Genomic DNA, 56994 nt, shown 5'->3' with positions numbered 1-56994 from the left:
GGCCTGGCCCTGGCCTCGGCGACCCGGACCCCGGAGCGGCAGCCGGAGCGGTTCGCGACGGCACCGGTGCTGGTGCGGGGTGCGGACACCCTCCGGGTGGACACCCCCGCCGGACCCCGCGAGGGCAGGTGGAGCGGGCCGCGGGCGGTGCCGCGCGCCCTGCTGCGGGAGCTGGCGGAGCTGGGCCCCACGGTGGTGGACCGGACGTTCCCGGTCCGGGCCGAGGGCGCCGGTGAGCTCCTCGCCCACCCGTGGTCGACCGCCGCCTTCGCCTCGTACCGGCTGGCCGCGGGGCGGGCGCCGGTGCGGGACGGGGAGGCCGTGGCGGCCGGCGGCTGGGCGCGGCCCGGCGAACGGGTCGACACCGACCGGGGCGTGCTGCGGGTGGTGGGGACGGCCGCCGCCCCCACCGCGTTCGAGCGGGCCGTGTTCCTCACCGAACGGCACGCGGCGCGGTTCGCCGCCGGGGACCACGTGGTCGTGGACGCCCCGCCGGCGGCGGTGCGCGCGGTGGTCGCCGACGACCGGTACCCGGGAGTGCGGGTCCTCACGGGCACCGAACGGCGAATCGCGGACCCCGGTACGGAACGGGAGCGGGCGGCGCGCACGGCACTCGTCGCGCTGCTCGGCACGGCGGGCGGGGTCTGCGGGTTCGTGTCGGTGTTCGTCGTCGCGTCGACGTTCGCGTACTCGGTGGCCCGCCGACGCCGGGAGTTCGGGTTGCTGCGCACGGCGGGGGCGACCCCGGGTCAGGTGCGGCGCACGGTGTACGCGGAGGGGCTGCTCGTCGGGGGGACCGCCTCGGCGGCGGGGTGTCTGCTCGGCGGCTGGGCGGCGCCGCTGCTGGCCCGCCTGCTGGTGGCCCGTCAGGCGGCGCCCGCGGGCTTCCGGATCGGCGCGGACCGCTGGCCCTACCACCTGGCGTTCTGGACGGGGCTCGCGGTGGCCCTCGCCGGGGTGGCGGCGGCGTCCTGGCGGGCGGGGCGCACCGGCCCGGCCGAGGCGTTGCGGGAGGCGTCCGTCGACCACGGGGTGCTGACCCGGGGCCGGCTGGTGTGGGGCGGTGGCCTGCTGGTGGCCGCGCTGGGAATCCTCGGGTACTCCCTGGTCGCCGAACCGGGCGAGCTGTTGCACCGCAAGACGTACACCAGCCGGCCCGCGCTGCTGATCGTCGCGGTGGCGCTGTTGGCGCCCGGCTGGGTGGGTCCGGTGGCCCGGGCCCTGACCCGACTGCCGGCACGGCTGCCCGGGGCCGGCGGCGAACTCGTCCGGGCGGGCGTGTCCACCGCGGTCCGGCGCGGGGCCGCGGTGGCGTCCCCGGTGCTGGTGACCGTGGCGCTCACCGGCACCCTGCTCGGGACGACCGCCACCCTGAACGGGGCGAAGGCGCGGGAGGTCGAACGCCGGACGACGGCGGACTTCGTCGTCACGGGCGTGGACCGGGCCGGGGTCGCGGCGCTCGCCCGGGTGCCCGGCGCGGTGGTGTCCCCGTCCGCGACGAGCGAGCTGCACGTACTGGAGGAGGGCACGGCGCTGATCCGGTCCGAGGCGCGCGCCGTCGACCCCGCGGCCCTCGCGGCGACCACGACGCTCCCGGTCGCCGCGGGCGACGTGCGGGACCTGGACGACGGGTCCGTCGTCGTCAACGAGGAGTGGCAGCAGCACCGGGTGGGGCAACACGTCACCGTGTGGCGGGCGGACGGTCAGCGGGTGCGGCTGCGGATCGCGGCGGTCCTGCGCACCGGCACCGGCTCCCAGGGCGTGTACGTCACCCCGGCCAACGCGCCGGGCGCCGTGGTGGACCGCGTCGAGGTCCGGGTGGTGCCCGGGGCCCGGGCGGGTGCGGTCGCGGCGGCGCTGCGGACGGCCGCGGGGGACGGCCGGGTCCGCACGGGCGAGGCGTACGCGCGGGCGCTGGCTCCGCGCGCGAACGGGGCCACCCGGATCGGTTTCCTGCTGGTCCTGGGGATCGCGGTGCTGTACGGGGCGCTGGCGCTGGCCAACACGACGCTGATGGCCGCCGCGGACCGACTGCCGGAACTCCGGGCCCTTCGGCTGGCGGGGGCGACCCGGGGGCAGGTGCTCCGGGTCGTCGGGTGGGAGGCGGCGGTACTGGTCGGCACGGGGGCCGTACTGGGCGCGCTGGTCGCGGCGGTGCACCTGGGGGCGCTGGCGGCGGCGTTGGCGCTGGTCGGGGCGCCGGCCCCGGTGGTCGTCCCGTGGGGGCCGCTCGCCGCGGTGGGCGCCGGGTACCTGACGGTCGCCGTGCTGACGGCACTGTGGGCGACGGGCCGGGCGCTGCTCGGCGCACGTCGGTGAGCCTCGCCGGCGCCGGTCCGGGCCCGTCGGTGAGGCCCGACGGCGCCTGGTCGGGCCCCTGCTCGACACCCGAAGGTTGCTGCTCAGCGCACGCCGGTGAGGTGGGCGAAGACGACCACGTTCGCGTCGTAGCCGCTCTCCCCCGCGTAGGAGCCGCCGCAGGTGATGAGGCGCAGCTCCGGGCGCCCGGTGTCGCCGTAGACGCGCTCGGCGGGGAACCCCTCGCGTTTGAAGGTCTCGACGCCGTCGACCGTGAACACCGCGGTGCGCCCGTCGGCGCGGGGCACCTCGACGGTTTCGCCCGGGCGGAGCAGGCCCAGTGAGTAGAAGACGGCGGGGCCGGTGCGGGTGTCCACATGGCCGGTGATCACCGCGGTGCCCCGCTCGCCCGGGGTGAGGCCCTCGCTGAACCAGCCCGCGGTGTCCGGCCGGGTCGGCGCGGGCGCCTCGATCTGTCCCTGCGGGTCGTAACCGACGTCCAGCAGCGGGGCGTCCACCCGGATGCTCGGCACCTGGACCCGCGCCGGGCGGGCGACGGCGAGGGGTTCCGCGCCCGCCCGGGCCGCGTCCGCCGAAGCCGTGGCCGACGGCGCGGGACGGACCGCCGCCGCGGGCGCCGGCTGTGGCGGGCCCGCCACCGGGTCGCCCTGCACCAGGCGCACCCCGACCAGCACGGCGAGCGCGAGGGAGGACCACCCCACCCGGTGCCGTCGATCGACCCGGGCCCGGGCGGCCCTGCGGTGGACGTCGAGCGCCGCGAGCAGCGCCTCGCCCTCGGCGGAGTAGCGCGTCGACCTCCATGGGTACGGGTCCATCCCGGGTCTCCTTCCGTTCGCCCCGTGCTCTTGCCGTGACCGCGCCCGGACCGGGGGCGCGGGTGCGGGCCCCTTCCGGGCGGTGCGTCAGACGGCCCGGCGCCGCGCCCGGTAGAGGAACGCGCCGCCCGCCACCGCGCCGGCGATCAGGACGCCGCCCGCGGCCGTGGTGAGGGTGCCGTTCTCGTCGGCGCGGGGGCCGCCGAATCCGGCGTGCGAGCCACTGGCGGGCACGACCTCCAGCACTCCGCCGAGGTGCGCGCCGTTGTCGCAGGTCCCGTGGACGTCGTAGCGGCCGGGGCGGGTGTTCCACGGCACGTCGAGGCGTCCGCTCAGTTCGTCCCGGGCGCCGGACTGCTGGCCGCCCCGGGCGTCCTGGTCGTCCCTCAGGTCACGTTCGTCCTGTCCGTCACGTCCGTCACGTCCGTCGCGGGTGAGCCGGACGTGCCGCACGCCCAGGGACTCGGCGTTCACCGTGGCGGTGTCGCTGTTCCCGCAGGAGAACGTGCGCACGGTGGTGGTGTGTCCGGCCCGCACGGGGTCCGGCGAGAACGACAGGGTGTCGGCACCGGGCCGGGGACCGGGCGCCCCGCCGGCCGGAACGCCCGCCGCGAGGGCGAGCGGCGCGGTGAGGGCGACCGTCGCCGCGGCCACCCCGGCCGAGGCGAGGAAACGTCGAGCTTGCATGTGATCCTCCGTCAAGCACCGGCCGCGTGCGGAGGCTTGCCCGCGCGCTGACGAGAGCCGGTACCGTCGCCCCCTCATGTGACGATCCGTCGGATGACGGCGCATCTCCACCGGCCCGCCCGCGGCACCGGACCGTCCCCGCGGCCAGCCGGTGACGCAGGGCAACACCGCAGGTCAGAGCCGTTGCAGCTGGCGCACTCAGGTGATCTTGCCCAGGTGCGTCCGCACGGGTAGCCACACCCCGGCGGAGCGGTCCACCTGACGCACCCACACGCCCTCCCAGGGAGCACGTCCGCAAAACTCCCTCGCCCCGGCCGATACCCGCCCGCAATACTCGTACGGGTGTTCCTCACCATCACCACGACAGGTCATCCTGAACGTCCCGCGACCGATCTGGGCTTCCTGCTGCACAAGCATCCGGACCGCAGCCAGGCGTTCTCCACCTCGCACGGCACCGCCCACGTCTTCTACCCCGAGGCGACCGCGGAGCGCTGCACGGCGGCGCTGCTGCTGGAGGTCGACCCCGTGGCGCTGGTCCGCAAGCTCAAGGGCAAGGAGCGCAGCACGCCCGACGCCGCCCTCGCGCAGTACGTGAACGACCGTCCCTACGCGGCGTCCTCCCTGCTCGCCGTCGCGCTCAGCCGGGTGTTCTCCAGCGCGTTGAAGGGCCAGTGCACGGCGCTGCCGGCACGGGCCGTCGCGCCGCTGCCCCTGCGGATCGAGGTTCCCGTGCTCCCCGCACGCGGGGGCGCCGAACTGGTGCACCGGATGTTCGCACCGCTCGGCTGGACGGTCACCGCGACCCCCGTACCGCTCGACGCGCGCTTCCCCGAGTGGGGCGACTCCCGTTACGTGTCCCTGGTCCTGGAGGGCTCGGGCCGCACGCTCGCCGAGGCGCTGCGACACCTCTACGTCCTGCTGCCGGTGCTGGACGACACCAAGCACTACTGGGTGTCGCAGGACGAGGTCGACAAGCTGCTGCGCGCCGGGGAGGGCTGGCTCGCCACCCACCCGGAGCAGCAGGTCATCACCAGCCGGTACCTCAACCACCGCTGGGGCCTGGCCCGCACCGCGCTGGAACACCTCGCCCTGGAACGCCTCGCGCAGAGCGACGACACCGAGGTCGAGGAGATCGACAACGCCGTCGACGAGACCACGGACACCGAGGAGAGGCCGGTGCCGTTGGCGCGGGCCCGCCGCACGGCGATCGTGACCGCGCTGGCCCGGACCGGTGCGGCCCGGGTGCTCGACCTCGGCTGCGGCCAGGGCCAGTTGGTGAAGGAACTGTTGGCGGACCCCCGCTTCACGGAGATCGTCGGGGTCGACGTGTCGTCCCGTGCGCTCACCGTTGCCGCCCGGCGGCTGCGGCTGGACCGGATGGGCGAGCGCCAGGCGTCCCGCGTCACGCTGCTCCAGGGCTCGCTGACGTACACCGACCGCCGGCTCGAAGGGTACGACGCGGCCGTGCTGTGCGAGGTCATCGAGCACGTCGACCCGCCGCGGCTGCCCGCCGTGGAGTACGCGGTGTTCGGCGCGGCCCGTCCCGCGACGGTCATCGTGACCACCCCGAACGTCGAGTACAACGTCCGCTGGGAGTCGCTGCCGGCCGGACACAAGCGGCACCGGGACCACCGCTTCGAGTGGCGTCGCGACGAGTTCCGGGACTGGGCGCAGCAGGTGGCCGCACGGCACGGGTACACCGTGGAGCTGCGGCCGGTGGGACCCGAGGACCCGGAGGTGGGCGCGCCGACGCAGCTCGCCCTGTTCCGCCGCGGCGCCGCCCCGGCCACCGAGAGCACCGAGAGCACCGAGAGCACCGAGAGCACCGAGGAGGGGACCGCGGCATGAGCGGCACCGACAGCACCACCGCGCAGGACGTGCGCGTCCTGCCCGTCACCGACCTGTCCCTGGTCGTCCTCATCGGCTCCACCGGCTCGGGCAAGTCGACCTTCGCCCAGCGGCACTTCCGGCCCACGGAGGTGCTGTCCAGCGACTTCTGCCGGGGACTGGTCGCCGACGACGAGAACGACCAGTCGGCGTCCGGCGACGCCTTCGACGTCCTGCACTACATCGCGGGCAAACGCCTCGCCGCGGGCCGGCGGACCGTCGTCGACGCGACGAACGTGCAGTCCGGGGCGCGGGCCCAGCTGATCCGGCTGGCCCGTGAACACGACGTGCTGCCCATCGCGATCGTCCTCGACGTGCCCGAGTCGGTGTGCGTGCGACGCAACGCCGAACGACCCGAACGCGCGGACCTGCCGGCCCGGGTGGTCAGCCGTCACCAGCGCGAACTGCGCCGCTCGCTGCGCGGACTGGAACGCGAGGGCTTCCGCAAGGTGCACGTCCTGCGCGGGGTCGACGCGATCGCATCGGCGCGGATCGTCACCGAGCGGCGGTTCAACGACCTGACCCATCTGACCGGCCCGTTCGACCTGATCGGTGACGTCCACGGCTGCCGCAGCGAACTGGAAGCCCTGCTGGGCAAGCTCGGCTACGTCGACGGCGCCCACCCCGAGGGCCGGACCGCCGTGTTCGTCGGTGACCTGGTCGACCGCGGGCCGGACAGCCCCGGGGTGCTGCGCCGGGTGATGGACATGGCCGCCGCGGGGAACGCCCTGTGCGTGCCCGGCAACCACGAGAACAAGCTGGGGCGCTGGCTGAAGGGCCGCAAGGTGCAGCTCACCCACGGCCTCGCCGAGACCGCGGCGCAGTTGGCGGACGAGAGCGAGGAGTTCCGGGCCCGGGTCGCCGCCTTCGTGGACGGCCTGGTCAGCCACTACGTACTCGACGGCGGCCGGCTGGTCGTCTCCCACGCGGGCCTGCCGGAGAAGTACCACGGCCGGACCTCGGGCCGGGTCCGCTCGCACGCCCTGTACGGCGACACCACGGGGGAGACCGACGAGTTCGGGCTGCCGGTGCGCTACCCGTGGGCGGAGGACTACCGGGGCAAGGCCGCCGTGGTGTACGGGCACACGCCGGTGCCCGAGGCCCAGTGGATCAACAACACCCTGTGCCTGGACACCGGCTGCGTCTTCGGCGGGAAGCTGACTGCCCTGCGCTACCCGGAACGCGAACTGGTCGACGTGCCCGCCGAGCGCGTCTGGTACGAGCCGGTGCGGCCCCTGGTGCCCGAGGCGCCGGGCGGGCAGGACGGGCGCCCCCTGGACCTGACCGACGTCGTCGGCCGTCGGACCGTGGAGACCCGGCACGGCGGCCGGGTCGCGGTACGGGAGGAGAACGCGGCGGCGGCCCTGGAGGTCATGAGCCGCTTCGCGGTCGACCCGCGGCTCGTGCCGTACCTGCCGCCGACCATGGCGCCCACCGCGACCTCGTCGCTGGACGGCCATCTGGAACACCCGGCGGAGGCGTTCGCGCAGTACGCGGCCGACGGGGTCGCCCGGGTCGTGTGCGAGGAGAAGCACATGGGGTCGCGGGCCGTCGCCCTGGTGTGCCGGGACGCGGACGCCGCACGCACCCGCTTCGGGGTGGACGGCCCCACCGGGTCCCTGTACACCCGGACGGGCCGCCCGTTCTTCGACGATCCGGCGGTCACCGAGGAGGTCATCGGGCGGGTGCGCGCCGCCGCGACGGCCGCGGGGCTGTGGGAGTCGCTGGACACCGACTGGCTGCTCCTGGACGCCGAGCTGATGCCGTGGTCGCTGAAGGCGGCGGGGCTGCTGCGCACCCAGTACGCGGCGGTCGGCGCCGCCGCGGGCACGGTGCTGCCGCGGGCGGTGAGCGCACTGGAGGCCGCGGCGGGGCGGGGCGTGCCCGTCGGGGACCTGCTGGAGCGGCACCGGGGGCGGACCGAGGACGCCGCCGCCTTCACCGAGGCGTACCGCAGGTACTGCTGGAGCACCGAGGGCCTGGAGGGGGTGCGGCTCGCGCCGTTCCAGGTCCTGGCGACCCGTGGCCGTTCGTTGGCGGGGCTGCCGCACGACGAGCAGTTGGCGCTGATCGACCTGCTGGTGGCGCACGACGCGACGGGGTTGCTGGCCCCCACCCGACGGCTCGTCGTCGACACCGGGGACGCGGCGTCGGTGCGGGCCGGCGTCGACTGGTGGCAGGAGCTGACCGACGCGGGCGGCGAGGGCATGGTCGTCAAGCCGCTGGAGGCGCTGGCCCGGGTCGGGCGGCAGCGTCTGGTGCAGCCGGGGATCAAGTGCCGGGGACGGGAGTACCTGCGGATCGTCTACGGTCCCGAGTACACCCGCCCGGAGCACCTGGAGCGGCTGCGCTCCCGGCACCTCGGCCACAAGCGGTCGCTGGCGCTGCGGGAGTACGCGCTCGGCCTGGAGGCGCTGGAGCGGCTGGCCGAGGGGGAGCCGCTGTGGCGGGTCCACGAGGCGGTGTTCGCGGTCCTCGCGCTGGAGTCGGAGCCGGTGGACCCGAGGCTCTGACCCGGACGGCACCGAACGCGTCCCCGGCCCGGGCTCCGGCGACGGGGCAGGCTCCGGCGACGGGGCGGGCTCCGGCGACGGGGCGGGGACGCGCGGGGGCCGGGCCGCGGGGTTGCCGTCGCCGGCTCCCCGCTGCCGGGCATGATGGGGGACATGGATCTACGAGTCTTCACCGAGCCCCAACAGGGTGCCACCTACGACACGCTGCTCCGCGTCGCGCGGGCCGCCGAGGACCTGGGCTACGACGCCTTCTTCCGGTCCGACCACTACCTCCACATGGGTTCGGTGGACGGTCTCCCGGGCCCCACGGACGCGTGGACCACCCTGGCGGGCCTGGCCCGGGAGACCCGGCGGATCAGGCTCGGCACGCTGATGACGGCGGGCACCTTCCGACTGCCGGGAGTCCTCGCGATCCAGGTGGCGCAGGTCGACCAGATGTCCGGCGGCCGGATCGAACTGGGCCTCGGCTCCGGCTGGTACGCGGACGAGCACACCGCGTACGGCATTCCGTTCCCCAAGGAGAAGTTCGGGCGGTTGGAGGAGCAGCTCGCGATCGTGACCGGGCTGTGGGAGACGCCCGTCGGCGAGCGGTTCGCCTACGACGGCACCCACTACCAGCTGAAGGACTCCCCCGCGCTGCCGAAGCCCGTGCAGTCCCCGCTGCCGATCCTCATCGGCGGGCACGGAGCGAAGCGGACGCCCGCCCTGGCCGCGCGGTACGCCCACGAGTTCAACATCCCCTTCGCCTCGGTCGCGGACACCGAGCGGCAGTTCGGCAGGGTCCGGGCCGCCGCCGAGGAGCTGGGGCGGGCGCCCTCCGACCTGGTGTACTCGAACGCCCTGGTGACCTGTGTGGGGCGCACCGACGAGGAGGTGGCGCGCCGGGCGGCGGTGATCGGCCGGGAGGTGGACGAGCTGAAGGAGAACGGTCTCGCGGGCTCGCCGGCCGAGGTGGTCGAGAAGCTGGGACGGTACGCCGCGGTCGGCTCCGAGCGGGTCTACCTCCAGATCCTGGACCTCGATGACCTCGACCACCTGGAGCTCGTCGCCTCCGAGGTGATGCCCCAGCTGGCGTGAGCCCGGCCGGCGCGGAGCGCCCCTCGGGGTGCGGGGTCAGGGGCGTTCCCCGCCCGGTGGGCGCAGCTCGGCGTCCCACGGGTGGTCCCCGTAGGTGGCGGCGACGGCCCCGGCGAGCCATCGCCGCTGCTCGGCGCCGAGCACGGGGAGCGCCGCCGCGAAGTCCTGCTCGTCCTTCGCCCTGGGCTGCTTGGCCTTGTAGAACAGCTGGACCTCCGGGGCGAGGTGGGGCACCCCCTCGGGGGTGCGGGCGCCCACGAGGTCGAGGGGCCGCCGCACCCGGGGGTTGCGCCGGGAGACCCAGTGCCCGCCCTCGGCCTCGTCGAGCATGACCTGGAGCCGCCAGGGTGCGGTGGGGCCGGGGCGGCACCAGATGTCGTGGACCCCGACCGGGAGGACCTCCCCGGGCGCCCAGGGGCGCAACTCGCCGGGTGGGTCCGCCGCCCACCACTCCCACCCGGCCAGCACCTCCTGGACCGCCAACTGATCGCGGCGCAGCAGCAGGACGTCGATGTCGCCGTGGGCCCTGACCGTACGGCCGACGGCGAGTTCGATGGCGTGGCCACCGGCGATCCACCAGGGGACGGAGGCCGTGGCGAACCACTCGACCACGGTGGACAGGGGTGCGGGTTCCCAGGGTTCCAGGGCGGGCGGGACGTGCGCGGCGGGTGTCATCCGGCGAGGCTATCGGGCGGACGGTTCGGCGCAGGTGACGTCGTCGGAGGGCAGGGTGCCGTCGCGGAGGTAGGCGTTGACCGTGCGGTCCGCGCAGGGCACGGCACCCAGTCCGTCGACGGAGCGGGCGTAGACGCCGTGGGTGCGCAGGTCCGCCGTAACCAGGCGCGAACCGGTGAGTCGGCGGTGCAGGGCGAGGGCGCCCTCGTAGGGGACGTTGTTGTCGCGGCGGGCGTGCAGCATCAGGACGGGCACGTCGTTGTCGATGGCCGTGCCCGCTTCCCGGGGCTCGGTCGCCCAGTACGCGCACGGGGCGATCATGCCGTTGACGTACGGTCCGAAGACGGGTTCGGTGGCCCGGCTGCGGACGCTGTTGTGCCAGTAGGTCGCGGGGTCCTTCGGCCAGCCGCCCGCGGGCCAGCCGCCGTCACCGCACATGAAGACGGCGCCGCCCACCATGCTGTCGGCCAGTTCGGGCGAGCTGAGGAGCTGGAGGAACCCGGCGAGTTCCGGGCCGGGCGCGGTCAGCTCGCCCGCAGCGGCGGTGACCAGGTCGCGGACCACGGCGGCCAGTACGGCATCGTGCTCCTCGTGCTGGACGAGTTGCTTGAGGATCATCCGTTGGAGCGGGGCGCCCAGCCGGTGGCCCTGGACCGCAACGGGGCGCCGCTCGGCGTGGTGGAGCAGCCGCTCGACGGTCGCTCGGACCTCGCCCGCGGTGCGACCGAGTCCGTAGGTGCCGTGCCGGCGGGCGGTCCACGCGGCCCAGGCGTCCAGACCCTCCTCGGCGGGGGCGCCGGACTGTTGGAACAGCTCGTACTGGGTGGCCGCCGGGTCGGTCGCCGAGTCGATGACCATGCGATGGGTCCGGCGGGGGAACAACTGTGTGTAGACGGCGCCCAGGTCCGCGCCGTAGGACACCCCGTAGAACGAGAGTCGGCGTTCTCCGAGGGCGGCCCGGATCACGTCCATGTCCCGGGCGACGTTGCGGGTGGAGGCGTGCGGGAGCAGGGCCGCGTTGTCCTGGTGTTCGTGACAGCGTCGGGCCGTGTCCCGCGCGGCCCGCAGCGACTCCTCGAAGTCGGCGCGCGGAGACGTCACCTCGCCGGTGGGAGGGGTGACGGCGGCAGGGGCGCAGGTGATCGGCGTGCTCTCGCCCAGGAAGCGGGGGTCGAAGCCGATGAGGTCGTAACGGTCCGCCAGGTCCTTCAGGACGGGGCGCAGCGAGAGAGGGTGGCCGAGTCCGGTGCCGCCGGGGCCGCCCGGGTTGGACAACAGGATGCCGCTGCGGCCCTCCGGCGAGGCGGCCCGTACCCGGGACACCGCGATGCGGATCGTGCGTCCGCGGGGCTCCGCGTAGTCCAGCGGGACGGTCACCTTCGCGCACTGCGCGCCCGCCGCGGCCAGTTCCGGTTGGTCCGCCGGGCACTCGCCCCAGGTGAGGCGCTGCTCGGTGAAGCGGGACAGGGCTCCGCGGGGGTCCGCCGGGGCCGCGGCGACCGGTAACGCACCGGAGAACAGGACGGCCGCACCGAGTCCGAGGACGGCCAGGGGGGAGACGCGCATCGTGGTCCTTCGAGCTGGGGATGGGCTGAGGGTGACGCTAGGGGTGCGAGGGGCTCCAGCGGCATGCGGCTGCCCGGTCGTTCGCCAAGGGGGTTAACCCCCGGACGGCCCCGGGGCGTCGACACGCGCCCGTTTCGGCCGAGGGAGGAAGAAGCGCCCGGCTCGGAGGGGTAGATCCATTGTCCCGGTGGCGCGGCGACGCTTGTCACCGTTCTCAGGGAGATGGCCGCGGTCGACCATCGGTCCGCGACGGGCGCGAACAGCGAGGACCCGGTGGAGCAGTTGGCGTGGCGCCGCCTGACCGCACGGCACGGGGATCGACTCGGCGAGATCATGGACGAGTACGGCTGGCCGACGTCGGAGCTCGTCGGCGAAGAGGCCGCACGGGCGGCCTGGCTGATCGCCCAGCACGCCGACCGGCAACTCGACGTCCAGCGGCGCGCCCTCGCACTGATGCGGCAGGCGGTGTCGGCGGGCACGGCCAGCCCGCGCGAGCTGGCCTTCCTGCGCGATCGCACGCGGGTCAACGAGGGCCGCGAGCAGGTCTACGGCACGCAGATCGCCGGCGTGCGGGACGGCGCACCGGTCCCGTGGCCCTGCGAGGAGCCCGAGCGCATGGACGCGCTCCGCGCGGAGGTCGGCATCGCGCCCTTCGACGCGTACGTCGCCGAGTTCGCGCGGGGCTGACACCGCCGGACGTTCATGGAGCGGCCCCTTCCGCGCGCCGCGCACCTGCTGCGCCGCGCACCCGCAGTGCCACGGCACCCGCTCACGGGTCCCCGTCCGGGAGGCGGGTGAGGGCGGGTAGGCGACGGAGCATTTCGAGGACGCGGTCACGGCATTCGTCAGCCGCGTCGATCCCCTCCATGCACTGCCAATACGCCCCCTGGTCCTCCGCGGTGCTGGCGATCCCGACCAGGGCGATGCCGACCTCGGTGAGCAGGCCGCCCAGCGCGAAGAGGGCCGCCTGAGCGTCGGCGATGCCCGTGAGCCGGGCCGCCCGTATGCCGTCGACGCCCGGGAGCGGCGGGGACAGGACCCCGCAGCCCCGGCCACCGACCTCGCTCAGGCGTAGGGCCTCGCCGCGCAGTTCCGGTGGGCCCGTCACGGCGAGCCGACTCCCCATCACCTGGGCCAGGGCCTGCGCCTGCCAGGACTCCGCCATGATGCGCACCACGTCGTCGCTCGCCGCCAGTGCCTGCCTGTTGATCACGATGAGCCGCATCGCATCCATGTCCTTGCCCCCGCCTTTCTTGGACGCTGGGAGTGAGCGTCCGACCGCGCCTCATCTGTTCATTACCCAGAGTGAGCGCTTCTGAGACGGATAGCTAGTGGAAGCCTGAAATCTGTGGACAAGAAGGCGGCTGGGGAAAAGCCGACCACTCCGGAGAGTGACCAACCCGGGTGCTGGGCCTCCGACTTCCCCCCGGCCGGCGGACTGTCAGTTCATGCCCTCCGGCCCGCTGACGGGCCGGTCAGCGGGCCGGTGAGCAGGCGGCCGTACCCGTCAGGTCGGTCAGGTCGGCGAGTCCGTGGCGGAACCGGCCTCCGGGACCGGGAACCGCTTCTCGTTCCTGTCGATCTTGGCGGCCAGCGCGGTCAGCGGATCGATGTCGAGCACGGCGCAGAACTGGAGCAGATAGGCGAGCACGTCCGCCACCTCGTCCCTGACGCGGTGCGCGCGATCGGGATCGTCCATCACCCGGGCGGACTCCTCGGGCGTCAGCCACTGGAAGATCTCCACCAGTTCGGACGCCTCCACGCTCAGCGCCGCGGCCAGGTTCTTCGGGGTGTGGTACGGCTGCCAGTCGCGGGCCCGCGCGAACTCGACGAGCCTGCGGCGCAGTTCCGTCAGCGGGACGTCCTCAGGACCGGGACGGTGGGGAGGTTCGGGAGTGCCGGGAGCGGCCGGGGTCGATGGAGTCACCGGTCAAGGTCTACCACCGTGAGCGGATCACCGGGCACCCCCGCCCTCAGCTGCGCCGCTCCGCGCGCCGAGCCCACCAGCCGCACGTGCCCGCGCGCGCACATCGCTGCGGCCAGTGCCGCGAGTTCGCGCACCTGCCGATCGTCGAGCGAGCGGTCGAGGTCGTCGGCGAGGACGGTGAGGCACTGGTACGCGGACGGGATCTCGGTGGCGGGGTCCACGTCCAGGACCCCCGGCCCGGTCAGCAGGACGAGGGCGAGCGCGAGGTAGCGCAGTTCGCCGTCACCCAACCGCTGCACGGGGGTGAGGCGCCCGTCACCGCGGTCGAGCACGGCACGCTCCGTACCGTCGGGCGGGCCTTCGGTGCGGAGGTCGACGACGGGGCCCCGGCAGCCCGCACGGACGGCGGCGACCAGCCGGGCGTGGCGTTGGGCGCACTCGGTGCGGGTGCGACGGAGCACGGCTGCGAGGTTGCCGCAGTCGGGCAGGAGTCGCCCGGCGTCCCGCTCCGTGTCGGCGGGCGGCGGACCGGTGGCACGCATCCGCTCGGGGTCGGGGTCGCAGACGAAGACGGAACGCAGTGCCACGACGACCTGTTCGGCGGCGGCGAGCACCCTGCGCTGCCCGGGGGTGCGGCCCGCCACCCGCAGCGGCACGACCGCGGTGCCCAGCCGGTCGTCGGGGAAGGGGGCGCGGGTGACGACGGCGGCCCCTGCGGTGTACCAGGCGGCCTGGACGGTGGACCGGGTGGGGTCGCGCAGCGCGGTGACGAACAGTTCGGTGCCGTCCGCCCCGGTCAGCCGCTCACCCGCGACCCGCAGTTCGGGTTCGACCTGGACGGCCAGGTCCAGGCGGACCGGACCGGCCGGACCGTCGACCGTGCAGCCGACGCGGAACCCCCGGCGACCGCTCGCGTCGGGGCCCGCGTGTTCGGGCACCCAACCGGCGGGGTCGGGGAACGCCCGGGCGAGGGACGCACCGCCCGCCAGCCGGGCGAGTGCCCGGTAGGCGCGCAGGGCGCTGCTGCGCCCGCTGCCGCTGCGACCGGTGAGGATGGTCAGCGGCTCCACCGGCAGGGTGACGCCGAAGTGGGAGGCGCAGGCGGTGAGTCGGAGTTCCGTGAGGGCCGGCCGGAGGGTTCGGGTGCCCGGCTCGGCCGCGCCCGGGGTGAGCACTGTCATGCACCACGACGGTAGGGACCGCCCGTCGTGCCGAACCGTTCCCTCAAGGTGACTTTCCTACGAACGGGGGAACGGGCCGGGTGGCTGACGGCGGGTGCGGGACCCGGGGGCGGAAGCCGGACTCGACACCGGACGGGCCACCGGACGGGCTAGGGAAAGGTCGCTCCGGCGACGAGTCCCTGGATCTCGGTGCCGGGCGGCGCCAGCAGGAACACATTGCGGTCGACGCGGTGCATCCCGCTGCCGAGGCCGAAGACCACTCCGCTACTGAAGTCCAGTACGCGCTTGGCCACGTCCGTTTCGGCGCTCGTCAGGTCGAGGAGGACGGGGATGCCCGACATCAGGGTCTCCGCCACCTCACGGGCGTCCGAGAAGACGTTGACACGCAGCACCACGAACTGGCGCCGGGGCTCCCTCGCCCCTTCCGGCTCCGCCGGGTGTCCGGTCCAGGAGGGCCATTCGTCCCGCCCGCGCAGTGGAACCACCCGGGCCAACCCTTCCCACTGTTCATCGGTGACGTCGTGGCTGTTCAACGGCCCACCCCGTCCTGGCTCGCGCTTTTCTTCCCCACTGGACCATTCTTACGTGAAGTCACCCGATCAGCCCAACAACGACACGGAACGTCGTGCCGAGTCGGGGAGATCGGAACGCCCTCGACGTGCCGGACGCGGTCAGGCCGAGGGGTCCGCGGCGGGGGCGGTGGGCCGGCGCCAGCCCTGTTCCCGGAGGACCGCCGACACGTCGGGTGCCCGGTAGTGGTCGCCCTTGAGCACCTTGCCGTCGGCGCGCACCCGGGGCACCCCGTCGGGGCCGAGCTTGCTCATGTTGGCCCGGTGGATCTCGGCGATCACCCGGTCGAGGTCGATGCCGTGGACGAGGGCGGTGCCGTAGGCGACGTAGACCACGTCGGCGAGTTCGTGGGCGAGCCGGTCGAGGGGGCCGTCGACGGCGACCTCCGCGACCTCGGCCACCTCCTCGTCCAGGAGGTCCTGCCGGTGGGCGGCGAGCCGGGCGGGCACCTCCTCCGGGACGGTCCGGGCGTCGAGCCCGAACGCCCGGTGGAACTCGTCGACCAACCGGGCGGGCGAGCCGGCCGGGGCCGCGGGAGTGGTGGTGCCGGCGTCGTCGGGAGCGGCGGACGGGTCGGGGGCGTGGGAAGGAGAAGGGTGCACGCCCCCGAATCTACCGGCCGTCGCCGCCCCGGCTCCGCCGCTCCGAGTGACGGGGTGCGGAGCCGGAACGGGCGGCCGGCTCAGCGGTGGCCGACGGTCCAGGTCAGGGAGCTGGTGGCCGCCTCGCGGACCTGCGGATCACGGATCGCGGAGGTCGCGTCGACGGCCCGTGCGGTGACGGTGCGCCCGTGGCCGTGGCCGCGCACGCCCAACTGCCGCGGGGTCACGACCCGTTCGCCGCGGGCGTGCCGGACCTCGACCCCGTCGACGTACCAGCGCAGTTGGACCCGGGCGATGCCCTGGCGGTCGAAGGAGGCGAGGCGGGCACGGATCGGGTGCTGGGCCCGGACCGGGCGGTCCGTCGGCGTCGGGCTGGTCAGCGCCTTGGCGTACCGGTAGAAGCCGCCGATCATCCCCTCGCGCCCGACGAGGTTGAACGCGTCGGTGTCGAGCTTGCGCATCAGCGAGTTGGCGGTGGGGCGGTAGAGGCCCTGGGGGTGGTACCCGCTGCCCTCGTAGGTGCCGACCGCCCCTCCGGCGGGGTCCTGCTCGCCCATCCACCGCCACCACTTGACCTGGTGGGCGACCTGGTGGGTGGCGTCGTGCACGGAGGAGTTGCGGTCGGTGGGCTCGGCGCCCTGGTAGCGGCCGTAGGTGTCGTAGGTGTACTCGTCGGCGAGGTGCCCGATGGAGTGGCCGAGTTCGTGGGCGCCGATCAGGGTGGACCGGTCGTTGTCGGAGGACATCGTCGCGATGCCGTCGTAGCCGACCTCGTTCTGCACGCCGCTGTATCCGGCGCCGCCGTAGGTGGTGGTGTTGGCGAGGACGAACACGATGTCGGCGGCCGGTGCCCGGGCGGCGTGGGCGCTGACCTTGTCGATGTCGACGCACAGCAGCCGTTCGATGTCACCGCACCAGAAGTACGAGGACAGGGCGGTGTTCCTGACGACGTCCTTGGTGGGGTCGCCGGAGACCCCGGAGTCCTGGGAGACGGCGTCGACGACCCAGATGTTGAAGAGGTCGCGGTAGCTCTTGTAGGGCTCGATCTGGAAGACGGACTCGACCTTGGCCTGTGCGTCGGCGCGGAAGTCGGCCTGTTGGGCCGCGGTGTAGCCGTCACCCAGGACGACGAGGTCGAGTCGCGCGTCGCTGGGTCCGCTGCGCTGGATCGAGCCGACGGACGCACGGGCCGGTGCCGCCTCGGGAGCGGTCTCCTGACGTGCTGTCAGATCTTGCGGGGCCGTGGCCGGGACCTCGGCGTACCGCCCCTCGGCACCCGGGTCCGGGAAGTACTCGACGGTCACCTCCGCAGAACCGTTCCCGGCCGGAGCGGGAGCGGCCAGCGCGGGGGCGGCGGCCGGGGCGGTGACGCAGAGCAGCACGGACGCGCCGAGGGCGGCGGCACGGGTGCGTATGTGCACGGGGTCTCCTGGGGGCGGTTCGGGGAGGGCGATCGCGGGCCGGGAGGGGGGCGCGGGCCGGGGGGCCGCCCCGGGTGGGGGCGCACCCCGACCCGCTCCGGACCAGGTGGGGGCCGGGGCGGAGCCGGGTCGGGCGATGAGCGCGGCACCCGCAGGGGTTCAGGAACCGCACGGGTGGTTAAGTGTTTTGTTAACCACCCTTGACTCGCGGATTAACTTAGAATCGCCGGGCGCCCGGCGCAAGATCTCCGGGGCGGCGAGAATCGGGGGCGTCCCGGGGCGGCGGCGCCGGACCGGACGATCGGCACGGCGGAGAGGGTCCACAGTGACAGAGCGGCAGAGCAGTGGACGGCCCCGGGCCGGGCGGGACCCCGGGGCCACTGACTCCCCGGACTCCTTCGACACCCCCGGTGCGCCGGACGTCGAACCGGACGGCTCCTCGGCGCGGGCCATCGGCCGTCGCGTCCACCGGCTGCGGGCGGACCGCGGTATGACCCAACGCCAGCTGGCGGAACCGGCGTACACCGCGGCGTACGTCTCCACCCTGGAGGCCGGGCGGGTCCGTCCTTCCGAGAAGGCGTTGCGACACCTCGCGGCGCGGCTCGGCACCAGCTACGAGGAGTTGGCCACGGGGCGGCCCGCCCACCTCGCCACCGGGCTGCGACTGCGGCTCACGGAGGCACAGCGCGTCCTCGCCACCGAGGACCCCTCCGATGCGAGCGCGCTCTACACCGCGCTCGCCGAGGAGGCCGCACGGCACGGCTGTGAGCCCGAGCGGGCCACCGCACTGGTGGGCCTCGGCCAGTGCGCGCTGGAGACCGGTGAACTCGACGCCGCACGCCAGCACTTCGAGGCGGCCGAGCGGCTGCTCGGCGCGCTCGGCGAGCCCCTGACCAAGCGGGTACCGGCCGTTCGGGGTCGCGCCATCGCCCATCTCCTGGCCGGGGAACTGCGCTACGCCTGCTACTTGTTGGAGAACGCCCTCGACGAACTCAACGCTTCCGGGCTGCACGACCCCGATGCGCTGGTACTGCTGTACACCGCGGCCATCGGCCCGTACATGGACCTCGGCGCCCATGCACGGGCCGCGCAGGCGGCGGAGTTGGCGCTCGCCCTCGCGCCCCGGGTGTCCGACCCGGCCCTGGTCGCCCGGATGCACCGGGGAGTGGCCCGTACCCTGATCGCCGAAGGCCGCTCGGACGAGGCGGACGCGTCCCTCGCCAAGGCCGCCGCGTACTACCAGCAGCTCCAGATCCACGGGGAACTCGCGCTGTGCCACTGGATGCGCGGATACGTGCACGCCCAGCGCGCGGACACGGACGCCCCGGACGAGGGCGACGCCGGAGACCTCGCCCGGGCCGAGGCCGAACTACGCACCGCCCGGGACATGTTGGCGGCCCGGCACGCCCGGCTGTACACCCACCAGGTGGGCGTGGAGTTGGCGGGGGTGCTGCACCGGCGCGGCAAGGACGACGAAGCCGAGTTGCTGTTGCGGGAGTTGTTGGGCGGGCTCAGCCCCGGGCGGGGCTCGGTCCACGCGGCCGGCGCGCACCGGTTGCTCGGCCTGATGGCGGAGCGGCGCGGCGACACCGAGGCCGCCGAGGAGCACTACGTCCGGGCACTCGGGTTGTTGGAGCACGCGGGTGCGGCGGGTGACCTCGCGGACCTGTGCCGGCTCCTCGGGGACCTGCTGCGGCGGTCCGGACGGACGGAGGCGGCGCTCGACGCGTACCGGACCGGGCTCGGGCACCGGTCCGCCCCCGGCACCACGACCCTCGGACCACCGCCGGCGACACCGCCGTTCTGACCCCTCCGGCTGCGATACCGGGTAGCGGGGGGGGAAGCGATCCGCGGAGTCCGCCCGGGCTCGCGGCCTTGCGCATCGCCTGGATGTCGGTGCCGATCCCTATGCTGATCCGGAGGGGGCAGCGACGGGCGGGGGCAGGAGGCTGGACGTGCGTGACGAGGGAGTCGGGCGCCACGGGGTGACGGAAGCGGTGCTGGTGGCCGCGCGCGCGGACTTCGCCGAACGCGCCGGCAAGGACGTGCACATGATGCGCTACGATCCGCTTCCCGCGCTCGGCTGGCAGATGCTCGCCGAGATGTTCCTCGACTACGTGGCCGCCCGCTCGGTGCAGGATCCGGCCCTCAGCTGTCTGGACGCCCGCGCGGCGTTCCAGTCGGCTGCCCGCGCGGCAGTGGGCGCATTGGAGTTGACGGCCTCGGGCGGCGCCGAGACGCGGGTCGTGGTCGACTACGTGGGGATCGAAGGCGTGTACCGCGATGCCGAACCGGACGGCGGGCGGGGCGTGGTGAGCGCGGTGGACTGGGTGGACGCGTTCTGTCTGTCCTTCGTCGCCGGAACGCTACCGGAGACGGCATCGGCCTTCATCGAGTCTTCGGCGGTGCTCCGCGGTCGCTCCGAACACGCCGACACCGCGTTGGCACACGCCCTGTTGGCGTACGTGTACGGGTACGCGGCGGACCGGGACCTGGCGCAGGGCCAGACGCTGACGTCCGGAGCCAGCAACCTGGCCCTGGTGGAGCGGTGCGTGTGGCGCGTCGCCCCCGGTGAGGACCGGCCCCGGCAGCGGGCGGCGCTGAGTACGCTCCGGGCACTGGCCGCAGGCGACCGGGACGGCTTTCTACGATGTCTGAGGTCCCAGTTGACGGTGCACCGGCGCATCCAGGAGTCCAGGTCGGACGGCTCGCGCACCGCCCGTTCCCTCCTTCCGCTGGACGCCATCGCACTCGCCGCCATGGCCCACCGGTGGCTCCAGTGGTCCGCACCGCTCTCGGACTACCTCCCGGCGGCCCTGGTCACCGGCCTGGCCAGAGCACCGTTGCGGGTCCTCGCACACGGACGGGACAAACGGCCCGACGCCCTGGCCGCGCTCGCTGCGGGGCCCCTCACCGTGGAGCGCCCCCGCAGTCCCCGTCCCGCGCTGCCCCGGGAGTCGGTGTACGACCAGAGCTCGGGTGAGGCCGTGGCGAAGTTCCGTGACCCGACGGCGGATCCGGCGGGGGTGGCCCAGGGGCTCACCGCACTGCGGGAGATCCAGTCCGTGCGGTTCCTGTCGCGGGCCGCGTCCGACCCCGACGGCGCCGACCCCCGCCAGCACGCGGCACTGCGGATCGGCGCCCAGGCGGGAGCCGCCGCGCTACGGCTGGCGCACGCGGCGCCGGACACCTGGGTGGAAGTGACCGTCGACGGCACGACCCGGCTCCTGCCCGCCCTGCGGGACCCCGGGGCGGTGACCGTCACGGCGTGGCGGCGGACCGCGGCGTTGGCGATGGCCGTCGGCCTTCCCGACCTCCTCGCCGACTGCGCGCGCACGGCACCGGAACAGTTCGCCGCGGGGCGGGGCGGGGCGAACACCGCCTACGCCCTCGCACTCCACGCCTACCTGAGCGGCACGGATCCGGAACACGCGCTGGACCGTGCACTGCGCAATGACGGACGGCGGGCCCGGGCGGCCGACGGGCCCGGCGCACCCGCGGTGTTGTTGTCGCAGCTCGTCGCGGGCGACCGCACGGGCTTCGTGCTGGCGTTGGCGGACGCGCTGGAGGAACACCGTGACCACTTCACGGTCGGGGACCGCGGAACCGCCGTGGACGCTGCGGTGAGTCTGGACGTCCTCGGACTGGCCTGTCATGCGCACCGCATGGGGTGGGACGTCGTCGTCCACTCGCCGTACCTGCCCAGAGGGCTGCTGCGGAGGTCGCCTGATTGACGCAACGGGCGGGGAACCCCGGTGGGGGACGGGGCGTCCCGGGCAACGGCCCGCACGGCGTGGCGCCGCGGTGTCAGCCCGTCTGACCCCGCGCCGCGTGGTGGCGGGCGACGACCACCGAGGCGAGGAGTTCCGCGTCCAGCGCGGCGGGGTTGGCGAGGCGGCCCGCCGCCGCGTACGAGGTCAGCAGGGCCTTGGTGATCCGCACCGCCGCCTCCGGGCGCCGCACGACGGGTTTCACCCAGGCGCTGACGGCGACGTCCAGCGCTTCTCGGGGCACGACCTTCTGGAGGACGCCGAACTGCCGGGCCTCCTCCGCGTCGAAGACCCGTGCGGTGAGGATGATCTCGCGGGCCCGCGCCGGCCCCACCTCCTGGAGCAGGCGGGGGAGGGAGCCGCCCCAGGCGATGGGCATGCCCAGGCCGAGTTCCGGCAGCCGGAACGTCGTGGTGTCGGCGCCTGCCCGGAGGTCACAGGCGAGGGCCAGGGCGAGTCCTGCGCCGATCACCTTCCCGTGGACGCGGGCGATGGTGACGGCGGCGTTGTCGGCGAGCACGTCCAGGACCCGACGGGCCTTCGCGGCCGACCGCTGCACCCCGCACCCGGTGGGGTCGAGTTGCACCGAGGAGGCGTACTCGTCGCGGTCCCCACCGAGGCAGAAGTCGTCCCCGGCGCCCGTGAGCACGATGGCCCGCAGCTCCGGGTCGGGGTCGCCGAGCACGGTCAGCAGGTCGTCGAGCATGGCTTCGGTGATGGCGTTGCCCGTGTCCGGGCAGTCGAGTTCCACCCGCAGGACCGACCCGGTCCGTTCCGTGCGGAGGGTCTTCAACTGACTGACGACGGTCGGGCCGCTCCAGGAGGTCAGCGTCATGCCGTCACGCTCAGGGAAGTCATGCGGCGGAACACCATTCGTGGGGCGAAAGAGGGGGGAGTGACGAGACTCAGATCGGGGAATCGTTCCAGCAGTCGCGTCAGCAGGACGCGCGCTTCCAGGCGGGCGAGCGCCGCGCCGAGGCAGTAGTGCATGCCTCCGCCGAAGGCGAGGTGGCTGCCCCGACGGAGCACGTCGAAGGTGCGGGGGTCGGGATTCCGGAGCGGATCGTGGTGCGCGGCACCGTGCATGACATAGACCATGGTGTCCTTCGCCACCGGCACCCCGGCGAGAACCGTGTCGCCGCCGGCGACCCGGGTGTTGATGTTGACGGGCGGGTCGTAGCGGAGCGTCTCCTCGACGGCGTCCGGTATGTGCTCGGGGTGGTCCCGCAGCCATGCCCACAGCCCGGGTTCCCGCAGCAGCAGCCACACCATCGACGAGAGCAGCGCTGCCGTGGTCTCCAGGGAAGCGAGCGTGATGAACATCGTCAGGCGGCGCAGGGTCCGGTCCGCCTCCTCCCGATCGGGTTCCAGTTCGTCCCAGACCTCGATCCACCGCGAGACGCTGTCGTCGCCCGGCCGGGCGCGCCGCTCGCGGACCAGGTCGGCGAAGTAGGACCGCAGGTGCAGAGTGGCCTCGGCGGCCATCGCGAGCTGACTGCTGGTCGGCAGGAGTTCCTGCGCATGGGCCTGGTTCTGGGTCAGCTCCAGGATGTGTGCGTCGTCGACCGCGGGGAAGCCGAGCCATTGTCCGACGGTGCGCACGGGCAGCCGGTCGGCGACCGTGTGCACGAACTCGGCACTGCCGTCCGTACGGATGTCCTCCTCCAGCCGGTCGAGGAGTCCGGCCACGTCCCGCTCGACCTGCGGGGTCAGCCGCTCGATCTCGGCCCGGTCGAAGAGGTTCCCGAGGCTGCGACGCTGGCGGGTGTGGACCGGGGCGTTGAGCCTCGGCAGGGTGTGGCTCATCTCCAGCGTGGCGGGCGCCTGCCAGCGGGGGTCACCCCGGCGGTCTTGCCAGGCGGCGTCCGGGGTCAACCAGTTCCGGTCCCGCAGCACCCGGCTGCACACGTCGTACCGGGTGAGGAAGTACCCGCCCCAGGGTGCCGGAACCACCTCCCCCATGGCGCGTAGTTCGTCGTAGAGGGGGACGGGGTCCGCCTGTCCCCCCGGAGACCTCAGGCGCCGTAGGAGGGAAACGACGGCCCGCCGGTCAACAGATATGCCGACTCTGCTGCCCACAGCAGTCACTCGTGGCTCCTTCACTTAGGGGAGGGGGTGGCTGCCGAAACCTACCCACCTTGATACCCAGGTCATGAGCTCCTGAATGTTGCCAATGTCACGTGTACGAGACACGTCCACGCGCTTTTCGCAGCCCGGAGGCATGTGCTCCGCACGCCGGGCACACCGGCACCACTCTCGATCCGCTCCCGGACGCGCTCGGGAGGGCGGAAAACCAGCCAGCCCCGAGCACGAGCTCGGGGCCGGCGCACTTCGCCTGTGCACCCACCGATCGGGGGGATACCCTCAGTCGGCGGTGCACCCGGTGGGGACGCGTGTCACATCCGGAAGACGTCCAGGAACGAGCTCCACCAGCCCTTCTGCTTGCGCGGCGCCTCCGACCGGTGGGACGTCGGCTGCTGCACCGACCCGCCGGCGGGTGGGGCGGCGGGAGCGGGGGGCTGCACCGGCAGCGAGCGACGGGCCGGGGTGGGGCTGAAGAGCACCGGCATGGACACCAGGGCGCGGTGGAAGGGTCCCTGTCGCCACTCCAGCTTGTCCTCGGGCACAGCCAGCGCCAGGTCGGGCAAGGCGTTGAGGAGCCGTTCGATCGCGGTGAGCGCGATGATCCGGGCTGGGGACTTCGCCGGGCAGGAGTGGGGTCCGGCGCCCCAGGCGAGGTGGGCGCCCTTGCTGAGGGTGAGCCGTGCGTCCGTCAACGAGGGGTCGGTGTTGGCAGCGGCAAAGCTGATCACCACCGGGTCGTTGGCAGGAAGGGTGATGTCACCGAGGGCGATGTCCTGCACCGGGAAGTGCGTGGCGTAGTTGGCGATCGGCGAGTTGTTCCACAGGACGTGGTCGAGGGCGTCCTCGACCAGGAGTCCGGCGCCCCGGGAACCCGTATCGGAAGCCGAGTCGGGGGACAACAGCAGAAGCAGCCCGTTGCCTATGAGGTTGCGCTCGGGTTCGACCCCGGCTCCGATCAGCGTGGCGAGTTGGTCCTTCATCTCCTCGTCGGTGAGACCGGCGGGGTGCTGGACCATCCAGGACGTCATGTCCTCGGCGGGCTGACGGCGCTTGAGGGCGATCAGCTCCAGCAGACAGGCCGTCATGTCCTCGTTGGCGCGGACCACGTCGCGTCCGTCGAAGAGGTCGGACAGGTTCCTCATCAGCCGGTCACCGAGGTCGCCCGGGCAGCCGAACAACTGGTTGATCAACAGGAGCGGCAGCAGCTTGGCGTAGTCGTGGAGCAGATCGGCGGTCCCGCGCTCACTGAACCGGTCGATGAGGTAGTCGGCGATGCGCTCGACGTCCCGTCCGAGCCGACTGGTGTTGATCTTGGCGAGGCTCTCCGTGACCACCTTGCGCAGCCTCAGGTGCTCGGAGCCGTCCGAGAAGAGGCAGTTGGGGCGGTAGTACATCATCGGCAGGACGGGGCTGTCCATCGGGACGCGCCCCTCGTTCAGCGCCCGCCAGCGGCGGGAGTCGCGGACGAAGAGCGCCGGGTTCTGGAGCACGCGCAGGGCGGCCTCGTGCTGGATGACCAGGGTGGCTTCCACTCCGGGGGCCAACTCGACCGGCGCCACGGGTCCCTGGGCCCGCATGTGGTCGTAGAACCGCGCGGGGTCGGCGGCGAAGTCCGCGCCGTACAGCGGGGTCGGTTGCTGCGGCTGCTGGTGCATAGGGCACCCGGGGGGAGGTGAGAGCGGGGTGGACCCCGTCTGTGCATCCATGCGTTGGTCCTCGGGGTGATCCCGGGGCCGCGGGGGCCCCGGGAGGTGGATGACTGGAGTGCGTGGGGGGTCAGTTCGCCCGCGCGAGCAGGTGCTGGACGAGCGTGATCAGTGCCTGGGCCGACGACTTCTGGTCCCGCGCGTCGCAGAAGACGACCGGCGTGTGCGGCAGCAGATCGAGCGCTTCGCGCAGCTCCTCCTCGGCATGCCGGTTGTCCTGCTCGAAGCTGTTGACCGCGATGGCGTATTCGAGGCCGTACTTCTCGATCAGGTCGATGACCGGGAACGACTCGTGCAACCGCGACGGGTCGACCAGGAGCAGCGCACCCAGCGCGCCCCGGGCCATGTCCTCCCACAGCTGCATGAAGCGCTGCTGACCGGGCGTACCGAAGAGGTACAGCACCAGTTCCTCGCTCAGGGTGAGCCGCCCGAAGTCCAGGGCGACGGTGGTGGTCTCCTTGCCGGTGACCCCCCGCAGGTCGTCGACGTGCGCCGACGCCTGCGTCATCTTCTCCTCGGTGCGCAGCGGGGTGATCTCCGACAACGTGCCGATGAACGTCGTCTTGCCCACGGCGAAGTGGCCGACGACGAGGATCTTCGCGGCCGTGACGACCGCTTCCGGCACGTAGACGCTCTCAGCCGAACCGGCGTTGGAGTCCATGCAACACCTCTTCGAGGATCTTCCGGTCGACGAGCTTGGCGGCGGGTGGCGCCGCCCGGCGGAGCAGGTGGCCCTGGTCCGCGAGGTCGGTCAACAGCAGCCGGACCACCCCGACGGGCAGCCCGAGGCGGCCGGCGACCTCGGCCACCGACAGGTAGCCGCCGGCGCACAGGCTCCAGATGGCGCTCACCTCGGGGCTGGGCCGCGCGGGTGGCGTCCGGTCCGGGGCGAGGGTCACCAGGGTGACCAGGGACAGCTCGTCCGCGTCCGGCAGGTCGCGCCCGCCCGTGATCACGTACGAACGGATGAACCCGCTGGTGACCGACTGTTCCTCGCCGGGCGCGGTCATATGTCGCTGCCGGCGTTCTGGCGCGGCGGCGAGGTCATCGCCTTGCCGAGCGCTCCGACCTGCTGCTGCATCCGGAACGACATGGCCTCCATGTCGACGTCCGCCGAGGTCGCGGCGGCGAGGTAGGCGCCGCTGCCCGCGGCGATCAGGAAGATCCAGCCGTCCTCGTACTCCAGCAGGGTCTGGCGCCAGCGGCCGGTGGTCCCGGTACCAATGAACGGCGCGACGGCCCGGCTCAACGACTGCATCGAGCTCATGGCGGCGGCGACGGTCTCCGCGTCGTCCCGTCCGATCGCGCTGGAGTGTTCCAGCAGGAGGCCGTCGGCCGAGACGAGGATCGCGTGTCGTGCCCCGCGCACCTGGAGCACGTCATTGAGCACCCACGACAGATCGGGGTTCACTGGTGGTCAGGTCCTTCCGTGGTGGTCGTCGTGTCGCGTCCGGACTGCGTACCGCGCTGGAACGCACCCAGCAGGGAGGCCGTCTCCTCCTGGCTCCTGGGCACCTCGGCGGTCTCCGTGGGCTCCGGTACCACGGCGACGGGACGCTGGCGGCGGCGCTTGGGCAGACCACCGGCGGTGGTGCCGCGCACCGTGGGCACCGCTTCGGAGCCGGGTACGGCGGCGAAGAGCGGGGTGGGTTGCGCGGACCGGCCCTCGGTGGCGGCCCGGCGCTGCCGGATGACGGGAACGCTGTCCCGCAGACCGTGGTCGGCGTCGACCGCGGGGGACGGCACGTCGCTGGTGAGGAGTTCGTCGGGGAGCAGGATCACCGCACGGACACCTCCGTAGGGGGACACGGAGTCGACGGAGACCTTGAACCCGTAGCGGGAGGCGAGCATGCCGGAGACCGCGAACCCGAACTGGGGCGGGTTGCCGAGGCCGGAGATGTGGATGGGCTCCTGGGGGGAGAGGAGGGCGGACGCCCGGTCCTTCTCCTCCTGTCCCATGCCGAGGCCGGCGTCGTCGACAATGAGGCACACGCCCTTGGGCACCGCCTGGATGTTGATCTCGACGGGGGCGCCCGGAGCGGAGTAGTTGGTGGCGTTGGCGAGCAGTTCGGCGAGGACGACGGCCACCGGCTCGACGACCTTGCTGACCAGTGAGAAGTTCGCCTGGGCGTGGATCTGCACTCGGTCGAACTGGCGTATTCGCCCCTGCGCGCTGCGGGCCACGTCGTAGACGGAAGCGACCGTCTCGCGGCGCCCGAGCCAGCCTCCGCAGAGCACGGCGATGCCCTGGGCGCGGCGCCCGAACTGGCTGTTGGTGTGGTCGATCGCCATCAGGTCGGCGAGCATCCCGGGGTCGTCGCCGTACTTCTTCTGGACCTTGTCGATGACGATCTGCTGTTCGTCGGCGAGCCCCTGGAGGGTGCGCATCGCCGCCTTCAGTACCGCCTTGGTCTCCTCCTCCGCGTCCTTGCGGACCTCCGCGAGTTCGCTGATGTGCTGGTTGCGCAGACCGCTGTGCGCCGCGCCGAGTTCGTTGCGCTGCTGGAGCAGCGCCTCGTTCTCGGCAACGAGGTTCGCGTTGCGTCTGCGCAGACCGATGTTGGTTTGCCGTGCGCGTACCACCCCGCCGAAGGCGGCCAGTACCACGGCGACCAGGACCCAGAAGAACGGGTCCTGCACAAATGACGTCATGAGACTCTCTTCGAGTGGCATCCCGGGGGAAGCGGTCACTGTCTCCTCCGCCCGGGGCACCCCCGCAGCCCATGGGGCCGCGGGCCGTGCCGTCCAGGCCGGAGAACGTTCCTCCGGGACGGGGCCCGTTCGGCTGACTTTCCCCCTGGCGCTCTAACGCGCCGTCAGCCCACTATGAAGATCACACACTGTACCAGCGGGGCACATCCCACACGCAAGTGTCCGCGGCCCCTGCAAGGCACACCCCGCACCGGGACAGTCGCGGCATTACCGGGCACTCCCCCACCTATTCATGTATATGACATGCAGTCCGGCCCGGGGGGTGCGGACAGGTGGACCACCCTCCCCCGGGCACCCACCCCGCACCCCGGTTCCCACAGGGCCGAACGGACCGTCAGGGAGCCCACCTCGCCTTTTTCCATAGGGACATGACACAGCGCCAGCACTGCGGGCGTGCGAACCAGTCGTGTCGACACGGTGTCGATTCCGGGAGTTCGGCGACACGTCCACCACTAGATGAACACTGTGCGAAGGGATCGTGACGACCCCTCGCGCGCACCGGCCCGTTCCGGCCACCCCCGGCCCGCCCCGTTCGCCCCCGCACACCCGCCCGGACGGACGGGCGGCCCCACCACCACGCCGCAGCGCGGGTCGATCGAAACGGAGCGGACGATTCCACCGCTCCGTCAGCTCCGGGGCCGGAAGGAGCGCCGGGCTTGCACGTGCGACCCTCCGGGCAGGCCAGCGGGCATCGAAGCCGACCACCCGCGGAGGAACGGAACCGGATCCCCGGACTCCCCCCTCACCCCGCCGCTCCCCGCCGTCCCCCGCCCGGACACTTCGGCACCACTCTGGTAGAGACCAATTGCTTCGGGATTGCTCGCGCCAAGTCGACCGGAAAGGGACGGAGTTTCCGAGCGCCGTGCGGGCACCATCACCAGGAACACGGAGAGGGCGCGGGGAGAGACGAGGGGAACCACTCCCGATCTCCAGGTGGTCGCGGCGACGGGCCCGCGGGTTCCCGGACCGGTCGGCGACAATCGTCACGCCCGGGAAAGGGCGCCACTCGGCGGCATCCGGTCCCCGGCCGTGCCAGCATGTGCGGGCGGTCCGTGCGCACGGCGCACCGACCCCGTTCCCCTCTCCCCCCGCACGCCCCTTTCTCTCCCCCCACATGTCCCTGTCACCGCACCGTGCTGACCCGTGTGCGGTCCCGTCCCTGGAGTGGCGATGGCCGACCCCCGTTCCTCGGAGGGCCCCCGCGGTTGGGTGCCCCCCCGGAAGCTCCTCGCGTTCCTGATGCTGCTCGGCGCGGTGTTCACCGCCTCGTACGCCGTCGGATCCGTGGTGGGCCCCGTCGCTCCCTGGGTCCACTCCGACGACTCCGGTACGCACGACGAGGAGCCGGCCGGCTCCGGCGGGGTCGAAACCGGCCCGGGCGGCGGTGACCCCTACGGCGAGGAGCCCACCCCGACCGACGACGGCTCCGACCCGTACGGCGACCCCCACTCCGGCGGACACTGATGGCGACCGGCACCACGGCCCCGGCGCCGGGCACCACGGTCCTGATCGTCGGCGGCATGACCTGCGCCGCGTGCGTGGGCCGGGTGGAGAAGCGCCTCGCGAAGCTGGACGGGGTCAGCGCCACGGTGAACCTGGCCACTGGGCGGGCGCGGGTCTCCCATCCCCCGGAGGTCACGCCCGCCGATCTGATGGCCGCCGTCGAACGCGCCGGATACACCGCCGAGCTGCCCCGCGACCGCCCCGGTCCGGCGGGCTCGGGGCGGCCGGACCCGGCGGAGGTCGAGCAGCAACGGCTGTTGGCCACCCTGTGGTTGTCGGTGCCTGTCCTGCTCATGACGATGGTGCCCGTCCTCCAGTTCCGCAACTGGCAGTGGCTGTGCTTCGTGCTCGCCGCGACCGTGGCCGTCTGGGGAGCCGCACCGTTCCACCTTGCCGTGGTGCGCGCGTCGCGACGGTCGGTGGCCGCGCTGGACGCCCTGGTGTCGCTTGCCGTGGTCGCCTCCTTCGGCTGGTCGGCGTACGCACTGTTCCTGGGCGGTGCCGGACGGCCGGACACCCGGGTGCCGTTCGCCCTCGCGCCCCCCGGGGACGGGCGCACGGCGGCGTTGTACCTCGCGGTGACCGTGGGGGTGCCGCTGGCCGCGCTGTCCGGACGGCTCCTGGAGGAGCGGGCCCGGGGCGGTGCCGCGCAGACGCCCCGCGGGGACGGAACGGACTCCGTACCGGGGCTGGCGGAGCGGGTGGCCCGGGTCCTGGTGCCGGTGGTGCTGGCTCTGGCGACGGGCACGCTGGGCTTCTGGCTCGGGAGCGGAGCGGACGCCGAGGAGGCGATCGGCGCGGCGGTGGCGGTGTTGGCGGTGGGCTGCCCGTCCGCGCTGGCCCTGGCGGGGCCGGTCGCGCTGTTGGCGGCGACCGACCGGGCGGCCCGCCTGGAGGTCGTGCTGCGGGACCCGGTCGACCTGGAGTCACTGCGGGACGTGGACACGGTCGTCCTGGACGCGAGCGTGGTGCTCACCGACGGGCCGGCCGCGGGGGGCGACGGGGGCGCGGTGCGGTCGGGGAGCTTCCGGGCGGTCGACCGGTTGCGGCGCCTCGGCATGGAGCCGGTGCTGGTCACCGGGGAGGACGCGGAGGTGGCGCGCAGGACGGCCGCGGACCTCGGCGTCACGACGGTGCACTCCGGGTGTTCCGCCGCGGACAGCGCCGAACTGGTACGAGGACTCAAGTCCGAGGGACGTCGGGTCGCCTTCGTCGGTGACCCGAAGCGGGACGCGGACGCCCTGCGGGCGGCGGACCTGGGCATCGCCCTGGGCAACACCGGGGCGGACGGCCCGGCCCACGTCACGCTGCCCGGCGGCGGGATCGAGACGGTGCCGGACGCGGTGCGCCTGGTGCGGGACGCGCACGCCGCGATCCAGACCAATCTGGTCTGGGCGTTCGGCCATACGGTCGTCACGGTGCCCGCGGCGGCGTTGGGGCTGCTCCATCCGGTGGTCGCCACGGCTGCGATGGCGGTCAGCACGCTGCTGGTGGTGGGCAACGGAATGCGGCTGCGGGCCGCTTCACCCCTCTCGCACGGCACCCGGAGTCGGCGCCCGCCGACCCGCTGACCGTCGACCCGTCCGGCCGGCCGTCGGGGTTCCGCCCCGCCCCGCAATCGTGCGGCGCAGGGCGCTCGTTGGTGTGCGCGGGCGGCCGGTGCCTCGTGCGCCGCGGCCCCGAAGGGCCAGCAGACAGAGCCCGTTGACGAGGTCGCTCTCGGATCGGGCGTGATCACTTTCCGTAGCGTTTCACCTGGCGCGACGCGCGTCCGGGGGTCGCGTTCAGGCCCCGACGCGCCCCCCGAACGACCGGGTGGACGCAGCCGTGACCGGACGGCGCACGGGCCGTTGGACGATCATCGAAGACATTTTTCGCCGGTTGGCGGGAACTTCCCTCCCCGGCGATCCGACTACTGCGGGTGAGTGTGGCGAAGTCCTCCCCACCCCGGGGTGGGGAACGTGAAAGGGCAGAGGATGGGCGGACTTGATGTGCGCATGCAAAAAGTGACATGCCGTCACGGCCGCGTCGAGGCGGTGACGGGCGTCGATCTGGAGATCGCGGCAGGTGAACGCGTGGCATTGACCGGGACCAACGGTTCCGGGAAGACGACCCTGTTGCGGGCCGTCCTCGGACTGCACCGCCAGGTGAGCGGAACGGTCCTGGTCGGCGGGCGAAGCACCCACACGGCGGCCGACTGGAGTTGGCGTCGGCGTGCCTGCGCCTGGATTCCGCAGAAGCCCGCCGCCGGCCGTTTCCCCCTGCTCGGCGAGGAACTCCTCGCCAGCAGCGAAGCCCCCGCAGACGCCGCGGACGGTGCCCGACGGCTCGGTGTCGGTGCACTCGTCGGGCGCCCCCTGCACACCCTGTCGGGCGGCCAGTTGCAGCGGATGTACCTGGCCCGGGCCATCGGGTGCGTGGCGGCCGGTGCCCAGGTGCTGCTGGCCGACGAACCCACCGCGGCCCTCGACTTCGACGGCCAGGAAGAGGCCGCGGACGTCCTCACCTCGCTGCCCGTGACGCTGGTCGTGGTGACCCACGACCGGACCCTGGCCGGGCGCTGCGACCGAGTGCTGGAGATGGCGGCCGGACAGCTCCGGGAGGTCCGGTGAACCTCGCCGCCGACGTGGGCGCCCTGCTCCAACTGGTCCCCGTGCAACGGGCCGGGTTCGCCCTGCTGTTGGCGTCCGTCGGGCTGCCGGTGATCGGTGTGATCATCGTGGGCCTCGACATCATGCCGGTGCGGTTCGCGATGATGCACGTCGCACTGCTCGGCATCGCCGTCGGGCTGCTGACCGGACTCGACCCCATGGTGTGCGCCCTGGTGGCCTGCGCCCTGTCGGGTGCGGCGGTGACCCCGCTGGCCCGCACGCCGAGCGGACTGTCCGGTGCGATGGGCCTGTTGATGAGCCTGGCGATCGCGGCGGCCCTGCTGCTGCTCGCCGTATCCGGTGTCAACGCCTCGGGCGCCTTCAGCCTGCTCTGGGGTTCCATCCTGTCCGTGGGCACGATCGACCTGGTCGTCCTCGGCTCGCTCGCCGTGGTGGTGCCCGCACTGTTCTGGTGGCGCCGCAGGGACCTGGCGCTGCTGCTCCACGACCGGGAACTCGCCCAGTGCTCGGGCGTTCCGGTGGGGCGCCTGACCCTGGTCCTGCTGGTCCTGGTGGCGGTGTCGGTCGCCGGCGCGATCACCCTCACCGGCGCGCTGCTGGTCGACGCCCTCACCCTGCTGCCCGCACTCGCCGCGCACCGGCTGGGCAAGTCCCTGAAGTCGATCGTGCTGTGGGCGATGGCGATCGGCGTCACCGTCAACGTGACGGGATTCCTCCTGGCCCTCTGGCTGGACTGGCCTCCCGGCCCGGTCCTCGTCCTGACCGCGGGGGCCGTCGTCCTCGCCGTCCAACTCCTACCCGAACGGAGCAGCCGCTCATGGCGCTCACCCGAGTCCGTACCCCCGCAGCACCCGCAGGCCCCGATGCCCTCGGCGCCGGAGAAGTCGGTGCTGCCGATGCCGGGCGCCCCGAACGCGTCGACGGTCCCGTCCGTTCCGGCAGGGCCTTCCGCCTCCTGAGCCCCCTCCTGGCCCTGAGTGCCGTCCTCGCCCTGGCCACCGGCTGCGGCGAGGAATCCGAGGCTGACGGGAGCGGTGGGGGTGGCGCGAAGGTGGTGGCGACCACCACCTGGGAGGGTGCCTTCGCCAAGGCGGCCGGTGCCGAGGACGTCAAGGTGCTGGTGCCCCATTCGGTGGGCCACGCACCCGACTACGACCCCAAGCCCTCGGACCTGACGACGGTCGCATCGGCGGACTTCGTGCTGTACGCGCCCTTCGAGCCGTACGCGGAGAAGATCAAGGAGGCCGCGGGGTCCAAGGCCAAGCTCATCGAGGTGGGTCTCGACAACGACGCGGCCAAGGTGCGGGCCGAGGTCAAGCGGTTGGCCGGGCTGTTCGGCACCGAGGGCGCGGGCGCCACCTGGAACGAGGAGTTCGACACCGAGTACGCCCGGCTCGGCAAGGACCTCAAGGCCGGCTGGCCGGGCGGGAAGCGGCCGACGGTGGTCAGCCAGGTGTTCACCACCTGGGCGGCGAAGATGGCCGGCGCCGACACGGTCGGCACGTACGGGCCCGAGGCGGTGTCCCCGAAGCAGCTCGCCGACCTGTCGGCGAAGAAGCCCGATCTGGTGCTGGGCAACGCCCACATGTCCAGCGGTGAGGTGCTGCCCGGCTCGGGTGCGCGTCAGGTGGACATCGTCAACTACCCGGACGGGGACCTCGACCTGTTGAAGGTGTACCGGGACGCGGCGGCCGAGTGGAAGAAGGCCGTGGACGCCTCCTGAGCCGCAACGGCCGCGCCCGGCCGCGCGCGTCTGCGCGGACGGGTGCGGTGGAGTGGGGGGAGAGGGGGAGCCGTCCGGGTCAGCCGGCGCGGACCAGGGGCGGGCTCGAACGGACCGCCGAGGCGCCGATGTGGGCGCGCTCGCGCAGGGCCGCCCGGTCGGGTTTGCCGGCCGGGGTCAGCGGCAGCTCCTCGACGACGAGCAGCCGCTCGGGGAACTTGCGCTTGTCGACGTTCAACCGGGCCAGGTGGTCGGTGAGGGAGTCGAGGGTGGGGTGCTGGCCCGGGCGGGGCACCACGCACACCGCGAGGCGCTCGCCCATCAGCGGATCGGGCACGCCCACGCACACCACGTCGCGCACCTGCGGGTGGGAGTGCAGTTCGCGTTCGACCTCGGCGGGGCTGATGTTGGCGCCGCCCCGGATGACGACGTCCTTCAGCCGTCCGACGACGTGCAGCACGCCCTGTTCGTCCAGGAAGCCGAGGTCACCGGTGCGCACCCAGCCGTCGGCGGTGCGGTAGCGGGCGTTCAGCTCGGGCGACCCCACGTAGCACAGCGGGGTCATCGGCCCACGGGCGACGATCTCCCCGGTCGAGCCGTCCGGCAGCGGCTCGTGGGTGTCGGGGTCCGTGACGTGGATGTCGGCGACCCGGGGGTCGGGGCGCCCGGCGACCACGCCGGAGGCGTTGGTGGGCGGGGTGCGCTGCGCCAGGCCGGTGTGGCAGTTGACGCCGTCCGCGGAGCCGTAGAGGTTGACGACCGCGCAGCCGAACGCCTCGGCCGCCGCGGCGGCGGTCGGCTCGTCGAGCGGGGCGCCGCCGAGGATGAGCGCCGTCGGCGCGGGGAGCGGCTCCCCGTCCGTCGCGTCGGCGCCGGCCGTCTCGCCCTCCAGGCGGTCGAGCATCATCCGGACGATGGTGGGGACGCCGAGCACGTGCGTCGGCCGGTGCTCCCGGATCGCCGCGAGGGCGGCCTCGGGGGTGAAGTGGTCCATCAGGACCAGGGTGCCGCCGTGGCGGGCGAGGGTGACGGCGGTGCCGTTGGAGCCGAAGGCGGAGGCCAGCGGCACCAGGAACAGGCAACGCGGCGGGGTGTCACCGGGGATGAGCGAGGCGAGGAAGTTGCCGCGCCCGCCCGCGAGGGCGTTGGCCGAGTAGGCGATCATCTTGGGCTCGGCCTCGGAACCGGAGGAGACCAGGATGCGGGCCGCGCTGTCGGGGTCGGGCCGGTACGGGACGAATCCGGTGGCGTCGAACCGGGTCAGCTGCGACAGGGGGATCGTTCCCTCGGGGGCGGTGCCCGTTCCCGCGGCGATGACGTGGCGCAGGCCGGGGAGTTCGGCGGCGAGGGCGTGCAGGTCCGCGGCGTGTCGGGCGCCCCGGTGCTCGGTGGCCGCGATCACGGCCACGGCTTGCGCGCGCCGCAGCAGGGACTCCGCCTCACGGCTGCCACGGCCCACCGGGAAGGGCAGGGCCACCGCGCCGAGGGCGGCGAGCGCGAGGTCGGCGATGACCGCGGTGCGGTGGTTGGGCAGCTGGACGCCGACCACGTCGCCCGGGCCTATGCCCAGGTCTCTGAGGCCGGCGGCCAGACATCGCACCTTGCGGTCCAGTGCGGTGTAACAGAACTTTCCCTTGTCGTCGATGACGGCGGTGCGGTGCGGATCGGCGATCATCCGCGCCCGGAAGAGGCTGTACAGATCGAGGTCGGGTGTCGTCCCGTCGGTCGCCCAGGACCGGCGGAGTTCGGCGGGCAGCAGATCGTGCATTTCGATGCTCATGCGAAGCTCCAGGGTTCGGGAACGGTGGGGGCACCGTGGGCGTCCCGGCCGATCGAGCCGGGGAAGCGGGGGTCGTCGCGCAGGTCGGCGAGGTCGGTGGTGACCCGCGTGGCGGTCAGACCGTGGTCGCGCAGCCGGTTCAGGGCGTCGTTCGTGGTGAGCCCGGTCAGGTCGTGGTCGGCCGCGGCGGCTGCGCCGTCGTCGCTGGGGGCGACCCAGCCGTCCGCGGTGGGCAGGGGACGGCGGAAGCCCTCGGGCTGCCGGGGGTCGCCGCCTTCGGTCGCCCGGCGCAGGGCGGGGGCGGTCAGGGTGTCGGCCGCGCCGAGCAGGGAGGAGTCCACGCGCACGCCCCGACCGGTGCGCTCGAGCATCAGCAGGCCGGCGAGGACCGCTTCGGTGCCCTGGAGGCCGCCGAGCACGTCGAGCAGGGTCATCAGGCTGGGGGCCGGGGCCTCGCCCTCGGGACGGACCGCCTCGCCGACCCCGGTCCGGGCCTGGACCATGAAGTCGGTGCCCATCGGCGGGTCGTCGACGCGGTCCGCCCAACCACCGGTGTACGCGTACACCAGCGCGGGGTTGGCCCGGCTCAGGTCGCCGGAGTCCAGGCCGAGTTGGGCCGCTTTGCCCGGGGCCCAGTTGTGCAGGAAGACGTCCGCCCGGGACGCCAGGTCCCGCAGCCGGAGCCGGTCGGCGGGGTCCTTGATGTCGATCTCGACGGCCTGCTTGCCCCGGTTGAGGGCGAGCCAGCGGGCGGAGATCCCGGAGCAGGCCGGGGGCATGCCGCGCAGCGGGTCGCCGCCCGGGGGTTCGATCCGGATGACCTCGGCGCCCAGGAGGCCCAACAGGTGCGCGGTGAGCGGGGCTTGGATTCTGCGGCCCGCCTCCAGCACGGTGAGCCCGGCCAACGGTCGGTCGGGGGCGGGGCTCCCGGCGTCACGGGGGTCGCCCGCTGCGAGCGGGGTGAGCTTCCACGGGTCGGCGCCGTCGTGTTCCGCGGCCCGCTCCTTGAGGGTGCGCAGCCGGCAGACGTCCGCTCCGGCGAGGGCGGCGGCCCTGCGTATCCCGTCGAAGCCGTGGGCCCGGGTGGTGGTGTGCAGGGCCTGCGGGAAGGGCGCGCAGGCGGTGGCGTAGCGGAACTGGAAGGGCCGCCAGCCCGCGCGGATCGCGTCACCGGGGGCTTCGAGGGCCCGCCAGAAGGTGGCCCAAGCGCCGGGGTCCAGGGTTTCCAGCTCGAAGAGGACTCCGTCTTCGGAGGTGAACGGGGGTCCGCCCGGGGCGAGTTCGGTGGCTTCCTCCTCCTCCACGTCGGCCGCTGCGAGGTACTGGGAGACGGTGAGCAGGCCGGCCAGGTCGGCGCGGGTGGTGACCCGGTCGGCCGTGCCGCCCCGGGCCTGGCCGAGCATCGTGGCGAGGAGCCCTTGGACGGTGAGGACGCCCGTCACCGTGGCCAGCCAGTCGACGGCCAGCCCGCGCGGGCTCCCGTCGCGACGGCCGTGCACGGCCATCACTCCGGTGGCCGCCTGGACGGTGGCCTCGTCGACGAGCCCGCTGTCGGGTGCGGCCCACAGCGCGCGGGCGAGGACCGGGGTGAAGCCGGCGCCCGACAGCACCACCCGGCCGCTCGCCGTGTCCCACGGCCCGGAGGGGTCGGCGTGGGCGCCGAGGCGACGCAGGTGGTCGGCGACGACGTCCATGATCTGCGGCGGCCCCGAGGTGTCGAAGCGGAGCGCGTCGAGTGGCTTGCCCACCCTCGTGGTGACGCGTGACGCCATGTCTCTCCTCTCCGGGCGCGGCGACGGCCGTGCCCGAGGTCGTGTCGATCGCGGGGAACTCGGCGGGGCTCGCGCCCGACCCGTTCCACGGAGAGACAGTCGGACAGACGTTCCCCAAGGTTCCCGGCAGGTAGAGGAAAGACATGGCGAGTCAAGACCGTACAAGCGTCAATTACCCGCATTCCCCCCGTGATGTGACCCATGTGCGGGAGGAGATCGACCGGTTCGTCCGCATGCAGGTGATCCCTCAGGAACCCGTACTGGACACGGGCGGGCCCGCCGCCACCGCCGCACTGGCGCAATTGCGCCAGGAGGCACGGGAGTCGGGACTGTGGGCGCTGCCCCTACCGGAGGAACTCGGCGGCGGCGGACTGACGTTCGGCCGGTACGCGCAGTGGGCGGAGGCGGAGGGCGCCAGCGATCACGGTCCGGCCGCACTGGGCTCCTCCACCCTGCTGGACGTGCGCATGCTGACCCGACACGGGACGCCCGCCGTCCGGGACCGCTATCTGAAACGACTGGTGGCCGGGGAACTGCGCAGCGCGTACGCGATGACGGAGCCGGACGTTCCGGGGACCGACCCGTTCGGCACGGGGACGCGTGCGGAGCAGCAGGCGGACGGGAGTTGGCGGGTCACCGGCCGCAAGTGGTTCGTCACCGGGGTCCAGCACGCGGACCTGGTCACCGTCCTCGCCCGCACCGACGGCGCACCGGGCGACCGCGACGGCCTCTCCCTGCTCCTGGTGCCCACCACCGCCCCGGGCTTCCGGAAGGTCCGGGAGCTGACCGTGCTCGGCGCGGCGGGACAGGGGGAGATCGCCCTCGACGGGGTCACCGTGCCCGCCGACCATGTGATCGGGGCACCGGGGCAGGCCCTCACCATCGCGGGCGAACGCCTCCAACTCGGGCGCACCCTGCGATGTTTGCGGTGGCTGGGCCAGGCTCAGCGGGCCTTCGACCTGATGTGCGAGCGGGCCGTCACCAGGACCGGCTCACGGGGTCCGCACGCCGGACACCAACTCGTCCAGCAGCACGTGTTCGACGCACTGCTCGCCCTGCGCACGACCCGCCCCCTGGTGCACGAGGCGGTGGCGCTGATCGACGCCGGGCAGGACGCCCGCACCGAGGTCGGGCTCGCCAAGGTGGCGGCGGCCCGGATGCTCCAGCAGGTGACGGACGCCGCCATCCAGGTGCACGGCGCCGCGGGGCTCGGGCCGGACAGCGCGCTGCCCGCACTGCTGCGCACCGGGCGGGCCGCCCGCATCCTGGACGGCCCGGACGAGCTGCACATCACCTCGGTGGCCCGTCGCGTACTGCGCGACTACGCGCCCCCCGCGCCCGCCGCCGTCGAGGCCGGGACCGGAGCCGGGACCGAGACCGCGGGCACCGTCGGGGTCACGGAAGCCGTCTGAGACGGGACCGCTCGACGACGGGCCGCTCGACGGGCCGTCCGCTGGCGGGGCCCGCCTCCTAGCGATAGGCTCATTTGCCTACACCTTTTAGGCAAATGCATAATAGCTATCGCCAAATGGGAGGACGGTAATGGTTCGAGCAGGGGTCACCCTGGAACGACTGACGCGCGCGGGGGCAGAACTGGCCGACGAGGTCGGCTTCGACCAGGTGACGGTCTCCGCGCTCGCCCGCCAGTTCGACGTCAAGGTGGCGAGTCTGTACTCACACCTGAAGAACTCCCAGGAGCTCAAGACCCGGATCACCCTGTTCGCCCTCGAAGAACTCGCCGACCGGGTCGCCGCCGCCCTGGCCGGCCGGGCCGGCAAGGACGCGCTCGCCGCGTTCGCGGACGCCTACCGCGGCTACGCCGCGGAACACCCCGGCCGCTACGCCGCCGCCCGTCTCCGGCTCGATCCCGAGACGGCGGCGGCCAGTGCCGGGGTGCGGCACGCTCAGATGACACGGGCGATCCTGCGGGGCTACGACCTGGCGGAAGAGGACGAGACCCACGCGGTACGGATGCTGGGCAGCGTCTTCCACGGCTACATCAGCCTGGAGGCCAGCGGCGGCTTCAGCCACACCGCCGTCGACCCGCAGCAGTCCTGGACCTGGATCGTGGACTCCCTCGACACCCTGCTGCGCGGCCGGGCCGCGTGCTGAGCCGCCGATGTTCCCCGCCCCCCACCCGACACCGCGATCGAACGGGCTGACCGACTCCATGAACGACGAGCACGACTTGATCACCACCCCCGTCACCGCGGACCTGCTGCGCGGCGCCCTCGACGTGGAGCACACGGTGCACGGGCTGTTGCCGCACCGGCTGCCCGCCGCGGCCCGCCGACAGATCCCCGACGCACAACTGGCCGTCGCCGAGGCCCAACCGTCCGGCGTGCGGCTGGTGTTCCGCACCCGGGCCACCACCGTCGAGCTCGACACCCTCCCCACCAAACGCGCCTACCACGGGTTCCCCACGCCCGCGGACGGCGTGTACGAGCTCCTGGTCGGCGGCCACCCCATGGGTCGGGCGACGGTGCCAGGTGGCCGGGTCCGCACGGTCGACCTGGCCACCGGGTCCGCCGAACTGGTCGAGGGGCCACCCGGCACCGCCCGGTTCGCCGGACTGCCCCCGGGCGCCAAGGACATCGAGATCTGGCTCCCCCACAACGAGGTCACCGAGCTGATCGCGCTGCGCACCGATGCCCCCGTCGCGCCGGCACCGGCCGGTGGGCGCCGGGTGTGGCTGCACCACGGCAGCTCCATCAGCCACGGCTCGAACGCCACCCGGCCGACAGCCATCTGGCCGGCCCGGGCCGCCGCCCGGGGCGGCGTGGAACTCGTCAACCTGGGGTTCGGCGGTGGTGCGCTGCTGGACCCGTTCACCGCCCGTGCGATGCGGGACACACCCGCGGACCTGATCAGCGTCAAGATCGGCATCAACCTCGTCAACACCGACGCGATGCGCCTGCGCGCCTTCGCCCCGGCCGTCCACGGTTTCCTGGACACCCTGCGCGAAGGGCACCCGACCACGCCCCTGTTGGTCGTCTCCGCCGTGCTGTGCCCGATCCACGAGGACACGCCCGGGCCGCTGGTGGTGGACTTCGGGGCTGACGGCGCTGAGCGGTTCCGGGCTTCGGGCGACCCGGCCGAACGCGCGGCCGGGCGGTTGACGCTCGGCGTCATCCGTGAGGTGCTCGCTCGGGTCGTCGCGGAGCGGAGCGCTGAGGATCCGCACCTGTACTACCTCGACGGGCGTGAGCTCTACGGGGAGGGGGACCACGTCGAGTTGCCGTTGCCCGATCGGCTTCATCCCGATGGGGCGGGGCACGGGCGTATCGCCGCGAACTTCGCGCGGCTCGTCTTCGGTCCTGGCGGCGCGTTCGCTCTCCCCGCGGGGGCGTAGCGGGTTGGTCGCGGAGTCCGTGCGGGTGCGCAGGGGTTGCCCGCGCCGTTCCCCGCGCCCCTACGGGGGCTGCTCCCTGCGGTGCGTGCTCGGCTGCGGGGGCGTCGTGGTTGCTCGCGCAGTTCCTCGCGCCCCTTCGGTGCGCTTCCGTGCGGGTGCGCTGTTCTGTGCGGGTGCGCTGCGCGATTGCGCCGTTCCCCGCGCCCCTTTCCGTACGTCCACCTGCGGGGTGCGCTGTCGCGTGCGGGGGCGTCGTGGTTGCTCGCGCCGTTCCTCGCGCCCCTACGGGGGCTGCTCCTGAGGGGGATCCGCCGGCCTGGGGTGCCCCGATAGGGGCGCGGGGAACTGCGCGGGCAACCGACGCGCACCCGCACGGAGTGATCAGTCGCGGTCGCGCAAGAACGTGGGGATCTCCTCACGGGTCGGGCGGTTCGGCAGGGGCGCCGGCTCGTCCTGGAGGAACGCCGTGATGACGGCGGCGGCCCGGTCGTTGTTGTCGTCCAGGCCGTTCCAGATGCGGTGCCCGACTCCGGGCATGAACTGCGTCCGCTGAACGGCGGGAGCACCCGCGAGGACGGCGGTCGCCCACTGACGGACCTGGGAGGAGCACTCCGCGATCATCAGCATCGCCGGGACCCGGGAGCGCCTCAAACGTGGGGCGACGGACGGTGAGTCCCGGATCGTCTGCTGGACGCGGAGGCTGGCCGCAGGGCTGAAGGAGAAGTTCTGTGCGGTGTCCTCGACGGGGATGCGGTGCGCGTCGCGTGCGCAGTAGGCGGACGCGGTGTCGCTGCCGAGGTCCGCGGCGGTGAAGGCGTTGTCGCCTTCGGCCTGTCCGATGAGCCCGGTGTCCGGGGTGAGGAGACCGAGTCGCATGAAGCCGAACGCCACGGCGTAGCGGGGAACACGTGTCGATCGCGGTCCGGACACGGCGGGCGCCAGGTCACGTGCGGAGGTGCGGCCCTTGTGCCCGTTGATGCGCGCGGTGGGGCCGTCCATGGGGCCGGGCTCGGCGATGACCGCCCGGTGCAGGCGTGCGGCCACCCGCGGGTCGGCCAGGGCCCGGGTGAGCACGGCCCCGCCCGCGGAGAATCCGAGTACGTCGACCTTCCCCTTGTCCAGGCGGTCGGCGAAGGCGGCGAGGTCGCGGACCGACCGGGAGATCGTGTACTGCCCCATGGGGAGCAGCTCGCTGCGTCCGCCACCGGCCTGTTCGTAGGCGTAGACGTCGTAGCCCTGGCGCGCCAGGAGTTGGAGGAACCGGTGGTCGATGACCGAGATGCCGCGCACCGGTCCGCCGCCCACGTACACCAGCGGGACGGGGTGCCGGGCGCCGGCGTTCGCGGGCGGGTAGTGGTACACCGCGACCCGGCTGCCGGTGGCCAGGTCCCAGTGCTGCGTGGTGACGAAGGGCAGGGCGGGCGGGTACTGCCGGGTGGTCGGCACGGTCGGGACGCAGACGGATGCCGTCAACGCCGCCGCGACCAGCACCGGCAGGAACGGCACCAGCCGCGCCGGCCGAGCACGGTGTCGTCGCCCCCGCCACACGGCGAGGGCGGACCCCGATCCGAGGGTCGTCAGCCACGCGACGAGCCCCGAACCCGCCCCGTCCGTGAGGGCGATCAGCGCGAGGAAGACGACGACGAGCGCCGCGACGGCGACCAGGGCCAGCAGTAAGCGTCCGGTGAAGCGGACCGGACGCATGGCGGACGTGGGCACGGTGAACCTCCGACAGTTTCAGAACGGCGTTTCAAAACGACGTTATCAAAGACGGTAGGCTGCTGGTCGTGGGTAGGCCCAGAACGAACGACGAGGCGGTCAGGGAGCGACTCGTGGCGTGCGCGACCGAGTTGCTCGCCACGGGTCCGCGGGAGTCGGTCACGGTCCGCGCCGTGGCCGCTGCTGCCGAGGCGTCAACGACGGCGGTGTACTCGCTGTTCGGCGGCAAGGACGGACTGATCGGTGCGGTGCGTGACCGGGCCGTCGCCGGCCTGTTCCAGGACCTGGCGACGGTGCGCCCCTCCGCGGACCCCCTCGCCGACCTCTACGCACTGGCCGTCGCCTACCGCCGTTGGGGGCGCGGACACAGCCACCTGTACACGGTGCTGTTCGGCGGTGTGCAGTCCTTCGACCCGTCAGGGGCGGTCGGTGCCGCGGACCCGATCCGTCCACTCCTCGCGGCGATCGACCGCGCCCTGACCGCGTCCGTCCTCGCCGGCGAAACGACGTCGATCGCGGTGTCCATCTGGGGGACCCTGCACGGGCTCGTGACCCTCGAACTGGCCGGGGCCCTGGACGCCGGCACGGCCGAGGCCGCCTTCCACTCGACGGTTCACGCCACGTTGCGCGGGTGGACGACCCCGGAGGTGTTCCGCGCCCTCCGCCGAGCCGAACCCGCTCCCTGACGCGGTCGGGCGGGGGGTAGCCCTACTCCGGTGCCTGGAAGCCGCCCATCCGCTGTTCCAGCAGGTCGGCCAACCGCAGCGGGGTGCGGTCCTCGAACATCGGGCCGATGAGCTGCACCCCCACCGGCAGGCCCTCGGGGGACCGGCCCGCGGGCACGGCGGTGGCGGGCAGACCGGGCATGGTGGCCAGACCGGCCCAGGCGAGCTGGTCGAAGTACGGGTAGTCCACGCCGTCGATGTCGATCCGGCGTTCCCTCGGATCGGGTCCGTGGTCGTGCGGGAACGCGGGAGTGGGCGTGACGGGACACACCACGGCGTCGAACTCGGCGAAGAACTGCCGCCAGCCGTGGCGGTGGAGTTCACGACGGCCGTTCGCCTCCATCCAGTCGTGATGGCTGAAGACCATGGCGCGCAGCCGCGCCGCGTCGAGGCTCCGGTCGTCCGCACCCAGTCCGGCGGCGCGGCTCCGCAGCTGCTCGTACGGTTCGACGGGAAACCGGGCGACGGAACTCGAAAACAGCAACTCTGCGTAGAGCAGGGCGGATTCGGCCAGATCGGGCAACAGCGCGCTGTGCCGTTCGACCCGGGCGCCGCCCTCGACGAGCACCTCGGCCACCCGGTCCACACCCGCCCGCACCGCGGACCCGGTCGGCACCAGCGGATGTTCGTCGAGGACCAGGACCCGGTGGTCGCGGAGCCGTTCGTGGCGCGCGGGTGGCAACGTCACGTCGTACGCCACACCGGACGTCAACGGGTCGGGTCCGGCCATGACGTCGAGCAGGAGCATGAGGTCGCGGGCACTGCGCGCCATCGGGCCGACGACGGCCAGGTCGGGTTCAGTCGGCAAGGGCGGTCCCGGCGGCACGCTCATGCCGCGGGTCGCCGCCAGTCCGAGTGTCGGCTTGTGCCCGTACACGCCGCAGAAGTGCGCGGGGGTGCGCAGCGAACCGGCGAGGTCGGAACCGATGGACAGCGCGCCGAATCCGGACGCCAGGGCTGCCGCTGATCCGCCGGAGGAGCCGCCCGAGGTGCGCTCGTGATTCCACGGGTTGTTGGTGGTGCCGTGGATCTCGTTGAAGCTCTGGATGTCTTGCAGTCCGAAGGGCACATTGGTCTTGCCGAGCACCACCGCGCCCGCGGCCTTGAGCCTCGACACCTGCACCGCGTCCTCGGCCGGCCGGTGGTTCCGGTGTAACGGCATGCCCCAACTCGTGGGTAGTCCAGCGATGTCGTAGGACTCCTTGACCGTCACCGGAATGCCGAGCAGCGGCAGGTCCGCACCGCGGGCGCGCGCCCGGTCGGCGGCGCGGGCGGCGGCTCGTGCACGGTCGAAGTCCGGCACGCAGATCGCATTGATCGCCCCGTCCTCCCGCTCGATGTGCGCGATCGTCTCGTCGGTCAGTTCCGCCGACGTCACTTCACCGGCGCGCAGGGCAGCAACAAGCCTTTCGGCCGTCTGAAATTTCCCGTCCATGAACGGGACCGTACAGACCCATCGAGCAGGCCATAAAACGCCCTTCCACGCAACGGAAAAGGGGCCCCGAAAAGGCGCATCACCCGCACGGAACCACGCGGAGCAGAAGAGGTTCGCGTTCGTCCCGACCGGCCGTCTGGCATGTCCGCGCCGATCGTTCGGACGCCGAAACCCAGCCTCACCCACCGCGACCCCGGAGGCTCACCATGGACTCTCGCCTCCAGCCCGGACGTGCCACGGCCGACATGCCTGCGGATTGCGGCTCAGACCGGCATCGCTGAGCGGTATACGTGACACCCCGTCAGCCGTCCGCGGCTGGAGACCAAATCCTGTAGACCAGGCAGCAGGGAGAGGGGGTGGACAGCCGCGGCGACGACGCCGGCCGCCAGGCGCACACCGGGCCGGGCGCCGTACCCACGCCGCCACAGGGTCAAGATCGTGAGGCGACCGCGCCACCGGCCACGGTTGCGGGGGGGGGAGCAGCAGCTGCCGCGCAGTGGCCAAGGCCGGATAGCTGTTCAGCCCTGCCGCGCCGGGGGCGGAACAGCAGGGGGCAGAGGCGTGCCTTTGAGGTCCGTAGGCCGCGCCGCTTCACTGTGGGCTCTTGCGTCAGGGGCATCGCACTCCGTGACGGCTCGGATGCCGAAGTCGTACGCTGAATGCATGACGTACGCGGGGAAGACCGTCAAGGGCACCCGGAAGCTTCGTGGGCTCACGCAAAAGGAGCTAGCCGAACACTCCGGAGTCTCCATCTCCACGATCCGGAAGCTTGAACAGGGAGACCGGGTGGGGGTGCGGATGGAAACGCTCCATGCCCTCGCTAGGACGTTGCGCGTGCCCACCATGTCGCTAGTTGCCGAGCGGGCCGAAGACGGCCCAGTCAGTGGGGCAAGAGAGTTGTGGGCCCCGGTGCGTGCTGAGCTACTTCGTCCGCCTGCGCTGGAGCCTGACGACGCTTCCACACCAGAAGGACTTGCGGCCGTCTTCGAGGGTGCGGCCGTCTTCTACCGCGACCACCGCTTCGCCGAGTTGGCGAACCTGCTGCCTGGTCTACTGAGGGACGCCGACGCGCTTGACGACAACGGTCGGGGGCTGCGTGTCAAGATCCTCCAACTGACAGCCGGTGCGCTCACACACACACGTCAGTTTGACATCGCGGAGCTGGCGCTTCGACGCTCGCTGTCGGATGCCCGAGACCGATTGGAAGGGTCGGCAAGCATCAACACGCTGTGCTGGCTCATGATGCGGCAAGGACGTCTAGACGAAGCCCTGAACCTCGCAACACAGTGGGCAGATGACCTGGAACCCCGGATCAGCCGCGCCACGGAGTCCGAACTAGGTGCCTGGGGGTTGATGCTCTTGCGTGCGTCCGGCGCCGCCATCCGCAACAACCAACCCTGCGTTGCGGCAGACATGAAGAAGCTCGCCCGAAGCGCTGCGGCTGCCATTGGGCATGAGATCGAGGTTGGGCACGAGACCGTTCGGTCCTTCGGCCCAACTACTGTCCGCCTGTTGACTGTTGAGGACGCGTTGGTCAACAACAAGCCCGATTTGGCGCTGGCGCTTGCGGCGCAGGTGCCTCGCTACAGTGTGCGCCCTTCGGCCAGTGTTCGGAGTCGGCATGGACTTGATGTGGCCAACGCTCACGCCCGACTCGGGCATTTCGCGGAAGCCTTCGACAAGTTGAGCAAGGTCCAAAGCCGTTCGCCCGAGTGGTTCCCGAACCAGACTCCGGCCAGGGATGCGCTGAGGGCCGTCGTCAACGGTCGGCGTTCGCTGACTCCGCAGATGCGGCAAATGGCGGATGTGCTGAACCTTCAGCTCTGAGGCGTTTCGCCTGTGGCACTTCGGCACTGTAAGTAGTCGAAGTGCCACAGACAGATCGCCTCTTGCATTCCTAGCATCCTCGGCATGACCCCAGTTGGACGCAGTCCTGCCGCCCGTGCTCGGTATCGAGCGCTCGCTGACGCTGCGGCTGGGATACCGCTCACCGCCGACGCCGACGAGCCTTCCGGAGAGGGCGACGCCGGGCCGACGCCGGGTACGTTGCTGGTGGACGCGCGGGGCAGGATCGGCCGGTTCATGGGCAAGAGCGGCCCCCGCCTCATGCTTCGCCCCGTGGGTGGCGGGTGCGAGTGGGAAGCCGAGCCCGGAGCCGTACGCGCGCCGACCCCGACGGAACTGGCGACCGTCGAGCGGCAACTATCCGGAAGAGGGGTGGCGTCCGAGCCCCATGCCGGTCTGCTTCCGCCCGCTCCGATCAAGGTCAACGCCCCTCGAAAGAACGGGGGTTCGGTGTGAGGGTGACCAGACTGTTCGACCTCGAGTGGACGTTGACACGGTTGGAGGACCAGGGGGTTTGGGTCCACATCGCGTGTGTGTCGGGGAACCCGCTGTGTGGTGCGTCCCCGTCCGTGCGGCCGGTGCACGCAACGCCGGATGGTGCGCTTGCTTGGGCCGAGGAACATATGCGGCTGACCGGGCACCGACGTTACGACCGGCTGTCGTTCGACGTGGTGCAGTGGGACCCGCCGGGCGACGTCGACCCAGGGGTGTTGCCGGGGGTGACGACGTGAGGCTGTGTGGGGCCGCTACCTTGATGCCCCCGCTGTTGGTCCTAGACGCGCTCATTGCAGCCGCGCCGGATGACGACATGGAGGTCATGACGCATCCGCGCTGTGAACTGGAGGACGACCACCGGGGTCTGCACGCCGCTGCGGTGCGATTTCTCGACATGGAGCCCCCCAAGACGGTGTGGGCCCAGTGGGCGGACGGACGGGACCCGGAGTCGGTTGTCGTGTTGCGGGACTGCGCGCGCGGGAACGGTGCCCCGCCCGGCGCGGACGATCGATGCACGCTGTATGTCGACCACCCGGGAACGTGCTCCTTCGATCTGCTCGATCCGGAGCACGAGCACTTGATGGCAACCAATGGCGCGTACCGGCGCATGTTCGAACGTGGGCGCGTGTCGGACCCCGAGGACTCCCCGCCCAACTGATCCCCCACAGACAGGTGGGCGGACCACCCAATCACCCATACCCCCGCTCCGTGTGGCAGTGCTCCCCGTACAGCACTGCGGAAACTCACGGGGCGGCACTCCCCTCGGTTCGTCGTGCGCGCCACGCGGCCCGAGGGAAGGGGGGCGGTTCGTCGCCCTCGGCCCCGGTCGCCACTGCCACCCGCCCCGGTGACCGGGGCCCTGATCTCCGTCCCTGCCGGGGCCCCGTTTCCGTGTCCCCCACGGCGGACCCCGGCAGGGGCGGGCACCAACGGCTGCGCTGCTACGCACAGGTGCGTTCCGCTGTCGGGCAGTTCCCCGCGCCCCTATCGGGGCACCCAGGCCGGCGGATCCCCCTCAGGAGCAGCCCCCGTAGGGGCGCGAGGAACCACGACGCACCCGCACGCGACAGCGCACCCCGCAGGTGGACGTACCGAAAGGGGCGCGGGGAACGGTGCAATCGCGCAGCGCACCCGCACAGAACGGCGCACCCGCACGGAAGTGCCCCGAAGGGGCGCGGGGAACGGCGCGGGCAACCCCAGCGCACCCGCACCGCACCACGCACCACGCACCACGCACGGGACGATCAGACCTCCCCGAGGTCGACCACCCCACAGCGCCCCGCGAGCCCGAGCGCCAAGAAGAAGTCCCCCCACACGAGTTCGTGCCGCACCGCAGTACCGCGCTCCGCGTCATAGCACCCGTCGAGCAGCATGCCCGCGGGACGCTCCCCGCCCGCCCCGCTCAGGTGACCCGCGACCAGCCGGTCCAGGATCGCCGCGGCACGCTCCCCGTGCCCCTCGGCCTCCTGCCCCGGCACCCGGGCCAACTTGAGCAGCGCGACCGCGGTGATCGCCGCGGCCGAGGTGTCGCGCGGCCCCCCGGGCAGTGCGTCGTCGGCCGGCGGCACGAGCGCCCCGCCGTCGGTCAGGAGTCGGCGCAGCGCGCCGGCCAGCTCGTCCGGACGCCAGTCGGCCTCCCCGGGGCGGCCCAAGGCGTCGGCGACCGCCAGCAGGAGCCAGGCGCGGCCCCGGCTCCACCCGGGCGGCGGATCGGCGCAGGGCTCCCACCCCGCCCCGGTGTGCCGCCAGGCGGGCCGCAGCGGTGCGCCGAGGGCGTCCCCGAAGCTCACGCGGCCCCCGACGCCCGAATGGCTCCCCACGCAGAGGTCCAGGTGCCGGTGCAGGTGCGAGGCCGCCGCCGCACCGCCCCCGGCCCCGGCGGCTGCCAGCAGTTGCACCGTACCGGGCACGCCGTCCGCCCGGGCCTGCTCCCGGTCGCCGCCCAGGGCCGCCCCCCAGGGCACGATCCCGAGCCGCGGGTCCACCGCGGCGAGGCATGCCTCGGCGGCCCGCGCGCGCAGCGCCGCCGCTTCCGCGTCCCCCTCGGCGAGCGCGGTTCCGTACCAGAGGATGAGCCCTCGCGTCACGGTGTCGGCCGACGCCCAAGGGGCCAGTCGACGGGTGACGGCCGACGCCGCGACACGGTCGTCCTCGGCTCCGGTCCAACGGGACCGTAGCCACAGGAGACCGGCCCAGAAACCTCCGGTCCACGATCCGCGGCCGGTGGTAGTCCACCGTCCGGTGTCCGGATCGGCGAACAGGGGGAAGCGCTCCCCGACTTCCTTCCGGGTGACCAGGACCCGGTCCAGCACCTGGGCGAGGGCCTGCTCCGGGGCGCTCACGAGGTGGTCCCGGCGGCGATCCGACCGTCACGCATCGCCCAGGCGTACGCCACGCCGGCGGCGACCGTGAACTCCGCGGCCACCAGCAGCCAGCCCGCTCCGTAGTGGCCGGCCTCCGCGAGCGGCCCGAACAGCGGGGGCCCGACCGCGAAGCCGGCGAAGAAGCCGGCGGCGACCAGCGCGGAGTCCTGCCCGGCGCGCCCCGGGGCGGCGCGCTGCATCACGAGCACCATGGACACCGCGTTGCCGGAGACGGCGAACACTCCGACGGCCACCGCCGCCACCCACGCCAGGGGCATCGCGTGCACCGAGGCCGCCAGCAGCAGCGCCGCGCCGACGGACCCGAGGGCGAGCCCGCCCGGCAGCCAGTGCGCGCGGTCCGGTCGGGCGGCCTTGGACCAGCCGATGCGGCCCGCGATGCCGGCGACTCCGAGGACCGCCACCAGCGCCCCGGCGGCCGTCGGCCCCAGGTCGAGCCGCTCGTCCCCGAACAGGGTCACATAGGTGTTGACCGAGGCGATGCCACTGCCGAGGAAGAGGGAGAACACCGCGAGCCAGGCGACGTGTCCGCGCGGGAGGAACCGGGCGGGTCCCGCCGTGGTCGGCGGCGGGGGGTCGGGCGGCAGGACGCGCGCCGCCCAGCCGGCGACGAGCACGGCCAGGCCGGCCGCCGCCCACACCGCGCCGCGCCAGCCCACCGAAGCGGCCAGCGCGGCGAGCGGCAACCCGGCCGCGAAGGCGCCGAGTTGGACGCCCGACTGCTTCAGTCCTGTGGTGGCGCCCCGTCGGGCGGGCGGCACGACCGCGAGGATGGCCTTGTTCGTCGCCGGGTTGGCCAACGCCTGCGGCAGCCCGCCCAGGGCGACCGCCGCGAGCAGGAGCCCCGCGCCGGGGGCGGACGCGATCAGTGCGAGGGCGACCGCGGTGATCAGGGGGAGCGCCACCAACGCCCGGCGCGGGCCGATGCGGTCCACCACACGGCCACCGACCGGAGACAGCACGGCGGCCGTCCCGAAGCCGATCGTCGTGGTGAGGCCCAGCACCGTCGCCGAGACGTCCAGGTCGTCCATGAGGCGCGGGCCGAGGACGCCGAGCAGGAACAGTTGCAGCATGGACAGTGCCATGGCCACGGTCAGCAGGGCGGTCAGCGCCCTGCCCCCACCGCGGTCGTCCGTCCCGCCGTCCTGCGCCCGTTGCGCGCTGAGCGCCCCCATGTCCGCCTGCCTCCCCGAGGTCGACCCCGTAGCCGAATGGCCCATCGAGCAGTAGTCGTGCGCACGGGCGTCCGAGTTCCCGCAGCTCGTTGTGGTGTGCACCACGCAGGAGGGGTGCGCCGAGGGTACGGGGCGGGTCGCGCGGTAGCAGAGTTCCCTTGTCGTGTACGGGAGTCGAGGGGTTCCACAGCAGATCGGATGACTTCCGGCTTAGCGGTACGGCCCGCGGGAAGTTCGTCCCCGAACAGCCCCGGAGGGTCCCTCAGGGATCGGGCGGCGGGGCCGGACGCACGGGTGGGGAGACCATGGCACAGGAACACGGAAGCGGGCCGGACGACGCTGAACGGCGCTCCGACGAGGCGGTTCTCCTGGTGGCGGGAGCGGTGGACCTGGTGCTGGAACGCGCCGAGGACGCGCTCCGCCGGGTCCGCTCCCTGCTGGGCAGGTCCGATCTGGGTGAGCTGACGGCCGATGTGCGGCGGGACCTCCTCGCGCGGGGCCGCAACAGCGGGCTGGACCCGGTGCGCACCGCGTCCGCCCCGGCACATCTGGAGCTCCTGGCGCACCGGGCCCGGGAACGCACCGGCCCGGACGGCGCCGGTGCGGCGGCGCGGGAGTCCGCGCCGACGGACGCCGCCTCCCGCGCACCCGGGCATCCGACCCGGTGACGGCCACCGCGACCGGGCGGGCCACCGGTGCGGAGCCGCGCACCCCGGACGCCCCGTCCGTGCCCCTGAGCGCGCTCAAGGCCAGGGTCGACCACGAGTTGGAGACGTTCGTCCGGCGCGAGACGGCCCTCCTGGAGGCGGTGGACCCGGAGTTGAAACCGTTCGGAGAGCAGCTCCGGGCGATCGTCGGCCACGGCAAGCGGCTGCGGGCGGCGTTCTGCTACTGGGGTTGGCGGGCGGCGGGGCGCGCGGACGGGGACGACGTCGTGCGGGCCGCGGCGGGCGTGGAGCTGGTGCACGCGGCGGCCGTCGTCCACGACGACCTCATCGACCGCAGCGCCCTGCGCCACGGCGTGCCCACCGCGCACCGGGCCCTGACCCCGCCGCGGAACCGGCTCACGCGCGGCTCCGGTCGGGGCGCCACCGGGCGGGCCCTGGCCCTGCTCGCCGGCGATCTGCTGATCTCCTGGTCGGGCCAGCTGTTCACCGACTGCGGGCTGCCGAGCGCCTATCTCAACCGGGCCCGCCCCCTGTGGGCGACGCTCGCCCGGGAGTTGGTCGCCGGGGAGTGCCTGGAGGTCCTGCGCAGCGGCCCGGGCCCCGCCGTCGCGACCGATCCGGAAGGCTCGCTGAAGATCGTCCGGTACAAGACCGCCAAGTACACCGTCGAGCACCCGTTGCACATCGGTGCCCTGCTGGGCGGTGCGCCGCCGGCGCTGCGGGAGGTGTTCAGCGCCTACGGTGTCCCGCTCGGTGAGGCGTTCCAGTTGCGGGACGACCTGCTGGGCGTGTTCGGCGCGCCCGACAGCACGGGCAAGTCCAATCTGGACGACCTCGGCGGCGCCAAGCCGACGGTCCTGCTGGCGCTGATGCGACGGGCAGCGACGGATGCCGAACAGCAGGAGATCCAGGTCCTGTTGGGGCGACGGGACGAGATCGGGCCCGAGGATCTTGACCGGTTCCGGGCGATCGCGGAGCGCACCGGGGCCCGCCGCGGGGTCGAGGCGCTGATCACCGCGCGGGCGGCGGCGGCCACGGACGCCCTGGCGGCCGGCGAACGGGCGGGACTGCTGCCCGCGCACGCCGCCGAGGCCCTGCACCACCTGGCCCGGCACTGTCTGACCCGCGCGTCCTGACCACGGCGACCGTCCCGCGCACCGCCCTTCCGATCCCCGAGAGGAAGCACCCCCATGAACCCCCACGCTGCCGATGCACCGGCCGGGCCGACCACTCCCCCGTACACCGAGAGTTCGCTCGACGCCCTGCGGCTGGTCGGCGACGAGTTGGCGGACGCCACGGTCGCGGAACTCTTCGCCCGTGGGGAGGCGGGCAGGTTCAACACGCTGATGCGCTGGTTCTCCACCGCGGGGCAGGAACTGCCCCCGGGGCTACCCGACGTGGCCCGGGAGTACCTGGAGGCGACGGCGATGCCGCCGTCCTGGGTGGACTGGGGTGAGATGGAGAAGGCGCGGCTGTTCTTCATCGACAACAACGTGCACGTCTCGACGGCGCTGTCCTTCGCCTCGATGCCCGCTTGCTACGTCGTCCCGCACATCGCGAAGCTGCTCAGCGCGACCCATTCCCTGGAGTACCCCTCGCGGAGGATGGCGGAGACCGGACAGTTCACGGTCTACCTGATGCAGCCCGGCGCCTTCGAAGCCGGGAGCAGGTTCATCCCGGCCGCCCAGAAGGTCCGCCTGCTGCACGCCTCGATCCGGCACCACCTGGAGCGGGAGAACCTCTGGGACGTCGCACGCCTGGGCACGCCGATCTGTCAGGAGGACATGATCGGCGGTCAGATGATGTTCTCCATCCAGGTCCTCGACGCCCTGCACCGGCTGGGCATCCACCTCTCCAACGAGGGCGCCGACGCCTACTTCTACGCCTGGCGGGTGGTCGGCGCCATGCTCGGCATCGACCTCGCCCACATGCCCGAGAACCTGGAGCAGGCCCGCCACTTCTCCGACCTGTACATGAGCCGCCACATGGGCCCCTCGCCGGAGGGCGCCCGGCTCACCCGGCAACTCATCGACCTGTACGAGGAGGTCGTGCCGGGAACCGTCTTCGACCCGGTGGTGCCCGCCATGATCCGCTACCTCGTCGGGGACACCTGCGCCGACTGGCTCCAAGTGCCCCGTTCGCCGCTGTGGGACTCCGCGATCCGGACCGCTCCCGCGCTGCTCGGGGTCCTGGAGGCCCTGGAGGACCGGTCTCCGCTCGCCGCCTGGGCGTTGGACCGGCTGGGTCACCACACCAGTGTGTTCGAACTCAGTTCGCTGACGCGTGGTCGGGTGATGCAGTACGCCATCCCGGAGCGGCTCAAGGGCGAGTACGGCGTCACTTCCGCCCGGCCCCGGCTGGACCGCTGGGCCCCTCCCCCGCTCACCCCCGACCCGAGCGCCCGGCAGTGACCCGACGGCGTCGACTGCGGACTCAGACCAGGTCGGACAACAGGTCCTCCAGTACCGTCTCCTCCTCCACCCGGACGCCCGACTCGGCCAGGGCGATGGGCAGTTCGGGGTCCCAGGGTGCGTCGGCGGGCGTGCCGGTGAGCGGTGGCCGTTCGGGGCGGGCGAGCACCGCGGCCCGGTAGTCGGCGGCGGTGTAGCGCCAGGGCCGCCACGGCACGCGTCGCCGCAGGACGGACGCGATGCGCAGGCCGCCCCAGTCGAAGTCACCGTGGTACAGGAGGGTCGTCCCCCCGTCGGTGAGGTGACCCAGCAGGGTGAGGGCCGCCGCGGACGGCTGTCCCTGGAGGCAGACCAGGGGTGCGGCGGCCGGGCCGTGGGCGTCGGCCGCGGCGGCGAGCACGGCCGGGTTCTCGCAGACCCGGACGACCGCGGTGCGGGCGGCGGGCGGGTGGCGCACGAGTTGGCGCAGGGTGAGCACGGCGGGCTCGCCCTGGTCGGCCTGCCAGTCGAGGCCGGGGGTGCCCCGGAGGTTGAGGGTGAGGACGGTCGAGGACAGCGCGTCGCGCAGCAGTCCGGCCGATGCCCAGGCGTCCCGCCGCCACTCGGCTCCGGTGCCGTCCTCGAACCCGGTGAGCGCCCGGACGCCGGAGAGGGTGAGGGTGGCCAGCGGGGTGCCGTCGTCCAGAGCGTGGGCGCTGCCGAAGGTCCGGGCCGCGAAGGCGGCCAGGGACAACGGTGGATCGGCGGGGAGCTGGCCCAGGGCGGCGACGGTCCGCTCCAGGAGGGTGCGGGCCGCGTCGGGCGTGCCCGCGAGGCGGCGCACCAGGCCGTCGCCCCGGACCCGGGCTGCCCATGCGGCGCAGCCGGGGACCTCCACCGCGAGCCGGTCGAGCGGAGCGTACGCCTCCTGCCAGACCCGTTCCTCGGCGGCGCGGGCGGCTTCCCGGGAGACGACCGGCCCGGTGAGCAGGGCGACGGCGGCGGCCAGCCCGTCCGGGCTGATGCCGGAGCGGCGCAGCAGGGCGTCCACCGCCTCCAGGCGGATCGACACCGAGTGTCCGGTGCCGGGGGTGCGGCCCAGCAGCCGTTCGGCAGCCGCGCGCTGTGCGGGGGTGGGGGTGCTCAGGGAAACGGGGCCGGTGAGCGGTCGGCCGCGTTCGAGGCGGCGGCGCGCCCGGGTGACGAACCAGTCGAGACCGGGGTCGCCGAGCAGTCGTCGTAGGCGCGGTGTGTCGCCGGCGGGTCCGGGGGTCACGTCCACAGGGGCTCCGGTCCTTCGGGTGATCCCGCGGGTTGCACCGTGCGCTGCTCGGGCAGGGTGATCGGCGTCCGTGCGGGTTCGACGCCGGGTCGGACCCGGTGGCCGTCCCATTCCCAGCGGGTGACGAGGACGGCGGCCACCTCGTCGATCCGCGACAGTTGGGCGACGGCGATGCCGGGCACCTGCGGGTAGCAGGCCCATTCCCGTTCGCTGGTCATGACCACATCGAGGTCGAAGGCGTGCAGCAGTCCGAGGCATTTGGCGCGGGAGTCGTCGTCCACCCCGGCGAACGCCTCGTCCAGGGTGACCAGGCGCGGGGCGTACGGGCTGCCCGCGGTCGCGTAGTGGGAGGAGGCCGCGGCGAACAGGGGGACGGAGACGGCGAGGACCCGTTCGCCGCCCGAGGCGGGGCCGGTCGCGGTGACCCACCGGCCGTGTTGGTGGCGTTCCACGGCGAACTCGTGCCAGGACCGGTAGTCGAGTGCCGCGGAGAGGTGTTCGAGCCAGCTGCCCGAAGCGTCCTCGGTGTGTTGGCGGGCGATCTGCGCCTGGAGGAACTCCCCCACCGCCACCCGGTCCTCGGCGCTCCAGGCGTCGGCCGACTGGCGCAGGCGTCGGCCGGCCTCGGCCAGACCGGCGGGGGCCGTGCGCGACGCCCGCCAGACCAGCCGCAGCCGCATGCCGGTGGAGGTGGGTCGCTCCTCCAACTCGGCGTTCATGTCGCGCACTTGGCGTTCCGCAGCGCCGATCAGCTCTTGGAGGGTGCCGGCCACTTCGGTGATCAGGTGGGTTTCCAGTACCTCGCGTTCCCGGGCCGAGAGGATGCGGGTGAGTTCGGCGACCTCCAGGGCCAGCGCCCCGGCCAGTTCCGGTACGGCCCGCTCGCGTCCCTGGTAGACGATGTCGACCACCATGCCGTCCTCGACCATCCGGGCGGACGCCGAGTGGCCGTGCCGGGACAGGGTGTCCTGGAGGCTCTTGAGTTCCCTGCTCAGATGGCCCTGTACGCGTTCCCAGGCGGCGTCCGAGTCGTCGGTCGCGGACAGTCCGGCTTCGACGGCCCTGGCGAACGCGACGGCGGGGGTGGCGGCCCAGGGTCCGGCGTCCGCGGCGGGCACGGGCAGGTCCGGTAGGGCGACCGCGATCAGTCCGGTGCCGGTGAACCGCTGGAGTGCGGCGATCGCCGCGGTGCGGGCCTCGGTCGCCCTGTCGAGCCCTTCGTCGAGCTTCTCGATCTGCCCCTCCGCCCGGCTGGCCGCCCGGTCCGCCTCCGTGTGCTCCGTCCGGGCACGGCGCTGCTCCGCCGTGCAGGCGGTGCGGGCCGCGGCGTTCTCGGCCAGTTGTCGTTGGAGGTCGGCGACGGCGGCGCCCACCGTGGCCCGGAGGGTGGTGTGCCGTTCGTCCGCCGCAGCGGCGTCCCGGGCGGCGTCGTGCGCCCGGGTGGTGAGGTGGTCGACCCGCTCCTGTGCCCGGTCGCGTTCCCCGTGTTCCTCCCCCACCTGGGCGGCGATCTCGTCGCGGGCCCGCAGCGCCGGCCACAGGGCGGCCAGCACCTCGGCGAGCGTGCCGAGCGCCTTGCGCAGGGCGGCCCGGCCCGTCGGGTCGGCGGGTAGTCCGAGGTCGGCCGCGGTGCTGGTGAGTTCGGCGGCCGACACCTCGGCGAGTTCCGTCGTCCGGTGCAGGGCCGTTGCGCGTTCCGTGTGCCGCAGGCGGGCCCGGCGCGCCAGCTCGGCCGCGGCGGCCACCGCGGCGTGCGCCCGGGTGAGGGCGTGTTCGTCGGGTACGTCGGCCAGTTCGTCGTCCAGGGTGCGGCGGCGGACCGTCAGGGCCGTCAGTTCGGCCTCGACGGCCCGTGCTTCGGTGCGGAGCGTGGCGAGTTCGGCGTGCAGCACGTCGAGGCGGGCGCGGCGGGCCGCCTCCCGGGCACCCGCGCCGATGTACTCGGCCGCCGTCTTGGCCCACCGACCGGTCAGGGCGCCCACCCGGAAGTGTCCGTCGACGGCGGCCCAGGTGCTGCCGCCGCTGTGCGGCCCGGCGCCGATCGTGGACAGCAGCAGGGTCACCGTGTCCGCGCCGACCGTGGCGGCCCGGGTGTCCGCCGGGTCGACGGCCACCCGCAGCAGTGCGGCGAGGGAGCCCCCGGGGAGGGGACCGGTCGTCGGGGCGAGCAGGACGTCATGGCCGTCGGCGGCCAGGACGGAACCGTCCGGCAGGACCCAGGCGTCCAGCAGCCCGGACGCCTCCAACGCGGCTTCCAGTCCGGCGCGTTGCGGCTGGTCGAGCCCGTCGTGGAAGTCCACCAGCCGCCACAGGGGTGCACCCGGCATCCGGTCGCGGAGGCCGGGCGTCCTGGTGACCGGCGCGCCGGGTGCCCGGGGTCCGCCCGCCTCCAGGGCGGCCACCTCCCGCTGGGCCCGGTCCATGCCGTCCCCGAGTTCGGCGCGGCGGCGTTCGGTGCGGGCGGTGCGCCCGGCGAGTTCGGCCGAGGCGCCGGTGTGGGCCCGGGCGGCCCCGGCGCGTACGGGATAGGGCCCGTCCAGTCGGCGCACCCACTCCTGGAGGCCGTCCAGCACTCCGGGCAGGTCGGGCAGGGCCAGTTCGGTCCAGCGCCGGGCCCGTTCCCT

At 73.3% G+C, this 56994-nt stretch carries 47 protein-coding genes (2 of these 47 running past the window's edge); 22 read left to right on the top strand and 25 right to left on the bottom strand.

Going from position 1 to position 56994, the window contains the following annotated elements; translation table 11 throughout:
- Positions 1-2319, top strand: partial view of an FtsX-like permease family protein gene (locus ACFWIA_RS02930; protein ID WP_386999795.1) — the 3' portion only. Its footprint begins 99 nt before the window's first position; the window shows 2319 of its 2418 coding nt (coding positions 100-2418); its start codon lies off the left edge, out of view; it ends in the stop codon at positions 2317-2319.
- Positions 2320-2402: 83 nt separating this feature from the next.
- Here ACFWIA_RS02930 and ACFWIA_RS02925 read toward each other — a convergent pair whose 3' ends face one another.
- Together ACFWIA_RS02925 and ACFWIA_RS02920 are read right to left on the bottom strand one after the other, a co-directional pair.
- Positions 2403-3134, bottom strand: a complete 732-nt coding sequence (locus ACFWIA_RS02925) for a class F sortase (protein WP_386999793.1) — start codon at positions 3132-3134, stop codon at positions 2403-2405.
- Between the two features lie 87 nt (positions 3135-3221).
- Positions 3222-3821: a hypothetical protein gene (locus tag ACFWIA_RS02920; RefSeq protein ID WP_386999791.1), complete on the bottom strand. Its 600-nt coding sequence runs from the start codon at positions 3819-3821 to the stop codon at positions 3222-3224.
- A 342-nt stretch (positions 3822-4163) separates the two neighbouring features.
- Here ACFWIA_RS02920 and ACFWIA_RS02915 point away from each other — a divergent pair, with 342 nt between their 5' ends.
- The 3 genes from ACFWIA_RS02915 to ACFWIA_RS02905 all read left to right on the top strand — a co-directional run bounded on the left by ACFWIA_RS02915 (position 4164) and on the right by ACFWIA_RS02905 (position 9298).
- Positions 4164-5669, top strand: a complete 1506-nt coding sequence (locus tag ACFWIA_RS02915) for a 3' terminal RNA ribose 2'-O-methyltransferase Hen1 (RefSeq protein ID WP_386999789.1) — start codon at positions 4164-4166, stop codon at positions 5667-5669.
- Complete coding sequence (locus ACFWIA_RS02910; RefSeq protein ID WP_386999787.1) at positions 5666-8221, top strand: polynucleotide kinase-phosphatase; 2556 nt, start codon at positions 5666-5668, stop codon at positions 8219-8221. The genes ACFWIA_RS02915 and ACFWIA_RS02910 overlap by 4 nt, the downstream gene beginning before the upstream one ends.
- 153 nt (positions 8222-8374) lie before the next feature.
- Complete coding sequence (locus tag ACFWIA_RS02905) at positions 8375-9298, top strand: LLM class F420-dependent oxidoreductase (protein ID WP_386999785.1); 924 nt, start codon at positions 8375-8377, stop codon at positions 9296-9298.
- A 36-nt stretch (positions 9299-9334) separates the two neighbouring features.
- Here ACFWIA_RS02905 and ACFWIA_RS02900 read toward each other — a convergent pair whose 3' ends face one another.
- Together ACFWIA_RS02900 and ACFWIA_RS02895 are read right to left on the bottom strand one after the other, a co-directional pair.
- Positions 9335-9973, bottom strand: a complete 639-nt coding sequence (locus ACFWIA_RS02900; RefSeq protein WP_386999783.1) for a nucleotidyltransferase domain-containing protein — start codon at positions 9971-9973, stop codon at positions 9335-9337.
- A gap of 9 nt (positions 9974-9982) precedes the next feature.
- On the bottom strand, positions 9983-11539 hold the full coding sequence (locus ACFWIA_RS02895; RefSeq protein ID WP_386999781.1) for an alpha/beta hydrolase: 1557 nt from the start codon (positions 11537-11539) through the stop codon (positions 9983-9985).
- A gap of 222 nt (positions 11540-11761) precedes the next feature.
- On the opposite strand from ACFWIA_RS02895, the gene ACFWIA_RS02890 reads away from it, so the two are divergent.
- On the top strand, positions 11762-12226 hold the full coding sequence (locus ACFWIA_RS02890) for a DUF6624 domain-containing protein (RefSeq protein WP_386999779.1): 465 nt from the start codon (positions 11762-11764) through the stop codon (positions 12224-12226).
- Between the two features lie 82 nt (positions 12227-12308).
- On the opposite strand, the gene ACFWIA_RS02885 is transcribed toward ACFWIA_RS02890, so the two are convergent.
- The 6 genes from ACFWIA_RS02885 to ACFWIA_RS02860 form a co-directional block, all read right to left on the bottom strand.
- Complete coding sequence (locus ACFWIA_RS02885; RefSeq protein WP_386999777.1) at positions 12309-12773, bottom strand: DUF6099 family protein; 465 nt, start codon at positions 12771-12773, stop codon at positions 12309-12311.
- A gap of 282 nt (positions 12774-13055) precedes the next feature.
- A complete protein-coding gene (locus tag ACFWIA_RS02880; protein WP_386999849.1) occupies positions 13056-13394 on the bottom strand; it encodes a nucleotide pyrophosphohydrolase in 339 nt (112 codons plus the stop codon).
- 68 nt (positions 13395-13462) lie between these two features.
- Entirely contained in the window at positions 13463-14647 is a 1185-nt protein-coding gene (locus tag ACFWIA_RS02875) for an AAA family ATPase (RefSeq protein WP_386999774.1), read from the bottom strand.
- Between the two features lie 149 nt (positions 14648-14796).
- Positions 14797-15180 carry a cell division protein SepF gene (locus tag ACFWIA_RS02870; protein WP_386999772.1) on the bottom strand — a complete coding sequence of 128 codons (384 nt, stop codon included), beginning with the start codon at positions 15178-15180 and terminating at the stop codon, positions 14797-14799.
- A 138-nt stretch (positions 15181-15318) separates the two neighbouring features.
- The gene (locus ACFWIA_RS02865; protein ID WP_386999847.1) at positions 15319-15723 is read right to left on the bottom strand and encodes a MazG nucleotide pyrophosphohydrolase domain-containing protein; all 405 of its coding nucleotides are present in this window, start codon (positions 15721-15723) and stop codon (positions 15319-15321) included.
- 176 nt (positions 15724-15899) lie between these two features.
- A complete protein-coding gene (locus tag ACFWIA_RS02860) occupies positions 15900-17240 on the bottom strand; it encodes a M64 family metallopeptidase (RefSeq protein WP_386999770.1) in 1341 nt (446 codons plus the stop codon).
- 451 nt (positions 17241-17691) lie between these two features.
- Here ACFWIA_RS02860 and ACFWIA_RS02855 point away from each other — a divergent pair, with 451 nt between their 5' ends.
- On the top strand, positions 17692-19047 hold the full coding sequence (locus tag ACFWIA_RS02855) for a helix-turn-helix domain-containing protein (RefSeq protein ID WP_386999845.1): 1356 nt from the start codon (positions 17692-17694) through the stop codon (positions 19045-19047).
- 148 nt (positions 19048-19195) lie between these two features.
- Entirely contained in the window at positions 19196-20974 is a 1779-nt protein-coding gene (locus ACFWIA_RS02850) for an Imm49 family immunity protein (protein ID WP_386999768.1), read from the top strand.
- 73 nt (positions 20975-21047) lie between these two features.
- On the opposite strand, the gene ACFWIA_RS02845 is transcribed toward ACFWIA_RS02850, so the two are convergent.
- The 7 genes from ACFWIA_RS02845 to ACFWIA_RS02815 form a co-directional block, all read right to left on the bottom strand.
- Positions 21048-21845 carry an enoyl-CoA hydratase/isomerase family protein gene (locus ACFWIA_RS02845; RefSeq protein WP_386999766.1) on the bottom strand — a complete coding sequence of 266 codons (798 nt, stop codon included), beginning with the start codon at positions 21843-21845 and terminating at the stop codon, positions 21048-21050.
- Positions 21842-22972: a cytochrome P450 gene (locus ACFWIA_RS02840; protein WP_386999764.1), complete on the bottom strand. Its 1131-nt coding sequence runs from the start codon at positions 22970-22972 to the stop codon at positions 21842-21844. Before ACFWIA_RS02840 ends, ACFWIA_RS02845 begins: the two co-directional genes overlap by 4 nt.
- A gap of 434 nt (positions 22973-23406) precedes the next feature.
- Positions 23407-24801, bottom strand: coding sequence for a cytochrome P450 (locus tag ACFWIA_RS02835; RefSeq protein ID WP_386999762.1), 1395 nt, complete (start codon positions 24799-24801; stop codon positions 23407-23409).
- A gap of 70 nt (positions 24802-24871) precedes the next feature.
- Positions 24872-25462 (bottom strand): ATP/GTP-binding protein, encoded by a 591-nt coding sequence (locus ACFWIA_RS02830; protein ID WP_386999759.1) that lies wholly within the window; start codon positions 25460-25462, stop codon positions 24872-24874.
- A complete protein-coding gene (locus ACFWIA_RS02825; RefSeq protein ID WP_386999757.1) occupies positions 25437-25811 on the bottom strand; it encodes a DUF742 domain-containing protein in 375 nt (124 codons plus the stop codon). The genes ACFWIA_RS02830 and ACFWIA_RS02825 overlap by 26 nt, the downstream gene beginning before the upstream one ends.
- Positions 25808-26212 carry a roadblock/LC7 domain-containing protein gene (locus ACFWIA_RS02820; protein ID WP_385488211.1) on the bottom strand — a complete coding sequence of 135 codons (405 nt, stop codon included), beginning with the start codon at positions 26210-26212 and terminating at the stop codon, positions 25808-25810. The genes ACFWIA_RS02825 and ACFWIA_RS02820 overlap by 4 nt, the downstream gene beginning before the upstream one ends.
- A complete protein-coding gene (locus ACFWIA_RS02815; protein ID WP_386999755.1) occupies positions 26209-27453 on the bottom strand; it encodes an ATP-binding protein in 1245 nt (414 codons plus the stop codon). Before ACFWIA_RS02815 ends, ACFWIA_RS02820 begins: the two co-directional genes overlap by 4 nt.
- 1230 nt (positions 27454-28683) lie before the next feature.
- Here ACFWIA_RS02815 and ACFWIA_RS02810 point away from each other — a divergent pair.
- The 5 genes from ACFWIA_RS02810 to ACFWIA_RS02790 all read left to right on the top strand — a co-directional run bounded on the left by ACFWIA_RS02810 (position 28684) and on the right by ACFWIA_RS02790 (position 33351).
- Positions 28684-28977 (top strand): hypothetical protein, encoded by a 294-nt coding sequence (locus ACFWIA_RS02810; protein WP_386999753.1) that lies wholly within the window; start codon positions 28684-28686, stop codon positions 28975-28977.
- Complete coding sequence (locus ACFWIA_RS02805) at positions 28977-30587, top strand: heavy metal translocating P-type ATPase (protein WP_386999751.1); 1611 nt, start codon at positions 28977-28979, stop codon at positions 30585-30587. The genes ACFWIA_RS02810 and ACFWIA_RS02805 overlap by 1 nt, the downstream gene beginning before the upstream one ends.
- Positions 30588-30992: 405 nt before the next feature.
- Entirely contained in the window at positions 30993-31628 is a 636-nt protein-coding gene (locus tag ACFWIA_RS02800) for a metal ABC transporter ATP-binding protein (protein ID WP_386999749.1), read from the top strand.
- The gene (locus tag ACFWIA_RS02795) at positions 31625-32587 is read left to right on the top strand and encodes a metal ABC transporter permease (protein ID WP_386999747.1); all 963 of its coding nucleotides are present in this window, start codon (positions 31625-31627) and stop codon (positions 32585-32587) included. Before ACFWIA_RS02800 ends, ACFWIA_RS02795 begins: the two co-directional genes overlap by 4 nt.
- A 92-nt stretch (positions 32588-32679) precedes the next feature.
- A complete protein-coding gene (locus tag ACFWIA_RS02790) occupies positions 32680-33351 on the top strand; it encodes an ABC transporter substrate-binding protein (protein WP_386999745.1) in 672 nt (223 codons plus the stop codon).
- Between the two features lie 79 nt (positions 33352-33430).
- On the opposite strand, the gene ACFWIA_RS02785 is transcribed toward ACFWIA_RS02790, so the two are convergent.
- Together ACFWIA_RS02785 and ACFWIA_RS02780 are read right to left on the bottom strand one after the other, a co-directional pair.
- Positions 33431-35131 carry a class I adenylate-forming enzyme family protein gene (locus tag ACFWIA_RS02785; RefSeq protein ID WP_386999743.1) on the bottom strand — a complete coding sequence of 567 codons (1701 nt, stop codon included), beginning with the start codon at positions 35129-35131 and terminating at the stop codon, positions 33431-33433.
- Entirely contained in the window at positions 35128-36903 is a 1776-nt protein-coding gene (locus ACFWIA_RS02780) for a CoA transferase (RefSeq protein WP_386999741.1), read from the bottom strand. Before ACFWIA_RS02780 ends, ACFWIA_RS02785 begins: the two co-directional genes overlap by 4 nt.
- Positions 36904-37046: 143 nt before the next feature.
- On the opposite strand from ACFWIA_RS02780, the gene ACFWIA_RS02775 reads away from it, so the two are divergent.
- From ACFWIA_RS02775 to ACFWIA_RS02765, 3 genes are all read left to right on the top strand, one after another.
- Positions 37047-38315, top strand: a complete 1269-nt coding sequence (locus ACFWIA_RS02775) for an acyl-CoA dehydrogenase family protein (RefSeq protein ID WP_386999740.1) — start codon at positions 37047-37049, stop codon at positions 38313-38315.
- A 130-nt stretch (positions 38316-38445) separates the two neighbouring features.
- Positions 38446-39015, top strand: a complete 570-nt coding sequence (locus tag ACFWIA_RS02770; protein ID WP_386999738.1) for a TetR/AcrR family transcriptional regulator — start codon at positions 38446-38448, stop codon at positions 39013-39015.
- A 58-nt stretch (positions 39016-39073) separates the two neighbouring features.
- On the top strand, positions 39074-40255 hold the full coding sequence (locus ACFWIA_RS02765) for a GDSL-type esterase/lipase family protein (protein ID WP_386999736.1): 1182 nt from the start codon (positions 39074-39076) through the stop codon (positions 40253-40255).
- 381 nt (positions 40256-40636) lie between these two features.
- On the opposite strand, the gene ACFWIA_RS02760 is transcribed toward ACFWIA_RS02765, so the two are convergent.
- On the bottom strand, positions 40637-41974 hold the full coding sequence (locus tag ACFWIA_RS02760; RefSeq protein ID WP_386999733.1) for an alpha/beta fold hydrolase: 1338 nt from the start codon (positions 41972-41974) through the stop codon (positions 40637-40639).
- A gap of 68 nt (positions 41975-42042) precedes the next feature.
- Here ACFWIA_RS02760 and ACFWIA_RS02755 point away from each other — a divergent pair, with 68 nt between their 5' ends.
- Positions 42043-42660 (top strand): TetR/AcrR family transcriptional regulator, encoded by a 618-nt coding sequence (locus ACFWIA_RS02755; protein ID WP_386999731.1) that lies wholly within the window; start codon positions 42043-42045, stop codon positions 42658-42660.
- 22 nt (positions 42661-42682) lie between these two features.
- Here ACFWIA_RS02755 and ACFWIA_RS02750 read toward each other — a convergent pair whose 3' ends face one another.
- Positions 42683-44134 carry an amidase gene (locus ACFWIA_RS02750; protein WP_386999729.1) on the bottom strand — a complete coding sequence of 484 codons (1452 nt, stop codon included), beginning with the start codon at positions 44132-44134 and terminating at the stop codon, positions 42683-42685.
- A 663-nt stretch (positions 44135-44797) separates the two neighbouring features.
- On the opposite strand from ACFWIA_RS02750, the gene ACFWIA_RS02745 reads away from it, so the two are divergent.
- From ACFWIA_RS02745 to ACFWIA_RS02735, 3 genes are all read left to right on the top strand, one after another.
- Positions 44798-45961, top strand: a complete 1164-nt coding sequence (locus ACFWIA_RS02745) for a helix-turn-helix domain-containing protein (RefSeq protein WP_386999727.1) — start codon at positions 44798-44800, stop codon at positions 45959-45961.
- 476 nt (positions 45962-46437) lie between these two features.
- A complete protein-coding gene (locus tag ACFWIA_RS02740) occupies positions 46438-46710 on the top strand; it encodes a hypothetical protein (protein WP_386999725.1) in 273 nt (90 codons plus the stop codon).
- A gap of 77 nt (positions 46711-46787) precedes the next feature.
- Positions 46788-47132 carry a hypothetical protein gene (locus ACFWIA_RS02735; protein WP_386999723.1) on the top strand — a complete coding sequence of 115 codons (345 nt, stop codon included), beginning with the start codon at positions 46788-46790 and terminating at the stop codon, positions 47130-47132.
- A 586-nt stretch (positions 47133-47718) separates the two neighbouring features.
- Here the strand turns inward: ACFWIA_RS02735 and ACFWIA_RS02730 are convergent.
- Together ACFWIA_RS02730 and ACFWIA_RS02725 are read right to left on the bottom strand one after the other, a co-directional pair.
- Complete coding sequence (locus ACFWIA_RS02730; protein ID WP_386999721.1) at positions 47719-48816, bottom strand: sugar ABC transporter permease; 1098 nt, start codon at positions 48814-48816, stop codon at positions 47719-47721.
- Positions 48813-50030: an MFS transporter gene (locus ACFWIA_RS02725; protein ID WP_386999719.1), complete on the bottom strand. Its 1218-nt coding sequence runs from the start codon at positions 50028-50030 to the stop codon at positions 48813-48815. The genes ACFWIA_RS02730 and ACFWIA_RS02725 overlap by 4 nt, the downstream gene beginning before the upstream one ends.
- Before the next feature lie 305 nt (positions 50031-50335).
- Between ACFWIA_RS02725 and ACFWIA_RS02720 the strand changes: the two genes are divergently transcribed.
- The 3 genes from ACFWIA_RS02720 to ACFWIA_RS02710 are packed head-to-tail and all read left to right on the top strand — an operon-like array spanning position 50336 to position 53109.
- On the top strand, positions 50336-50698 hold the full coding sequence (locus ACFWIA_RS02720) for a hypothetical protein (protein WP_386999717.1): 363 nt from the start codon (positions 50336-50338) through the stop codon (positions 50696-50698).
- Between the two features lie 59 nt (positions 50699-50757).
- Complete coding sequence (locus tag ACFWIA_RS02715) at positions 50758-51834, top strand: polyprenyl synthetase family protein (RefSeq protein ID WP_386999843.1); 1077 nt, start codon at positions 50758-50760, stop codon at positions 51832-51834.
- A gap of 54 nt (positions 51835-51888) precedes the next feature.
- On the top strand, positions 51889-53109 hold the full coding sequence (locus ACFWIA_RS02710; RefSeq protein WP_386999715.1) for an oxygenase MpaB family protein: 1221 nt from the start codon (positions 51889-51891) through the stop codon (positions 53107-53109).
- Between the two features lie 22 nt (positions 53110-53131).
- Here the strand turns inward: ACFWIA_RS02710 and ACFWIA_RS02705 are convergent, their stop codons facing one another.
- Both ACFWIA_RS02705 and ACFWIA_RS02700 read right to left on the bottom strand, forming a co-directional pair.
- Complete coding sequence (locus ACFWIA_RS02705) at positions 53132-54370, bottom strand: TIGR02679 family protein (protein ID WP_386999713.1); 1239 nt, start codon at positions 54368-54370, stop codon at positions 53132-53134.
- Positions 54361-56994, bottom strand: partial view of a TIGR02680 family protein gene (locus ACFWIA_RS02700; protein ID WP_386999711.1) — the 3' portion only. Its footprint extends 1509 nt past the window's final position; 2634 of the gene's 4143 nt are visible here — the last part of the coding sequence; its start codon lies beyond the right edge, outside the window; it ends in the stop codon at positions 54361-54363. Before ACFWIA_RS02700 ends, ACFWIA_RS02705 begins: the two co-directional genes overlap by 10 nt.

The organism is Streptomyces sp. NPDC127068 (assembly GCF_042724695.1).
GTDB lineage: Bacteria > Actinomycetota > Actinomycetes > Streptomycetales > Streptomycetaceae > Streptomyces.
Note: the sequence above shows the minus strand (reverse complement) of the source record. Positions and strands in the feature narration are given on the sequence as shown.

Bases quoted from the DNA above. Each gene is read 5' to 3' on its own strand.
- ACFWIA_RS02920 (WP_386999791.1), bottom strand. From the start codon at position 3,821: ATGCAAGCTCGACGTTTCCTCGCCTCGGCCGGGGTGGCCGCGGCGACG.
- ACFWIA_RS02900 (WP_386999783.1), bottom strand. From the start codon at position 9,973: ATGACACCCGCCGCGCACGTCCCGCCCGCCCTGGAACCCTGGGAACCC.
- ACFWIA_RS02830 (WP_386999759.1), bottom strand. From the start codon at position 25,462: ATGGACTCCAACGCCGGTTCGGCTGAGAGCGTCTACGTGCCGGAAGCG.
- ACFWIA_RS02785 (WP_386999743.1), bottom strand. From the start codon at position 35,131: ATGAGCATCGAAATGCACGATCTGCTGCCCGCCGAACTCCGCCGGTCC.
- ACFWIA_RS02710 (WP_386999715.1), top strand. From the start codon at position 51,889: ATGAACCCCCACGCTGCCGATGCACCGGCCGGGCCGACCACTCCCCCG.
- ACFWIA_RS02780 (WP_386999741.1), bottom strand. From the start codon at position 36,903: ATGGCGTCACGCGTCACCACGAGGGTGGGCAAGCCACTCGACGCGCTC.
- ACFWIA_RS02875 (WP_386999774.1), bottom strand. From the start codon at position 14,647: ATGACAGTGCTCACCCCGGGCGCGGCCGAGCCGGGCACCCGAACCCTC.
- ACFWIA_RS02725 (WP_386999719.1), bottom strand. From the start codon at position 50,030: ATGGGGGCGCTCAGCGCGCAACGGGCGCAGGACGGCGGGACGGACGAC.
- ACFWIA_RS02720 (WP_386999717.1), top strand. From the start codon at position 50,336: ATGGCACAGGAACACGGAAGCGGGCCGGACGACGCTGAACGGCGCTCC.
- ACFWIA_RS02835 (WP_386999762.1), bottom strand. From the start codon at position 24,801: ATGGATGCACAGACGGGGTCCACCCCGCTCTCACCTCCCCCCGGGTGC.
- ACFWIA_RS02825 (WP_386999757.1), bottom strand. From the start codon at position 25,811: ATGACCGCGCCCGGCGAGGAACAGTCGGTCACCAGCGGGTTCATCCGT.
- ACFWIA_RS02735 (WP_386999723.1), top strand. From the start codon at position 46,788: ATGGAGGTCATGACGCATCCGCGCTGTGAACTGGAGGACGACCACCGG.
- ACFWIA_RS02775 (WP_386999740.1), top strand. From the start codon at position 37,047: ATGGCGAGTCAAGACCGTACAAGCGTCAATTACCCGCATTCCCCCCGT.
- ACFWIA_RS02885 (WP_386999777.1), bottom strand. From the start codon at position 12,773: ATGGATGCGATGCGGCTCATCGTGATCAACAGGCAGGCACTGGCGGCG.
- ACFWIA_RS02770 (WP_386999738.1), top strand. From the start codon at position 38,446: ATGGTTCGAGCAGGGGTCACCCTGGAACGACTGACGCGCGCGGGGGCA.
- ACFWIA_RS02890 (WP_386999779.1), top strand. From the start codon at position 11,762: ATGGCCGCGGTCGACCATCGGTCCGCGACGGGCGCGAACAGCGAGGAC.
- ACFWIA_RS02745 (WP_386999727.1), top strand. From the start codon at position 44,798: ATGACGTACGCGGGGAAGACCGTCAAGGGCACCCGGAAGCTTCGTGGG.
- ACFWIA_RS02840 (WP_386999764.1), bottom strand. From the start codon at position 22,972: ATGGGGGAGGTGGTTCCGGCACCCTGGGGCGGGTACTTCCTCACCCGG.
- ACFWIA_RS02925 (WP_386999793.1), bottom strand. From the start codon at position 3,134: ATGGACCCGTACCCATGGAGGTCGACGCGCTACTCCGCCGAGGGCGAG.
- ACFWIA_RS02805 (WP_386999751.1), top strand. From the start codon at position 28,977: ATGGCGACCGGCACCACGGCCCCGGCGCCGGGCACCACGGTCCTGATC.
- ACFWIA_RS02750 (WP_386999729.1), bottom strand. From the start codon at position 44,134: ATGGACGGGAAATTTCAGACGGCCGAAAGGCTTGTTGCTGCCCTGCGC.
- ACFWIA_RS02815 (WP_386999755.1), bottom strand. From the start codon at position 27,453: ATGACGTCATTTGTGCAGGACCCGTTCTTCTGGGTCCTGGTCGCCGTG.
- ACFWIA_RS02765 (WP_386999736.1), top strand. From the start codon at position 39,074: ATGAACGACGAGCACGACTTGATCACCACCCCCGTCACCGCGGACCTG.
- ACFWIA_RS02810 (WP_386999753.1), top strand. From the start codon at position 28,684: ATGGCCGACCCCCGTTCCTCGGAGGGCCCCCGCGGTTGGGTGCCCCCC.
- ACFWIA_RS02905 (WP_386999785.1), top strand. From the start codon at position 8,375: ATGGATCTACGAGTCTTCACCGAGCCCCAACAGGGTGCCACCTACGAC.
- ACFWIA_RS02845 (WP_386999766.1), bottom strand. From the start codon at position 21,845: ATGACGCTGACCTCCTGGAGCGGCCCGACCGTCGTCAGTCAGTTGAAG.
- ACFWIA_RS02800 (WP_386999749.1), top strand. From the start codon at position 30,993: ATGGGCGGACTTGATGTGCGCATGCAAAAAGTGACATGCCGTCACGGC.
- ACFWIA_RS02910 (WP_386999787.1), top strand. From the start codon at position 5,666: ATGAGCGGCACCGACAGCACCACCGCGCAGGACGTGCGCGTCCTGCCC.
- ACFWIA_RS02895 (WP_386999781.1), bottom strand. From the start codon at position 11,539: ATGCGCGTCTCCCCCCTGGCCGTCCTCGGACTCGGTGCGGCCGTCCTG.